53 protein-coding genes (1 of these 53 running past the window's edge) are annotated in these 57,671 nt (G+C 45.0%); 17 read left to right on the forward strand and 36 right to left on the reverse strand.

Going from position 1 to position 57,671, the window contains the following annotated elements:
* Window positions 1-308 precede the first annotated feature (308 nt).
* The gene (gene glyA, locus AB6E52_RS00005) at window positions 309-1,559 is read right to left on the reverse strand and encodes a serine hydroxymethyltransferase (RefSeq protein ID WP_017066387.1); all 1,251 of its coding nucleotides are present in this window, start codon (window positions 1,557-1,559) and stop codon (window positions 309-311) included.
* A gap of 347 nt (window positions 1,560-1,906) precedes the next feature.
* Here glyA and AB6E52_RS00010 point away from each other — a divergent pair, with 347 nt between their 5' ends.
* Window positions 1,907-2,509 carry a YitT family protein gene (locus tag AB6E52_RS00010; RefSeq protein ID WP_102319956.1) on the forward strand — a complete coding sequence of 201 codons (603 nt, stop codon included), beginning with the start codon at window positions 1,907-1,909 and terminating at the stop codon, window positions 2,507-2,509.
* A gap of 181 nt (window positions 2,510-2,690) precedes the next feature.
* Here AB6E52_RS00010 and treC read toward each other — a convergent pair whose 3' ends face one another.
* The 5 genes from treC to gmhB form a co-directional block, all read right to left on the reverse strand.
* Window positions 2,691-4,376, reverse strand: coding sequence for an alpha,alpha-phosphotrehalase (gene treC, locus AB6E52_RS00015; protein WP_102319955.1), 1,686 nt, complete (start codon window positions 4,374-4,376; stop codon window positions 2,691-2,693).
* 141 nt (window positions 4,377-4,517) lie between these two features.
* Window positions 4,518-5,942, reverse strand: a complete 1,425-nt coding sequence (gene treB / locus AB6E52_RS00020) for a PTS trehalose transporter subunit IIBC (protein ID WP_102319954.1) — start codon at window positions 5,940-5,942, stop codon at window positions 4,518-4,520.
* Between the two features lie 205 nt (window positions 5,943-6,147).
* Complete coding sequence (gene treR, locus AB6E52_RS00025) at window positions 6,148-7,092, reverse strand: trehalose operon repressor TreR (protein ID WP_017060760.1); 945 nt, start codon at window positions 7,090-7,092, stop codon at window positions 6,148-6,150.
* Window positions 7,093-7,183: 91 nt separating this feature from the next.
* Window positions 7,184-7,525 (reverse strand): MliC family protein, encoded by a 342-nt coding sequence (locus AB6E52_RS00030; RefSeq protein WP_017060761.1) that lies wholly within the window; start codon window positions 7,523-7,525, stop codon window positions 7,184-7,186.
* 112 nt (window positions 7,526-7,637) lie between these two features.
* Complete coding sequence (gene gmhB, locus AB6E52_RS00035; protein WP_017060762.1) at window positions 7,638-8,222, reverse strand: D-glycero-beta-D-manno-heptose 1,7-bisphosphate 7-phosphatase; 585 nt, start codon at window positions 8,220-8,222, stop codon at window positions 7,638-7,640.
* A 207-nt stretch (window positions 8,223-8,429) separates the two neighbouring features.
* On the opposite strand from gmhB, the gene metN reads away from it, so the two are divergent.
* The 3 genes from metN to AB6E52_RS00050 all read left to right on the forward strand — a co-directional run bounded on the left by metN (window position 8,430) and on the right by AB6E52_RS00050 (window position 11,028).
* Entirely contained in the window at window positions 8,430-9,464 is a 1,035-nt protein-coding gene (metN, locus tag AB6E52_RS00040) for a methionine ABC transporter ATP-binding protein MetN (protein ID WP_017060763.1), read from the forward strand.
* On the forward strand, window positions 9,454-10,137 hold the full coding sequence (locus AB6E52_RS00045; RefSeq protein ID WP_017060764.1) for a methionine ABC transporter permease: 684 nt from the start codon (window positions 9,454-9,456) through the stop codon (window positions 10,135-10,137). The genes metN and AB6E52_RS00045 overlap by 11 nt, the downstream gene beginning before the upstream one ends.
* 81 nt (window positions 10,138-10,218) lie before the next feature.
* Entirely contained in the window at window positions 10,219-11,028 is an 810-nt protein-coding gene (locus AB6E52_RS00050; RefSeq protein ID WP_019824947.1) for a MetQ/NlpA family lipoprotein, read from the forward strand.
* A gap of 91 nt (window positions 11,029-11,119) precedes the next feature.
* On the opposite strand, the gene AB6E52_RS00055 is transcribed toward AB6E52_RS00050, so the two are convergent.
* The 3 genes from AB6E52_RS00055 to syd all read right to left on the reverse strand — a co-directional run bounded on the left by AB6E52_RS00055 (window position 11,120) and on the right by syd (window position 14,044).
* On the reverse strand, window positions 11,120-12,325 hold the full coding sequence (locus AB6E52_RS00055) for a carbohydrate porin (RefSeq protein ID WP_102319953.1): 1,206 nt from the start codon (window positions 12,323-12,325) through the stop codon (window positions 11,120-11,122).
* Window positions 12,326-12,717: 392 nt separating this feature from the next.
* Window positions 12,718-13,494, reverse strand: coding sequence for a Zn-ribbon-containing protein (locus AB6E52_RS00060; protein WP_102319952.1), 777 nt, complete (start codon window positions 13,492-13,494; stop codon window positions 12,718-12,720).
* A 4-nt stretch (window positions 13,495-13,498) separates the two neighbouring features.
* Window positions 13,499-14,044 (reverse strand): SecY-interacting protein, encoded by a 546-nt coding sequence (gene syd / locus AB6E52_RS00065; RefSeq protein WP_017630799.1) that lies wholly within the window; start codon window positions 14,042-14,044, stop codon window positions 13,499-13,501.
* A gap of 131 nt (window positions 14,045-14,175) precedes the next feature.
* On the opposite strand from syd, the gene queF reads away from it, so the two are divergent.
* The 5 genes from queF to xni all read left to right on the forward strand — a co-directional run bounded on the left by queF (window position 14,176) and on the right by xni (window position 21,564).
* Window positions 14,176-15,021: an NADPH-dependent 7-cyano-7-deazaguanine reductase QueF gene (gene queF / locus AB6E52_RS00070; RefSeq protein WP_017060768.1), complete on the forward strand. Its 846-nt coding sequence runs from the start codon at window positions 14,176-14,178 to the stop codon at window positions 15,019-15,021.
* A 58-nt stretch (window positions 15,022-15,079) separates the two neighbouring features.
* Window positions 15,080-17,338: a tetratricopeptide repeat protein gene (locus AB6E52_RS00075; RefSeq protein WP_017071997.1), complete on the forward strand. Its 2,259-nt coding sequence runs from the start codon at window positions 15,080-15,082 to the stop codon at window positions 17,336-17,338.
* Between the two features lie 118 nt (window positions 17,339-17,456).
* Complete coding sequence (locus AB6E52_RS00080; RefSeq protein WP_081229491.1) at window positions 17,457-19,022, forward strand: GGDEF domain-containing protein; 1,566 nt, start codon at window positions 17,457-17,459, stop codon at window positions 19,020-19,022.
* Window positions 19,023-19,265: 243 nt separating this feature from the next.
* A complete protein-coding gene (gene ppnN / locus AB6E52_RS00085; protein ID WP_048612241.1) occupies window positions 19,266-20,630 on the forward strand; it encodes a nucleotide 5'-monophosphate nucleosidase PpnN in 1,365 nt (454 codons plus the stop codon).
* 160 nt (window positions 20,631-20,790) lie between these two features.
* The gene (xni, locus tag AB6E52_RS00090) at window positions 20,791-21,564 is read left to right on the forward strand and encodes a flap endonuclease Xni (protein WP_017069498.1); all 774 of its coding nucleotides are present in this window, start codon (window positions 20,791-20,793) and stop codon (window positions 21,562-21,564) included.
* An 80-nt stretch (window positions 21,565-21,644) separates the two neighbouring features.
* On the opposite strand, the gene rlmM is transcribed toward xni, so the two are convergent.
* The 7 genes from rlmM to pomA all read right to left on the reverse strand — a co-directional run bounded on the left by rlmM (window position 21,645) and on the right by pomA (window position 28,808).
* The gene (gene rlmM, locus AB6E52_RS00095) at window positions 21,645-22,736 is read right to left on the reverse strand and encodes a 23S rRNA (cytidine(2498)-2'-O)-methyltransferase RlmM (RefSeq protein WP_102319951.1); all 1,092 of its coding nucleotides are present in this window, start codon (window positions 22,734-22,736) and stop codon (window positions 21,645-21,647) included.
* Window positions 22,733-23,131 (reverse strand): DUF423 domain-containing protein, encoded by a 399-nt coding sequence (locus AB6E52_RS00100; RefSeq protein ID WP_102319950.1) that lies wholly within the window; start codon window positions 23,129-23,131, stop codon window positions 22,733-22,735. Before AB6E52_RS00100 ends, rlmM begins: the two co-directional genes overlap by 4 nt.
* Window positions 23,121-23,744 carry an alpha/beta fold hydrolase gene (locus AB6E52_RS00105; protein WP_102319949.1) on the reverse strand — a complete coding sequence of 208 codons (624 nt, stop codon included), beginning with the start codon at window positions 23,742-23,744 and terminating at the stop codon, window positions 23,121-23,123. Before AB6E52_RS00105 ends, AB6E52_RS00100 begins: the two co-directional genes overlap by 11 nt.
* Entirely contained in the window at window positions 23,737-24,645 is a 909-nt protein-coding gene (locus AB6E52_RS00110; RefSeq protein ID WP_012604639.1) for a transcriptional regulator GcvA, read from the reverse strand. The genes AB6E52_RS00105 and AB6E52_RS00110 overlap by 8 nt, the downstream gene beginning before the upstream one ends.
* A 671-nt stretch (window positions 24,646-25,316) precedes the next feature.
* The gene (gene thiI, locus AB6E52_RS00115) at window positions 25,317-26,765 is read right to left on the reverse strand and encodes a tRNA uracil 4-sulfurtransferase ThiI (RefSeq protein WP_029235325.1); all 1,449 of its coding nucleotides are present in this window, start codon (window positions 26,763-26,765) and stop codon (window positions 25,317-25,319) included.
* A 318-nt stretch (window positions 26,766-27,083) separates the two neighbouring features.
* On the reverse strand, window positions 27,084-28,031 hold the full coding sequence (locus tag AB6E52_RS00120; protein ID WP_017060777.1) for a flagellar motor protein MotB: 948 nt from the start codon (window positions 28,029-28,031) through the stop codon (window positions 27,084-27,086).
* Window positions 28,032-28,043: 12 nt separating this feature from the next.
* Window positions 28,044-28,808, reverse strand: a complete 765-nt coding sequence (pomA, locus tag AB6E52_RS00125) for a flagellar motor protein PomA (protein WP_004734406.1) — start codon at window positions 28,806-28,808, stop codon at window positions 28,044-28,046.
* Window positions 28,809-29,106: 298 nt separating this feature from the next.
* Between pomA and xseB the strand changes: the two genes are divergently transcribed.
* From xseB to dxs, 3 genes are read left to right on the forward strand one after another with little or no spacing between them, the layout of a single operon-like run.
* Complete coding sequence (gene xseB, locus AB6E52_RS00130; protein ID WP_004734405.1) at window positions 29,107-29,349, forward strand: exodeoxyribonuclease VII small subunit; 243 nt, start codon at window positions 29,107-29,109, stop codon at window positions 29,347-29,349.
* A gap of 20 nt (window positions 29,350-29,369) precedes the next feature.
* A complete protein-coding gene (ispA, locus tag AB6E52_RS00135; protein WP_102319948.1) occupies window positions 29,370-30,254 on the forward strand; it encodes a (2E,6E)-farnesyl diphosphate synthase in 885 nt (294 codons plus the stop codon).
* A gap of 21 nt (window positions 30,255-30,275) precedes the next feature.
* Window positions 30,276-32,159, forward strand: a complete 1,884-nt coding sequence (gene dxs / locus AB6E52_RS00140) for a 1-deoxy-D-xylulose-5-phosphate synthase (protein ID WP_017070488.1) — start codon at window positions 30,276-30,278, stop codon at window positions 32,157-32,159.
* Between the two features lie 119 nt (window positions 32,160-32,278).
* Here the strand turns inward: dxs and pgpA are convergent, their stop codons facing one another.
* From pgpA to AB6E52_RS00210, 14 genes are all read right to left on the reverse strand, one after another.
* Window positions 32,279-32,785, reverse strand: a complete 507-nt coding sequence (pgpA, locus tag AB6E52_RS00145; protein WP_017060782.1) for a phosphatidylglycerophosphatase A — start codon at window positions 32,783-32,785, stop codon at window positions 32,279-32,281.
* Window positions 32,785-33,759 (reverse strand): thiamine-phosphate kinase, encoded by a 975-nt coding sequence (gene thiL / locus AB6E52_RS00150; RefSeq protein WP_102319947.1) that lies wholly within the window; start codon window positions 33,757-33,759, stop codon window positions 32,785-32,787. The genes pgpA and thiL overlap by 1 nt, the downstream gene beginning before the upstream one ends.
* A gap of 114 nt (window positions 33,760-33,873) precedes the next feature.
* Window positions 33,874-34,341 carry a transcription antitermination factor NusB gene (gene nusB / locus AB6E52_RS00155; RefSeq protein WP_004734399.1) on the reverse strand — a complete coding sequence of 156 codons (468 nt, stop codon included), beginning with the start codon at window positions 34,339-34,341 and terminating at the stop codon, window positions 33,874-33,876.
* Window positions 34,341-34,811: a 6,7-dimethyl-8-ribityllumazine synthase gene (gene ribE / locus AB6E52_RS00160; protein ID WP_004741508.1), complete on the reverse strand. Its 471-nt coding sequence runs from the start codon at window positions 34,809-34,811 to the stop codon at window positions 34,341-34,343. The genes nusB and ribE overlap by 1 nt, the downstream gene beginning before the upstream one ends.
* A gap of 295 nt (window positions 34,812-35,106) precedes the next feature.
* Complete coding sequence (ribBA, locus tag AB6E52_RS00165) at window positions 35,107-36,216, reverse strand: bifunctional 3,4-dihydroxy-2-butanone-4-phosphate synthase/GTP cyclohydrolase II (RefSeq protein ID WP_017080063.1); 1,110 nt, start codon at window positions 36,214-36,216, stop codon at window positions 35,107-35,109.
* 108 nt (window positions 36,217-36,324) lie between these two features.
* The gene (locus AB6E52_RS00170; protein WP_102319946.1) at window positions 36,325-36,981 is read right to left on the reverse strand and encodes a riboflavin synthase; all 657 of its coding nucleotides are present in this window, start codon (window positions 36,979-36,981) and stop codon (window positions 36,325-36,327) included.
* A gap of 69 nt (window positions 36,982-37,050) precedes the next feature.
* A complete protein-coding gene (gene ribD, locus AB6E52_RS00175) occupies window positions 37,051-38,130 on the reverse strand; it encodes a bifunctional diaminohydroxyphosphoribosylaminopyrimidine deaminase/5-amino-6-(5-phosphoribosylamino)uracil reductase RibD (protein WP_017060785.1) in 1,080 nt (359 codons plus the stop codon).
* 40 nt (window positions 38,131-38,170) lie between these two features.
* The gene (nrdR, locus tag AB6E52_RS00180; RefSeq protein ID WP_004734394.1) at window positions 38,171-38,620 is read right to left on the reverse strand and encodes a transcriptional regulator NrdR; all 450 of its coding nucleotides are present in this window, start codon (window positions 38,618-38,620) and stop codon (window positions 38,171-38,173) included.
* Window positions 38,621-38,776: 156 nt separating this feature from the next.
* Window positions 38,777-40,027 (reverse strand): glutamate-5-semialdehyde dehydrogenase, encoded by a 1,251-nt coding sequence (locus AB6E52_RS00185; protein WP_102319945.1) that lies wholly within the window; start codon window positions 40,025-40,027, stop codon window positions 38,777-38,779.
* Window positions 40,028-40,093: 66 nt separating this feature from the next.
* Window positions 40,094-41,278, reverse strand: coding sequence for a glutamate 5-kinase (gene proB, locus AB6E52_RS00190; RefSeq protein ID WP_012604650.1), 1,185 nt, complete (start codon window positions 41,276-41,278; stop codon window positions 40,094-40,096).
* Window positions 41,279-41,354: 76 nt separating this feature from the next.
* Window positions 41,355-41,744, reverse strand: coding sequence for a sigma factor-binding protein Crl (crl, locus tag AB6E52_RS00195; protein WP_017060787.1), 390 nt, complete (start codon window positions 41,742-41,744; stop codon window positions 41,355-41,357).
* A 144-nt stretch (window positions 41,745-41,888) separates the two neighbouring features.
* Window positions 41,889-43,142 (reverse strand): esterase FrsA, encoded by a 1,254-nt coding sequence (frsA, locus tag AB6E52_RS00200; protein WP_017060788.1) that lies wholly within the window; start codon window positions 43,140-43,142, stop codon window positions 41,889-41,891.
* 89 nt (window positions 43,143-43,231) lie between these two features.
* Window positions 43,232-43,696 (reverse strand): oxytetracycline resistance phosphoribosyltransferase domain-containing protein Tet(34), encoded by a 465-nt coding sequence (gene tet(34) / locus AB6E52_RS00205; RefSeq protein ID WP_009847475.1) that lies wholly within the window; start codon window positions 43,694-43,696, stop codon window positions 43,232-43,234.
* Between the two features lie 84 nt (window positions 43,697-43,780).
* On the reverse strand, window positions 43,781-45,070 hold the full coding sequence (locus AB6E52_RS00210; protein WP_017060789.1) for an NCS2 family permease: 1,290 nt from the start codon (window positions 45,068-45,070) through the stop codon (window positions 43,781-43,783).
* Between the two features lie 1,063 nt (window positions 45,071-46,133).
* Between AB6E52_RS00210 and AB6E52_RS00215 the strand changes: the two genes are divergently transcribed.
* Window positions 46,134-47,606 (forward strand): aminoacyl-histidine dipeptidase, encoded by a 1,473-nt coding sequence (locus AB6E52_RS00215; protein ID WP_017060790.1) that lies wholly within the window; start codon window positions 46,134-46,136, stop codon window positions 47,604-47,606.
* A 138-nt stretch (window positions 47,607-47,744) separates the two neighbouring features.
* Here AB6E52_RS00215 and AB6E52_RS00220 read toward each other — a convergent pair whose 3' ends face one another.
* Window positions 47,745-48,284 (reverse strand): DUF3332 family protein, encoded by a 540-nt coding sequence (locus AB6E52_RS00220; RefSeq protein WP_017069508.1) that lies wholly within the window; start codon window positions 48,282-48,284, stop codon window positions 47,745-47,747.
* A 271-nt stretch (window positions 48,285-48,555) separates the two neighbouring features.
* Here AB6E52_RS00220 and AB6E52_RS00225 point away from each other — a divergent pair, with 271 nt between their 5' ends.
* The gene (locus AB6E52_RS00225; RefSeq protein WP_017060792.1) at window positions 48,556-49,602 is read left to right on the forward strand and encodes a succinylglutamate desuccinylase/aspartoacylase family protein; all 1,047 of its coding nucleotides are present in this window, start codon (window positions 48,556-48,558) and stop codon (window positions 49,600-49,602) included.
* A 202-nt stretch (window positions 49,603-49,804) separates the two neighbouring features.
* Here AB6E52_RS00225 and AB6E52_RS00230 read toward each other — a convergent pair whose 3' ends face one another.
* Window positions 49,805-50,122 (reverse strand): DUF3622 domain-containing protein, encoded by a 318-nt coding sequence (locus tag AB6E52_RS00230; RefSeq protein WP_017069509.1) that lies wholly within the window; start codon window positions 50,120-50,122, stop codon window positions 49,805-49,807.
* Window positions 50,123-50,476: 354 nt separating this feature from the next.
* Here AB6E52_RS00230 and AB6E52_RS00235 point away from each other — a divergent pair, with 354 nt between their 5' ends.
* On the forward strand, window positions 50,477-51,484 hold the full coding sequence (locus tag AB6E52_RS00235; RefSeq protein WP_102319944.1) for an adenosine deaminase: 1,008 nt from the start codon (window positions 50,477-50,479) through the stop codon (window positions 51,482-51,484).
* A 67-nt stretch (window positions 51,485-51,551) separates the two neighbouring features.
* Here AB6E52_RS00235 and AB6E52_RS00240 read toward each other — a convergent pair whose 3' ends face one another.
* Window positions 51,552-52,736, reverse strand: a complete 1,185-nt coding sequence (locus AB6E52_RS00240) for an NnrS family protein (RefSeq protein WP_102319943.1) — start codon at window positions 52,734-52,736, stop codon at window positions 51,552-51,554.
* A gap of 288 nt (window positions 52,737-53,024) precedes the next feature.
* Here AB6E52_RS00240 and AB6E52_RS00245 point away from each other — a divergent pair, with 288 nt between their 5' ends.
* Entirely contained in the window at window positions 53,025-53,579 is a 555-nt protein-coding gene (locus tag AB6E52_RS00245) for a gamma-glutamylcyclotransferase family protein (RefSeq protein ID WP_017063327.1), read from the forward strand.
* A 46-nt stretch (window positions 53,580-53,625) separates the two neighbouring features.
* Here AB6E52_RS00245 and AB6E52_RS00250 read toward each other — a convergent pair whose 3' ends face one another.
* Window positions 53,626-53,958 carry a tRNA-binding protein gene (locus tag AB6E52_RS00250; RefSeq protein WP_017060796.1) on the reverse strand — a complete coding sequence of 111 codons (333 nt, stop codon included), beginning with the start codon at window positions 53,956-53,958 and terminating at the stop codon, window positions 53,626-53,628.
* Window positions 53,959-54,155: 197 nt separating this feature from the next.
* Here AB6E52_RS00250 and AB6E52_RS00255 point away from each other — a divergent pair, with 197 nt between their 5' ends.
* The gene (locus tag AB6E52_RS00255) at window positions 54,156-55,154 is read left to right on the forward strand and encodes a substrate-binding domain-containing protein (protein ID WP_102319942.1); all 999 of its coding nucleotides are present in this window, start codon (window positions 54,156-54,158) and stop codon (window positions 55,152-55,154) included.
* 218 nt (window positions 55,155-55,372) lie between these two features.
* Here AB6E52_RS00255 and galM read toward each other — a convergent pair whose 3' ends face one another.
* The gene (galM, locus tag AB6E52_RS00260) at window positions 55,373-56,452 is read right to left on the reverse strand and encodes a galactose-1-epimerase (RefSeq protein ID WP_102319941.1); all 1,080 of its coding nucleotides are present in this window, start codon (window positions 56,450-56,452) and stop codon (window positions 55,373-55,375) included.
* A gap of 111 nt (window positions 56,453-56,563) precedes the next feature.
* Window positions 56,564-57,671: the 3' portion of a galactokinase gene (galK, locus tag AB6E52_RS00265; RefSeq protein WP_017060799.1), read on the reverse strand. The gene runs 53 nt beyond the window's last position; only the last 1,108 of its 1,161 coding nucleotides appear in the window; its start codon lies off the right edge, out of view; the stop codon is at window positions 56,564-56,566.

Raw genomic sequence — 57,671 nt, forward strand, 5'->3', positions numbered from 1 at the left:
AAGGGTATGAACTCGCTAAGTCTCTTGATTAACCAGACTTGTGATCAAGAGACAGCCTATTAAGGAGCCTCTAGTATCAATATTTTTCAAAGTAGTTGTTTGAAATTCTAGGAGAGCACGCGGAGCTTACGAATGTAAGTGAGCATGCTCGACAACGTAATACCCAAAAAAACAAAAAAAGCTCCCAACAGGAGCCTTTCAAATCGTATTTTTCAATCAAATAGCTTTAGTTCAAGGAAAAGGCGCGGAGTTTACGAATGTAAATGAGCACCTTTGACACAGAAATTAAGCTATTTGAGCCAGAAAAATTAAGCGTAAACAGGTAGACGCTTACAGATCTCTAGTACTTTTGCTTTAGTCGCTTCGATAACAGACTCATCACCCATGTTATCTAGGATGTCACAGATCCAACCTGCTAGCTCTTTCGCGTCTGCTTCTGAGAAACCGCGACGAGTGATAGAAGGAGAACCGATACGGATACCTGAAGTAACGAATGGGCTACGTGGGTCGTTTGGTACTGAGTTCTTGTTTACAGTGATGTTTGCTGCACCTAGTGCTGCATCTGCTTCTTTACCTGTGATGTCTTTGTTGATTAGGTCAACTAGGAACAGGTGGTTCTCTGTAGAACCTGAAACGATGTTGTAACCACGAGCTAGGAATTCAGCAACCATTGCTTTTGCGTTAGCAACAACGCGTGCTTGGTATTCTTTGAACTCTGGCTCTAGAGCTTCTTTGAACGCTACTGCTTTACCAGCGATAACGTGCATTAGAGGACCACCTTGGCCGCCTGGGAATACTGCTGAGTTCAGCTTCTTGTAAAGATCTTCGCCTTCGTTAGAAAGGATTAGACCACCACGAGGACCCGCAAGCGTTTTGTGCGTCGTTGTAGTTACTACGTGAGCGTGTGGCACTGGGTTCGGGTAAACGCCTGCAGCGATTAGACCTGCTACGTGAGCCATATCTACGAACAGGTAAGCACCTACTTTGTCAGCGATTTCACGCATGCGCTTCCAATCACAGATTTGAGAGTAAGCAGAGAAACCACCGATGATCATCTTAGGCTTGTTCTCGATAGCCAGCTTTTCCATCTCTTCGTAATCGATTTGACCCGCTTCATCGATACCGTAAGGGATGATGTTGTAAAGCTTACCAGAGAAGTTTACTGGAGAACCGTGAGTTAGGTGACCACCGTGTGCTAGGCTCATACCTAGAACCGTATCGCCTGCATTTAGTAGTGCCATGTATACAGCGTTATTTGCTTGAGAACCTGAGTGAGGCTGTACGTTTGCGTACTCTGCACCAAATAGTTCACATGCACGTTCAATTGCTAGAGTTTCAACTTTGTCTACGTACTCACAACCACCGTAGTAACGCTTGCCTGGGTAGCCTTCAGCGTATTTGTTTGTTAGCTGAGAACCTTGAGCTTCCATTACACGTGGGCTTGTGTAGTTTTCTGAAGCGATAAGTTCGATATGCTCTTCCTGACGAAGAGTTTCTTCTTGGATAGCTGCGAATAGATCCGCATCGTAATCAGCAATGTTCATGTCACGCTTAAGCATCTGTATCTCCTGACTCAGATTGTACTGAAAGTTTCAAAAAAACCACACAACGACCGAAAGCAAACGTTTCCGTCACCGTTTTGATGTGACGCATTCTACATAATTTGATCTAGGTCATAAAGAGCTAATTGCAATTTTATCATGCAGTTTTTTCATAATCACAAATAAGATTCATCATGGTTATTAAGCTTATCCAACCAAAGATGACGCTTACTGTCAATTTTACGATTTACACCCTGTAAAACGCAGATTACATAGGTTTACCTTAATTTTGCCCCTCTAGCTACCGAAAGCTAAGGTTTTTCTCTACTATGCACGCCTTTATTGGTTAGGTAATTATAAAAACGATGGAAAAACACTCACGTAAAGAAGATTGGGTAGCAATCCTCACTGGCACGTTTTTAGTGGCGTTAGGCGTCTTCTTTTTACAGTCAGCGAACCTGCTTACTGGTGGCACTACTGGCTTGGCTCTGCTTTTGAGTCAATTTATGCCGGTAACCTTTGGTATTTTGTACTTTATTGCTAATTGCCCATTCTACTTATTAGCATGGAAACGATTTGGCCGTAGCTTTGCTATTAGCAGTGCGATTTCTGGTGCTTTAGTGTCTGTGTTTGCCGATCATTTATACTTAGTTATCTCGCTAGAAGTTCATAACGAGATCTATTGTGCTGTTGCCGGCGGCTTATTAATGGGCTTAGGTATGCTAATCCTATTCCGTCACCGCTCAAGTCTGGGTGGCTTCAACGTACTGTGCTTGTTTATCCAAGACCGCTACGGTATCTCGGTAGGTAAAACACAAATGGGTATTGATGCATGTATTCTGTTTGCATCGTTCTTCTTCGTGTCACCTTGGGTGATTGCCGTTTCTGTATTAGGCACCGCAGTATTGAACATCGTATTGGCAATGAACCACAAACCAACTCGCTACTCGGTGAATTACGCGTCTTAGAGTTCATTACCTGCTCTGTCGTTGCTGGCACTCGATGCTCAAACTTCTCGCAAGTAGACTCGAGGCACGATATTCCAGCCATCACTAAAACAAAAAAGGCTTTGGGGAGCACTCCAAAGCCTTTGCAGAAGCCCAATCCTTTAAGGGGAATAAGAATCAAGCTTCTTAAAATGAAACAAGGTTAACCTTCAATCAAGAGAATACGAGTCTCGTAAGGACGTAAGACTTGATGATGTAATGCAACTGAAGTGTTCGCTTGTTGATAGTTAGACAACAGACTCTTCGCCTTAGTCATATCAAAACGTTCCGGTAAAACGCACTCCGCCTCTTCACCATAATAGTTGTTAATACACAGCAAGGTTTGCCCTTCGTTCTCACGTGCATATGCAAAAATGGATGAGTGATCAGGCAATAGATCTTGATAGCTGCCATCTGTAATCACTGGCACTTGTTTACGTAACTCAATCAAACTCTTATAGAAATAGAAAACAGAGTCTTTGTCTTCCAGTGCTTGCTCAGCGTTAATCCCAGGGTAATTATTCGCTACATCAAGCCATGGCTGAGCTTGTGAGAACCCTGCGTAAGGCTCACTGTTCCATTGCATTGGTGTACGAGAGTTATCACGAGATTTCTGCGCTAGAATCGCCATCATATCTTGATGAGCCACACCATCACGGTTAACCATGATGTCGTACATATTGGTACTCTCAACATCACGATACTGGCTGATGTCAGTATAGCCAGGGTTGGTCATACCAATCTCTTCACCTTGATAGATATAAGGCGTGCCTTGCATCATGTGCACAGAAGCAGCCAACATCTTGGCCGACTCAACACGATATTGCTGATCATCACCTAAGCGGCTCACCACTCGCGGTTGGTCGTGGTTACACCAAAACAATGCGCCCCAGCCCTTGCCGTTCAAACCCGTTTGCCAATGATTGAAGATCGACTTGAGCTGTAAGAAATCAAACGGCGCATTGGTCCACTTCTCACCATTGGTGTAATCGACCTTAAGGTGGTGGAAGTTAAACACCATCGATAGCTCACTGTTATCAACGTTTGAGTATTGCTGGCAGTGTTCCAACGTGGTTGAAGACATCTCGCCTACGGTCACGCTGCCGTACTTCTGAAATACCGCTTCGCTGATCTCTTTCAGGTATTCGTGTACACGTGGACCATCGGTATAGAAACGACGGCCATCACCGATATCATCATTAGGAAAGTCTTGCTGCTTCGAAATCAGGTTGATCACGTCCAAGCGGAAACCATCAACGCCCTTCTCAGCCCAGAAGCTAATGACGTCTTTCACTTCTTCGCGTACAACCGGGTTCTCCCAGTTAAGGTCGGCTTGCTCTTTCGCGAATAGGTGTAGGAAATACTGACCCGTCGCTTCATCCATTTCCCATGCATTACCACCGAACTTAGACTGCCAGTTGGTTGGTGCTTGGCCGTTTACAGGATCTTTCCATATGTAGTAGTCGCGGTATGGGCTGTTTTTATCACCCAATGCTGACTGAAACCACGCATGTTCTGTTGAGGTGTGGTTTACCACGATATCCATCACGATACGAATACCACGTTGGTGCGCTTCAGCCAGCAATAGGTCGAAATCTTCCATGGTGCCGAATTGCGGGTTAATCGCGTAGTAATCTGAAATATCGTAGCCGTTATCGATCATTGGGGATGCGTAAAATGGGGTTAACCAAATGGCATCCACACTCAAGTGTTTAAGATAATCCAGTTTTGAAATGATCCCTTTGATGTCGCCAGTACCTTTACTGCCACTGTCACAAAAGCTCTTTGGGTAGATTTGATAGATGGTTGCGGTTTTCCACCAACTTTCATCATGCTCAGTCATCGCCATCTCTAACACTCACTTACCAGAAAATATAAAATAAAAATCACCATGTGAATCATGGTCGAATAGCCGTTATAACTAAAAGAAAAAGCTATAACTAAGAGAAAAAGCGATGGCTCACTTTGGAGTCATCGCTTATTAAATGCATTACGCGTTGGCGGTTTCTAGTTCGCCTTTCATCTGTGCTCGTTTATAGAAGAACAGTGTTAACGTGACGGGTAGTACAATCGCCACCAGCATCGCAATTAAGTAAACAGACCAATATTGCGGTTGAATCGATAAGATGCCTGGCAAGCCACCAACACCGATACCATTCGCCATCACTCCTGCACTACCACAGATAGCAGCCGCAGCGGCACTGCCGATCATTGCGCTCAGCATTGGGAATTTGTATTTAAGGTTGATGCCGTACATCGCTGGCTCTGTTACACCTAAGTAAGCAGAGATTGCAGCTGGAACCGAGATATCTCGTTCGCCTTCGCGTTTGCTTAAGATGATGATGCCAACAACCGCTGAAGCTTGTGCAATATTTGATAGCGCAATCAAAGGCCAGATTGGTGTGCCGCCTAAGTCTTGCATCAGTTGTAGGTCGACGGCATTGGTTGTGTGGTGAATACCTGTAATAACCAAAGGTGCGTATAGGAAGCCAAAGACTACTGAACCAAGAATCGCAAAGTCACCCGTCATTGCCGCTTTAGCCGCGAATGCCACGCCATCGCCTAACATACGGCCAAATGGGCCAATGAAAGCGTGCGCTAGAATCACAGACAAAATAATCGATACAAATGGCACAACCACTAGGTACAAGTAAGCAGGGACGATACGCTTAAGATTGGTTTCAATGAACGCCAAAGCCACACCCGCTAACATCGCTGGGATCACCTGAGCCTGATAACCGACCTTCTCAATCACGAACAGCCCAAAATCCCATACCTCAGGTACCGATTTACCTATCATGTATGCGTTCATGAGTTGTGGTGAAACTAAGGTCACACCGAGCGTGATACCCAAAATAGGGGTTCCGCCAAGCTTCTTAACCGTAGCCCAACACACGCCAACCGGTAGGAAGAAGAAAATAGCTTCGCCGATCAACCATAAGAAAGAGTGAACGGTTGCCCAGAATTGACTGATTTCAACGAGGGTTTTGCCGTCGAACATGCGAATGTCGCCAATCACATTACGGAAACCAAGAATCAAACCACCTGTAATGATGGCAGGCAGCAGTGGTACGAAAATTTCGGCTAAATGGGAGATACCACGCTCAAGGAAGTTCATGTTTTGACGAGCAGCCAGCTTCGCCTCATCTTTTGATGATGCCTCTTTACCTGTCTGTTCAATCAGAAGTGCGTACACTTCATCAACTTCAGTGCCAATCACAACTTGGAATTGGCCTGCATTAGTAAAACAGCCTTTTACTAGCTTCAGTTTTTCGAGTTCAGCTTTGTTGGCCTGCTCTGTATCGTTCAATACAAAACGCAGTCGAGTCAGACAGTGGCTGACACTCGCAATGTTTTCTTTACCACCGACTAACTCGATAAGACGCGCAACGTCTTGCTTCGCTATCTTACTCATACTACCCCACCCTGGTTTCATTCAATTACTCATCTAAACCATGCAAGCTATAATCACTCAGACTTAGATTTATGGGAACATTCCCAATTACGGTTATTATAATGCCCGTATGAATGATAAATTAAAATGGGAACAATCCCATTAATTGAAAGAGATCACACTCTAATTTTAATCTAAGCCGTTCAATTTCGCTTAATTGAGTGGATTATAGAATAGGAGATTGCGTATGATGAGAGATCTCTGAATTGCCTAAAAGCTGAGAGATCAATAGATTAGCAGCCAACTTACCTGCAGATTGGTAACCAGGATCAATGCTAAATACTCGTGGGAATAAGAAAGAGAGAAGATCATTACCACCAACGCCAGTGACGACCACATCTTCACGTTGTAGTTCTTGCAGACGCTTGATTACACCAAGAGCCAGCGTATCACTGGCACAAACGATCGCTTGAGTCGCGGGAGTTAACACCTCATCCACCAGCTGATAAGCACTTTCGTGATGAAGTTGACCAGTACGATAGTTTGCCACTGAACCTGTGTTTTCACACCAATCGAGATAAGCCTTAAGACGCAGTTCACCGGTTGATTTATCACTAGGATCAACCCCGATAAAGCCAACGTCAGAGATCCCTTGATCCGATAAATGCACCAACGCACTATTGATCACCTGTTGGTTATCATAGTTAATCGACGTCACGTTCTCGGTATCCAGAGCAATCACCACCGCTTTGTGTTCCCAAGCTTCGATTGCCGGAATATCGCAGTCAGTAAAACCAAATACAATAATGCCATCAACGTTACGACGCTTTAGAACTTGCAGGTGCTCATTGGCTTTATCTCTATCAAGTTGGCTTTCCATGATCACGACATCGTAATCCGCTCGATACAACTCGGCCAGCATCGTACTTACCGCTTTGTTTTCAGAAGGAGAGTCCAGACGAGAAATGATTACGCCGATGACTTTTTGACTGCCACCGCGCATCGATTGCGCAGATTTTGAAGGCGTGTACCCAGATTCTTGAATTACTCTTTCCACCCTTTCACGGGTTTCAGGTTTCACTTTTGGATCATTGGTCAGAACGCGTGATACGGTTGACTTACCAACACCGGACAGCTTTGCAATATCAAGAATAGTGAGTTTTTTGCTCATAAAAAGTCTAACGTTAAAGGGAAGAGAAGAAAAAGTGAGGGTAGATTCCCTCACTTAACTGTTTGTAAATACTAGCAGTTCTTACTATGACTTACTTTTGGCAATTTCGATAGACTACGCGACCAAGTTCTAGACGCGCATTGTCACCTTTCGTGCGCAAAGTGATGCTGTTAATCATCTCTGAAGTGCCATCATCTAAGATGTATTTGGTTCCTGAGCCCGCTGGAACTTGAGTCAGGCGGTATTCATTATCAGGCAAGCGTAGTACCGCTTTTTCATTATCAAGGTAAGACACATCAAACGAGACGTCAGACTCACATTGATAAGTCGCGAATTGATCATTCGATGTTGCGCTATCAGTCTCAGGGGCTGCTGATTTAGAGCACCCAACCAATGCTACTGTACATAGAGATGCTACCAACATAGCTTTCATACTTCGTTCCTCATCTTTATATAGTCAACGACACTTAGCCTATTCACAGGTTCGAACAAACCTAATGTAAGTGCCTAATGATAGGTCCATACCTTAGTGATAAATAAAACGTTTAGCCTTTTAAGAAAGCGGGTACGTCTTTAATGCTATCAAGTACCACGCTAGCCAACGCTTCACCTTTTTCAGTGATGGGTTTACCCGTTCTTACCAAGACTTTAGTACCAACACCTGCTGCTTCTGCAGCCATCATGTCTTCCGCTTTATCGCCGATCATGACCGAGTTAGCCATATCAATCTTCAGAAAGTCACGAGCAGAAATGAACATGCCTGGCTTTGGCTTACGACATTCACAATCTTGCTTGTAGTCACCAATACCGTGCTCAGCGTGGTGAGGACAGTAATAAATGCCATCGAGCTCGACACCATTATCAACAAAGTTCCAATCCATCCACTGCGTTAAAGAAAGAAAACGGTCTTCACTAAACATGCCGCGAGCAATACCAGATTGGTTGGTCACTAGCACCAATAAATAACCCATATCTTTAAACGCTTTCGCCGCTTCAAACACACCATCGATGTATTCAAAGTCATGCTCATCATGTACGTAGCCGTGATCAACGTTAATCACTCCATCACGATCTAAAAAAACAGCAGGTTTAGACAAAATTTTGTTCTCTATCAACTCTCTATTAATCATTAATTATTACACGCTTTATTTGCTTCATCACTATCTATTTAGTTTTGCGTTCGTTAACGATTTGTTTCTAGCTTAGCCATACAATCGACGTTTAGCCGTCTAGACGTAAAAATATCTATTGACTTAGATCATAGAACACCATAGCATCGTCTGTAAATCGAGCGAGCTATCGACATATTATTCTGTTCTACCTGCACGGGTTTCTCTATGATTAAAGTGAATCAAGTCAACAAGGTTTTTTATCAAGGTACTAAAGAAATCAATGCCTTAATTGATATCAACCTCCACATTCCTCAAGGTCAAATCTTTGGAGTCATCGGCTCTTCAGGTGCAGGCAAAAGTACCCTAATCCGCTGTGTAAATATGTTGGAAGCACCGACCTCTGGTGAAGTGATTGTTGACGGTATCGACCTAACAAAACTCAGCAAATCAGAACTTAGCGAAGCGCGCCGTAACATCGGCATGATATTCCAGCACTTCAACCTGCTGTCTTCTCGTACTGTATTTAACAATGTAGCACTGCCTTTAGAACTTGCTGGTAAAGATAAAGCGATTATTGAAGCAAAAGTGAGTGAGTTACTTGAACTCGTTGGCTTAGCGGATAAGCGAGACACCTACCCGGCAAACCTAAGTGGCGGTCAAAAGCAGCGTGTTGCGATTGCTCGTGCACTGGCCTCTGATCCGAAAGTACTGCTGTGTGACGAAGCGACCAGCGCATTGGACCCTGCGACCACTCAATCGATTCTTGAGCTACTGCGTGAAATCAACCGCAAGCTGAACATCACTATCCTGCTTATTACGCACGAGATGGATGTAGTGAAAAGCATTTGTCACGAAGTGGCGATCATTGGCGGTGGTGAATTGGTAGAGAAAGGCACAGTTGGTGACATCTTTGCTCACCCTAAAACTGAACTAGCGCATCAATTCATTCGTTCAACGTTGGATCTGACGATCCCTGAAGATTACCAAGCACGTTTGCAAGAGACTCGCGTAAACAGCAGCTACCCGCTGGTGCGTCTTGAGTTTACTGGTGCAACGGTTGATGCTCCGCTAATGACGCAAATCGCACGTAAATTCAATATCGATGTCAGCATCTTAAGTTCTGACCTTGATTACGCCGGTGGCGTGAAGTTCGGCATGATGGTCGCTGAACTGTTCGGTAATGAAGCAGATGATAATGCTGCTATCCAATTCCTACGCGACAACAATGTAAAAGTAGAGGTGCTTGGTTATGTCCTTTAGTTTCAACGAGATTGCTGACTGGATCAGCCTTAACGGTAACCTTCTATTAGGCGCAACAGGCGAAACGCTTTACATGGTTGCTGTTGCAGGCATTGTTGGCTTCGCGGTCGGTATTCCACTAGGCGTGATTCTGCATACGACTAAAAAAGGTGGCCTGTTAGAGAACACCAAAGTAAACAAGATTCTAGGTGCGATTGTGAACGTGGGTCGTTCAGTGCCTTTCTTAGTGTTGATGGTTGCGATTATCCCACTAACTAAGATGCTGATTGGTACCTTCATAGGCACAACAGCAGCGATTGTTCCATTGACGATTGGTGCTATCCCATTTGTGGCTCGACTTATCGAAAGTGCACTACTTGAAGTACCAACAGGTCTAGTAGAAGCGGCTCAATCAATGGGCGCAACACCAACACAAATCATCAATAAGGTTCTGCTTCCTGAAGCACTACCGACTATTATCAACTCAGTAACGATTACGCTAGTGACACTTGTGAGCTACTCAGCAATGGCGGGCACGGTTGGTGGCGGTGGTCTAGGTGATGTCGCGATTCGTTACGGATTCCACCGTTACGATGTGACCATCATGGCTGTAACGGTAGTGATGTTGATTGTGCTTGTACAAATTATTCAATCAATCGGTGATTCCTTAGTTCGCCGCGTTGACCACAGATAAAGACTCAGCGCTAAAACGCAAACTCTCTAAAACAAGAGTCGTCTGAACCAAATTAAATAGATTTATTAAAAGGAGATTATTATGAAATTTAGCCTTAAAGGTTTACTAACTATCGCAGCAGCAGCTTCAGCGCTAGTTCTAGCAGGTTGTGGCGATAAAGAAGTGGATACTTCTAAAGTAAAAGTTGGCGTAATGGCAGGTGCAGAAGCGCAAGTTGCTGAAGTGGCAGCTAAAGTAGCGAAAGAGAAATACGGCCTAGACGTTGAACTGGTTACTTTCACGGATTACGTAACACCAAACGCAGCTCTAGATGATGGTTCTATCGACATCAACGCATTCCAACACGCACCGTACCTAGATCAGCAAGTGGCTGACCGTGGCTACAAGCTAACTATCGCTGGTAACACGTTTGTTTACCCAATTGCGGGTTACTCTAAAGAAGTGAAATCGGTAGACGAAATCCAAGACGGTGCTCGTATTGCTGTACCAAACGACCCTACAAACCTAGGTCGCTCTCTACTTCTTCTTGAGCAACAAGGTCTTCTTGAACTTCGTGAAGGCGCAGGTCTTCTAGCTACAGTTCGCGACATCGTGGGTAACCCTAAGAACCTAACGATTGTTGAACTAGACGCAGCTCAACTGCCACGTTCTCTTGATGATGTTGCTCTATCTATCATCAACACAACTTACGCGAGCTCTATCAACCTGACTCCACAAAAAGATGGCGTATTCGTTGAAGACAAAGATTCTCCTTACGTAAACCTAATCGTTTCTCGTGAAGACAACCTAAACGCTGAAAACGTACAAAACTTCGTTAAAGCTTACCAAACTGAAGAAGTGTACAACGCAGCTTCTGACATCTTCCAAGGTGGCGTCGTTAAAGGTTGGTAATCAACTAAACGACAGCACTGTATAGGTACCCGAAGGGGCTGACATAACGTCAGCCCCTTTTTGTTGGTTAGGATTTACCAGAAAGTTCGACTTACCACCAAGCTTCCACTTGCATGCCAACGCTCATTTCACTGTTTTTACCTTCACCGAAGGCATTGTCGTTTTCAGCATCATTCAGGTAAGTGGCGAAGATACGGAATTCAGGACGAGACCAGAAACCCACTTGTGGAACCCAAGCCTGAGCGATGGTGAATTTACCACCTGCCCCATCTTGGTTATCAATCGTTTCTACAAAACCACCAATTTCAAGAATGGTACGCATGCGCTTGTCCCACTTATAAAGCGGACGAATAACTGCACTGAAAGAGTCATCATCACTGTTATTAGCACCCACACCGGTTGACGCGGCATAACGCACAGTATGGCCAAACTCAATGTTCTCACCAATCGCAAGCACGCCCCAGTTAATCAAACGGAAACCCTCGGCGTCGTTGTTGTTTGCATCACGAACAATGCCTTTACCCGTTCCAAAAGTCGTCATCTGCTCGGCATAACCAGAGTTAGCAACCTGTAGAATAGTTTTATTGAAGCCGCCTGATAGGTTTTGATTCAGGCTCGCCGTTAGCATTACGCTGTCATCCGCATCTACCGTTTGACCTTGTTTTTCATTGGCGAAGTTCATATCAATACCGACCTCAAGATCCGCATTGTTCCACAATGGAATGCCTGCATAACGCACATCAGCAATCATGGCTGTGGTTTCTTTGCCATCAAACACATCGCCAGTCACCGTGTCTTGAATCAAAGCCACCGATAATTTACCAGGGCCCATATTGATGTGTTCAACGCCGGCACCAATACCACTTACATCCCAGTAGTAGTTATCAACGATGTGCACATCATGACGTTGGTAGTAGCGCTCACCCGCCCAAATCCCAATGTCCTTATCTTCAAAAAGCCCTACCGCTTGAACATTCAATTGCACCACATCCACGCTTTTATCCGCGGCATTCTCATCTTGGCCCTGCCAGTACGACAACATGGAATCAACTACAAATGAAACGTCGTCCTCAGCATACACCTCTTTCTTAAAGCCAAACTCGCCATACAGGTCATTCTCGTTGCCGAGTCGCCCAACTTTACTCACCTCCCACTTGCTGTTTGAGCCACCTTCATTACTCAGGCCAACGCCTCCGCGCATGTAGCCATTGAACTCTAATGGTGTGGTTTCATCAGCGTATAAATTAGGTGCAAGTAAAGCCGTAGAGAGTGCAGCAGCAATAGGTAACAGTTTCATCGTCCATTCCTTTCAGATCTAGAATCAGGTTATTATTTATAAATGGGAACATTCCCATGGGATCGATCCCATTTATATTGAGCAGAATATAAATTGAAAGAGAACTGATTGATTACTGTGATCCAGTTAACTATTGAAATAATCAAAAGTTGATGAGTGTGGGATTATTTTGGTGAATACTTGAGGGCTACAGAGAGAGATAGACAGCACAAAATGAGCGCATTTAAGGGCGAAATAGGTTCAACAATATTGGCAAGCCCAATACTTGATTAATGCTCAACATGGAGGGCAAAGAAAGAGAAAGAGAAGCTAACAGTGAGAAAACAAAGGAATAAGTATCGAAGTATTGATTAACACTTCGATACTTTGAATCGATAATTAAGCTTTATGGATTACTTAAGGTGATCCCAAGAGATGTTTGATACCAATCGGCAGTCATCACACTTGAAATAGAAAATATCGTGGATAGGCGCATCTAGCAGCCATTCACCACCACATTGCGGGCATTTGCGCTCTTTTTCATCTTTCAGGCTGATTCCACCGACACGGTATAAGTAGTAGTAGGTTGGAACCTTAGTCAGATATTCAATGCGCCCTCTTAGACCCCAACCGCGTTTAAACAGCACACTCTTCGTGTCACTGATCTCGGTTAGCGTTGCATGTTCCGCGCGACAACCACCACCCATTTGTACTTCATCACAGGCTTGCCATTCTGTCTGCCATTTCAGCACAGCTTTATGGTCGCCATTAAATGTAGGTGGGTTGCGATACAGAGGGATAGGCAGCAAACTATCACCACTGCGCAGCGGTGAACAGGTATGAACGAACGTTGTATACAGTACTTGCCAGCTTGGAGCTTCGTCTTCAGCTACTTCTTCTGAGTTAAGATCTCGCCCCAATAAACGCATTTTAGGCGCTAGTAGGCTCGCGTTAGACAAGCGATCAAAACACACTTTCACAAAGTCTGAGTGATTACGCGGGTGCAAGCTATCTTGCTCCGGGCACACAACGCGAACATAGAATTCACCATCGCCCATCACGATTGGGAACTCACGACCTAACACTTGTCCGTTATAACGAAGTGCATCCATTAAGCCATTAACCGCCTTGTCGACAGCGCTTACCGTTGTGTTATCAAAACACTCAAATTGAAGTTCTAGTACGTACATCTATTTATACCGCTGGTTGTAGCTTTTCTAAAAATTCTGCCAATGTCTCGGCGAGCACATCACGATTTTTGGTACCTAAGCGCTCCAAAATCACGTTACCCGTTAGGTTACAGATAGAGATAACATCCAGTTCCGCGTCAGTCGCTGCGATGAAAACCGTAGGCTTTAGCTTTAAGCGACGTTGAGTCACTAGGTGACCTAAGATGTTTTCTTGTAGACATTCGAAGTCTTCATCACTCCAAATCTGTAATAGAGTCAGTTCATTGCCGTCGAAGGTCGCGTTCATGTCTGCGCTGTATTGCGCACCGTAGAAGGTTTTGATGTCTTCGTGCAGCGTTAATTCAATGCCAGTTTCAACGTTGGTGAAATCCGCGAATTGCTCACGTGGATAGTGCTTCCATAACACGGCATCGCCGCTCTTTTCTTCTACACATGGCGATACCACGTCCACCAACTCCTCATTGCGAGGTAAGCTTTGGTGTTGCTGTTGCCACGCGTCAACGTATCGCTGACTAAAAGAAAGTAGTGCGTCTTGAGCACGTTGAGTCATGAAAATCTCCTAAACACAAAATAATAAATAGAATCCGAGCCCTTTCCGCGCCGATTAAGCGATGACTTAATGACAGGGTAAGGGGGATTCAGTAAAATCGACCCCATTCTAATCGAATTTGAAACCAAAGTATGAGCAAATATTCTGACGCAAAAGAGCTAGCGGGTTTAACCCTTGGCCAAAAAACTGAGTACTCTAACCAATACGATGCAAGTTTATTGCAACCAGTGCCTCGTAGCCTTAATCGCGATGATCTTGCGCTAAACGGCGAGCTGCCTTTTGTTGGTCATGATATTTGGACGATGTACGAGCTTTCGTGGCTAAACACCAATGGTCTACCACAAGTGGCTGTCGGTGAAGTTTTCATCCCAGCAACCAGCCCAAATTTAATTGAATCAAAATCTTTCAAGCTCTACCTGAACAGCTACAACCAGACTCAATTTGAAAACTGGGATCAAGTAACCGAGCGCCTGACCCAAGATTTGTCGGCATGTGCAGGCGAAACGGTGATTGTGAATGTAAACTCAGTAACCGACTACACTAACCAACCTATCGTGACGATGGAAGGTGACTGTATCGACAACCAAGACATCCAAATCACTAGCTACGACTTTGAAGCGTCGCTGCTTGAAGGCGCTGCTGGCGAACAAGACGTTGAAGAAACACTGCACAGCCACCTATTGAAGTCGAACTGTTTGATCACCAATCAACCGGATTGGGGCAGCGTTGAGATCGCATATTCTGGTAAGCAAATTGACCGTGAAGCTCTGCTACGCTATTTAGTTTCTTTCCGTGAGCACAATGAATTCCACGAACAATGTGTTGAGCGTATCTTCACTGACATCATGAAATACTGTGCACCTTCGAAGCTAACTGTGTTCGCACGTTACACACGTCGTGGTGGTCTGGATATCAACCCATACCGTTCAACAGAGCAAGATAGACCAAGCCACAATAAGCGTATGGCTCGCCAATAATCAGGCGAGAACCACCCACACTTATTTGAACCTACCAAATCTTTAAAGGGACATTGAAATGCGTTGGTTATACGTTGTTAGTCTATTTATTTTAAGCTTAAGCACATCGGTCAATGCGTCGGTTTATTCGTCGGCGCTACTCAATGAAGCCAATAATTTGGTTGAGATCGAGCCGAGCCAAGCAAAACAAATGGCCAACAGCTACCTAACGCTGCGTGTCCTTTCTGATCAACGCGAGAAAAGCCCTTCAGCTATTTCTCGCGAAGAGACAGACTCCTCGATTCGAACACCAAACAGCAGTATCGATGCGTATAAGATCTTAGCCAAAGCGGAATACAACCTTGGCAATATGCGTATTGCGATTCAGCACATCGACAAAGCCTCCGAGCTAGCGCAAACCTATAAGCTTGATTACCTAAAAATAGATCTTCAGATCCTAAAAGTTCGCTTACTTTGGCTGAGTGATAGAAAATCAGCCAAAGCAAAATCAGAGCTCACTAACATTGAAACAAATCTAGAGTCGGTGAATAAAACCTTACGCTTAACGGAAGGCATTACCTATCGCTTGATCATGTTGAAAGCCGACATCGCCTCTTACGACAACAAGATCGATGAAGCCGAAAAGTTCTATCAAGAAGCCAAAACCTATCTCGATCAACGTTACTCTGAAAAAGTCACCATCGACTACCATATCTCCGTCGGCGAGTTTTATCTGACTCACAAAGAGTACAACCACGCGTTATCCGAGTTGTTGTATGGCTACTGGAAATCAGTAGAGGGCAATCTAAGTTCACGTTTGGCCAAGGTCAACCGCCTACTTGCGCAGCTTTTCTTTGAGCGCCAAGTGTTGGATAAAGCGTTAGAACACCTATCTCAAGCCGCTGATTTCTATGACAACTTTGAAAACTCGCCTGTCTTAGCACAAGTGCTTAAGAAAATGGGGGATGTGTACTTCTATCAAGGGAAATATAACCTTGCCTTGGTACACTTCTTCAACGTTCTTGATCACGAAAGCACTGACCGAGATATCCACCAAGTCATTGATATCCGACTAAGTCTATCGGCGACCTACTTACGCCTTTATAACTACCCTCTAGCAGAACAGTACCTAACCCGTGCCCTTGAGCTGCTGGAATATACCGACATTCCAAAGCTGGAAGGCCGTGCTGCACTGTTATCTGCAGGGTTAGCGTATCACCTACAAGAAAGCGAAGACGTGATAAAGCATGCGACACGTGCACTTGAGATCTCACGCCAGATAGAGAACATGCGCCTTTCACAACGCTCGTACTACTTACTTTCTTTGGGTTATGAACAGGCAGGTCGTCCACAGCAAGCATTGGCAAACCTCAAGCAATACAACAGCCTTGTCTCTCTAGAGCAGCAAAAACTCAACCGTGTTGGCGAAGACGCGTTCCGTCAACAGAAAGAATTTGCCGAACAAACCCTGCACTACGCAGGCCAAGCGCAAGAGCTAGAGCAATACAAACTGGAGCATCGTAAGTTCCAAAAAATATCGTTCGCCCTATTCCTGTTCAGCATTGTCTTGTTCTTCTTTGTTCTGCGCCGTGGCTATCTCATTCAAACCTTAGCCAAAGAAGTGGACTCACTGCGCACCGACCTATTTACGCACTCACGTTCAAAGCTTCCGAACTTAAGAATGCTCAATGCGAAGCTCTCTAACTCGCTGGAACAAACCAGCCAGACCTTCGAACAGTGGCAACTTGGCGAATTGATTCATGAGCCACTCAACGACCGCTTACGCTTCGTGATGATTGATTTACCGTTCTTACGCAATATGTACACGCAGAACGGTTACAAAGCCGGTCTAGAACTGGAAGACGCTTTCGGTGAATTCCTAAAATCTAAGCTTGAAGGCCCAGCTCGTGTCTACCACTTCTCGGATGCGAACCTGCTTTATATCGAGCCAAACGCGGACCGTGATTTGTCGCCTGAGGACATGTTCAGAAAGATTCAGTCTTGGGTGAATGACTTCGAAACAGAGCGAAACATCAACCGAACGGTCCGTATGGGCATCGCTGACTACCCATTCTTGCCACGTGCTTACACCGCAATTAACGATCAAGAGCTGCTCGACGTATTGTTGATGTCGACCAATCTCGCCCGTGAGATCAGTCTCAAAGAGCGCAGTAGCCAATGGGTCTATCTAAAAGCTATCGATAATGCACCAGCAGCGAGCCTTGCAACTGGTAACATAAGAGAAGCGTGTAAACATGCGATTAATCAAGGGTTAATAAAAATACAATCCTCGTACCAGAATGAGGACAACATCAAAAAAATGCTAAAAGATGACTGATTTGCGAGCGGTTAAGAGCAGCAAGTCGTGACCTTATTTTTAGTTTTGTTATTATCGATGTAACGGAATTTCATCAAAATGATCGAGATCGGTCTACGCGGCGCTAATAAATACATCTATGGGCATTCTTGAAAAAGACATTCAGGCGCAACTCCACCAGCTGAAATCTCAGTTGGAGCAGGTCCGTTTGACGCAAAGAGACACCTCGTTCAAGTTTATTAGAGAACAGAAAGTTCTAAAGCGTATCGTCACGTCTTTAAGTGATGCATGTGTTGGTAGTAACAGCCATTTAGATGAAAACCTCATTGCCCTTAGGGAAGAGCTAGAAAAGCAAAAAGACATTAGCTCAATGATCCCAAAACTGGCAGTATTAGAAAGGATGCTTAAGCAGAAAACGTTGGCTATGGATAAACAGAACGGGTATCTGGACGATAGCATTAAGCACAGTGGGGAAACGCTGCAGCGCATAACTGGCCTTCCAGCACAGCTCAAACGCGACCTACGAAACTTACTTAGCTTCTCCGAATGCAATGGCAGTCAGAAAGTCGACCACGCCATGAAACTTCTCGGTATTTATGAGCGTGCCATAAAGATTATGGCGAATAACTCACGCACCCATTTTGCTGACGCTGCGCACTCTCCGGAACAAGAGCTCCTTTCCGACCTATCAAACGAACTACAACATCTGATCACTGAACTCGACTTCGAGGGTGAATCGGGTGATCTGCTTACCGATATTCGAGCGAAGCTGCTGCTTGGTGTTTCCACACAAAACCTACTTGAGCTAACACTTCAGATCCTCAAACTGGTTATTGAAGGCACCAACCTAGAACGTAAGAAGTCTGAACAATTCATCGATCAGCTTAATTCTTCTTTAGCGTCCAGCATCAAAACGGCCGACCAAAATGCCGACCAGAGCCAGAGCTACTTTGAGCACCGACAAGGTCTAAACTCTGAGTTAAATGAACTAGTCACTAGAAGCCAAAGCTCGGTAGATAAAGCGAAAGATATTGATAGTTTAAAGCTGTCGATTAATCCGCTACTCAGTGAAATCGCCTCTCTTTCGGAAAGGCTGAACCACGCAGAGCAAAAAGAACAAGCTCTGATAGAGAGAATGAGTTACGGAAAGACTCAGTTAGATTCACTCTATGAAGTGACGCAAGATTACCGTAAGCGCTTGGAAGATCAGGCTCAGCGTATGCTGCTTGATCCTCTAACCAAGGTTTACAATCGCACTGCCTTTACTGATCGCTTAGAGCTTGAGTATCGCCGCTGGATCCGCGCACAACACTCACTGCGCGTAGTACTTCTGGACATCGACAACTTCAAAGCCATTAACGATAGCTTTGGTTATACCGCCGGCGATAAAGCGCTTAAGATCATCGCAAGAACCATCACCAAAGAAGCAGGCACGACCGATACTGTGGCGCGTTTTTCAGGTGAAGAATTTGTCTTACTATTGCCAGAGCAAACCGATGAATATTGTCACCAAGTGATTCAAAACATTCAAACTCAAGTAAGCCGCTTACCCTTTAAGTTCCGTGACCAACAAATCACGATTACTTTATGCGCGGCAAGTACTCAGTTTAAAGAGTCAGATACACCTGAAGAAGTGTTAGAGCGACTCAATACAACACTAAATAAAGCAAAACAACGCGGTAATAACCAACTTGTTTGGCACTAGGCCAGCCCTAGATTTAATTTATTTCATTTTTTCAAATACTTATCACATACCATTTCCCTCAATGTTTGCTAAGCTAATGATTAACATTCGCTTAACAAGCATTCTTGGCAAGCAACGCTGTCGTATCCGTTTCGTCTGGTTAACTCTCCCCCACCTTTAACCAAACACTTTCAACGTTTGCTTCTCACTCTCGAGCCAGAGGGTCACTTCAACGTCCTCTGCTCTTTTCAACAAGGAGGCACTATGATCACTCATATCAGCCCTGCCGGTAGCATGGATTTACTCTCTCAACTTGAGGTTGAGCGTCTTAAGAAAACCGCGTCTAGTGATCTGTACCAACTGTATCGCAACTGTACGTTAGCGGTCCTGAACTCGGGTAGCCATACCGACAACTCCAAAGAGTTGCTCGACAAATATCTGTCGTTCGATGTCGAAGTCGTTCGCCGTGAGCGTGGTATTAAGCTCGAACTAAGCAACCCACCAGAGCATGCCTTTGTCGATGGTGAAATCATCAAGGGTATTCAAGAGCACCTATTTTCAGTGCTGCGTGACATTGTTTACGTCAACATGCACTTAGCCGATAACCAAAGGCTCAACCTGACTAATGCCACTCACATTACTAACCTTGTGTTTGGTATCTTGAGAAATGCAGGTGCGTTGACGCCAGGCATCGAGCCTAACCTGATTGTATGTTGGGGTGGTCACTCTATTAATGCCAGCGAATACCAATACACTCGTGAAGTCGGTAATGAGCTCGGCCTCCGTGAACTGAATATCTGTACCGGTTGTGGACCGGGTGCAATGGAAGGCCCAATGAAAGGGGCTGCCATTGGTCACGCGAAGCAGCGTTACACCGATCATCGTTATCTTGGGCTTACCGAGCCTTCGATCATTGCGGCTGAGCCACCAAACCCAATCGTCAACGAACTGGTGATCATGCCAGATATTGAGAAGCGTCTTGAGGCGTTTGTTCGTATGGCACATGGCATCATCATTTTCCCAGGCGGCCCCGGCACGGCCGAAGAGCTGCTGTACATCTTAGGGATCATGATGCACCCGAATAACGCCGAACAGCCAATGCCGATTGTGTTAACGGGCTCGAAAGAGAGTGAGGCTTACTTCCGCTCAATCGATAAGTTCATTGGGGAAACTCTAGGGCCTGATGCTCAGAAACATTACGAGATCGTGATTGATGACCCAGCACGCGCTGCGAAAATCATGAAACAAGCGATGCCAGATGTGCGTTCTCACCGTAAAGAGACCGGTGATGCCTACAGCTACAACTGGTCACTGCATATTGAGCCTGAGTTCCAACTGCCATTCGACCCAACACACGAATCTATGGCGGCGCTTGATCTTCATATGGACCAAAAAACAGAAAGCCTAGCCGCTAATTTACGTAAAGCGTTCTCAGGCATTGTGGCTGGTAACGTCAAAGCAGAGGGTATTCTGGAGATCGAGAAGCACGGCCCATTCCTAATTGATGGCGACAAAGAGCTAATGACCAAGATGGACCAACTGCTGAATGACTTTGTTGAGCAACATCGAATGAAGTTACCGGGCGGCTCTGATTACGTGCCTTGCTATAAAATCGCACCGAGCGAATAGGCACACTCATTAACGAGTAGCTAAGTGAGTGATAACCAATTGGTAGGCATAACGTTAATCAGCTTATGACGTTTACGTCGCTAACGTTTCAACTCACCAAGTGATACGTTACTATAAGGGGCTAGCAGCCCCTTTTTTATTGCCTATTTAGTGGAAACTTATGTCTATCCATCTTGTTATTATCGATGCCTTAAACCTCATCCGACGCGTGCACTCTGTTCAGCCGGATCCAACCGATATAGCAAGAACCATTACCACCACAATTCGCACTCTCAATAAGATTCTGAATGAATCAAAGCCCACCCACATCATCGCGGTATTTGATCACCATTTACAAGACCGTGGCTGGCGCGCAGATGTGCTTCCTGCTTATAAGCAGAATCGTAAACCGATGCCAGAACCATTGATGAAAGGCCTTGATGCTATTCAACAAGCTTGGTGGGAGTTAGGCATTGATTCACTGCTGTCTGATGGCGATGAAGCGGATGATCTCGTCGCAACACTGGCAAAGAAAGTAGCTGACCACGGAGAAACCGTCACCATCGTCTCGACGGATAAGGGCTACTGCCAACTGTTGTCACCAACGCTTCAGATCCGAGATTACTTCCAGCACCGCTGGTTAGATAAACCCTTTATCGAAGCTGAGTTTGGCGTTAAACCTGAACAACTGGCGGATTACTGGGGATTAACGGGCGTAAGCTCAAGCCAAGTACCGGGCATCCCAGGTATCGGGCCAAAAGCAGCCAAAGAGATATTGACCACTTACCCAGATATCGAAGCGGCCTATCAAGCAGAAGATCTGCCGAAAAAATATCGTAAGAAGTTCGACGAACACATCGAATCCGCTCGTGTATGTAAGCAAGTATCGGCACTCAAAACCGATATTGATTTAGGGTTCAACCTGCAAGATATTCGTTACGAAGCAAACGCTTAAGTTGCTGTGACTCGATAATATTGATACAAAAAATGCCCCTTAAAGGAGCATTTTTTATCACTGACACACTAACGTAAATATTAGTGCGGTGAGATGTTTGAAAGCGCCTGAATGTGGACCGTGATCTCTTCGCGATCGTGGTAAAGGTGCTTAGCCTGCATCTTGAACTTCACTTTGTTCTCAATCAGGAACACTTTTAGGTTCTCGATATCTTGCAGTACTTCATCGTAACGGCCTTTCATAGGCAGTTTAAGGTTGAACAGTGCTTCTTTCGCCCAGCCTTTGATGATCCACTCACCCATAAGGTGAGCAACACGAGCTGGCTTCTCAACCATGTCACAGATAATCCAAGTTACGTTCTTACGGTCTGGTTCAAACTTAAAGCCATCCACCATGTGGTGCTTAATTTGACCTGTTTCCATTAGGCTGTCTGCCATCATGCCGTTATCAACACAGTGAACGAACATCGAGCGCTTAACCAATTGGTAAGTCCAACCACCTGGACATGCACCTAAATCAACACCCCACATACCTGGAGCCAAACGCTCGTCCCACTCATCACGAGGGATGAATACGTGGAATGCTTCTTCTAGCTTCAATGTAGAACGGCTTGGCGCATCTGATGGGAACTTCAGACGAGGGATACCCATAAAGAACTGGGAGTTGTTCGTTGGGTAAGAGTAACCAACAAAACAGTGGCCCGGAGCGATGAAGCATAAATGAAGCACAGGCTTCTTAGCGTTATCTTTCGCTGTCATCAGGCCTTTACCACGCATCGCTTGACGCATCGGCACGGTAAATTTACGGCAGAACTTCAAAAGCTCTTTTGCTTCGTTAGTATCTGGCGTTTCGATACGGATATCACCACAACGAGGGAAACCTTCTTTATCAGAAAGCGCCTCAAGAATTGGAGAAATACGATCATCAGTCGGCAGATCTTTGATTTCAACCGCTACCGCGATCATTTGACGAGCAAAGATCAACGATTGGAAGTCGATCTCTTTTACCAGTTTATCGGCTTCGCCTGCTTGATAACATTCAAACAATACAAAGCCTGTATTGTTCTTTAAGCGAGGAAAACCAAACACTTCCAGTTGTGTTGCCTTGTCTTGAATTTCGCCAGCACATTCTTTTTCAAAACCAGAGCGACAATAAAGTAGTACGTGTTTCACTGAGTTACCTCTTTTATATTCAAAGCAGCGAAGGAGAAGACTCCCCAACCAATGATAAATAGTAGACCACCAAACGGTGTTATAGGGCCAAACCATTTTATTCCTGTCAGTGCTAAGCCATAAAGGCTGCCACTAAAACAAAGGATGCCGATGATAAAGCAAATTGCCGCAATGAAAAAATATTTTTGTGATTTAGCACCAAGTTTCATCTGTAGCAGAGCACCACACGCCAATATTGCTAGTGTATGGATAAACTGGTACTGAACACCTGTCTCAAACACGCCTAGCAGATATTCAGACAAGATAGCTTTCAAACCGTGAGCTGCAAAGGCGCCAAGCATCACAGCAACCGCACCAGAGATGCCAGCAAACGTGAGTAAATACTTACTTCTCATTGAGTACCTCTTTGATAAACGCTGATAACTTCTCAACGGTTAACGCAATATTCTGCTGCTCGGTGTAACCAGAACTCTTACGAGGTTTAAAGCTGTGGTCGCCATCGGGAATAAATTCAACACGAATAGAATCAGACAGATCAAAATCAGCAAACTCTTCACGCTTACCAAAGGTATCGCGCTCACCTTGTAAAATGAGGCATGGCTTTGCTAACTCAGCCAGATGCTCACCTTTGTATTTCTCGGGTTTACCTGGTGGGTGGAAAGGAAAACCTAAACACGCCATTGCGGCCACCTTATCAAGTTCAGACAAATGGCTCGCCATACGCCCTCCCATCGACTTACCACCAATCACAAGCTTATCGGCATCAACCTGCTCAATAATCTCTTGATAGGCTTCAAGTAGCTTAGGCGCTCTGTCAGGTGGACGACGCTTACCATCTTCAGCACGTTTAATCATGTAAGGGAAGTTGAAACGAATCACTCGTATCCCTTTAAAGGCTAACCCTTTGGCTACCGACTGCATGAACTCATGCTCCATGCCTGCGCCAGCACCATGGGCAAAGATAAAGGTGATGGGATTGTCTTCACCATCAATGATGACGTTATTCATCGAGTAAGTCCTCTTGTTCACTTTGCGCTTTCGCTAGCATCCAATCACGGAAAGTCGCAATACGACCCATGTCGGCTTGTTTCTCATGACAAACCACATAGAAGGCGTTCTTACTCACCAACACTTCATCAAAAGGCGCAATCAAACGACCCGCTTCGATTTCAGGCTGCGCCAACACGTTGTTACCCAGAGCAATACCCTGGCCGTGAGCCGCTGCCTGCAGCACCATGGTTGAGTGACTGAAGATAGGGCCGTGATTAACGTTTACCCCATCGATGCCATTTTGCTTAGCGAACTGTTTCCAATCCTTTCGAGAAGTATCATGCAATAGCGTATGACATGCTAAATCACTGAGAGATTCTAATGGTTTTACTCCTAGCAGCACGGAAGGTGAGCAAAGAGGGATCAAGTATTCTTGGTAAAGCTTATCGGCTCTAAGCCCCGACCAATTACCTCGGCCATAATAGATAGCGACGTCTACATCATCGGTTAGCGAGCCTTCATCCATATCAACGGCTTTGATTCTTACATCAATATCAGGCTCTTGCTGATTAAAGTCAGCGAGCCTTGGTACCAACCATTGAATAGCAAAACTCGGCGGTAAACTGATGGTCAATGCGCCCTTCTCACTTCGCTCCAGCACTTTGTCTGTCGCTTCTGCTAGTGATGTGAAAATATCTTTGATATCTAAGAAGTAGCTTTGACCTTCTTCAGTTAGCAGCAAAGAGCGGTTTCTTCGGCGAAACAGCTTCAAAGATAAGAATTCTTCAAGCGCTTTGATCTGATGACTGACTGCCGCTTGAGTAACAAACAACTCTTCTGCAGCACGCGTAAAACTCAAGTGTCGAGCTGCAGCTTCAAACACTCTTAGCGAGTTTAATGGGGGTAATCGACGAGACATAGTTACTCTCTAAATAAGCATTAGTTTTTTTTATCTGAAACATTATAATTTGTCCATTGCCTAGCAGCCAGAGAAATTCTATATTTCATCCCGCAGCAGCTAGCCTGAACGGCTTGATTCTCTCTAGAATCAATTGGCTTAGCTCCTGCGATGTTGTGTTTGCAAACTCGTTCTTTTCGAGTTGGGTAGAGTTCTACCAAATGTTTTGTTGCAGTTTATACTGAAACGAGGCATGTACTTCCTGTATTTATTTTGACCTGTCTGTCAAATTTGTTTACACCGCCTTATGGGCGGTGTTTTTTTATGTGCAAAGAAATGTAACAACAAGTTTATCAATAGCTGTGCTAATTAATCTTTATTATTTTTCATCGCCAATCACAGAATCAGACACCCACTCAAATAATCAACTGAACACATACAAATAGCACCATTGAGTTGCACTAAAAAGTAACAGAATACTTCAAGATACTCACACTTCTTCGGTACTTATAAACCCGTTTAGAACACACTCTTTCTATCAATCAAAAATTTCAAAGCTGAGCATGACGATAGCACGCCCAAACTCACGCCTCTGTCTGACTACTGTAAATCATTCACAATAGAAAATAAAAAAGCCGCTTACTTTTCAGTAAACGGCTTTGCAAAATGATTAACGCTTGGTCAACACACCACTATGGGCGGTAAACCTTAACGTTATGGAAGCCCTGCTCTTGTAGGTAAAGTGCCTGTAGACGGCTCATTACACCACGGTCACAGTACAGCAAGTACTCTTTCGCTTGGTCTAGGTCGCCAAACTGAGTCGAAAGCTTGAAGAATGGGATGTGTTTAATTTCAACACCCTCGATCTCTAATGGGCTTTCGTCTTCTTCTTCTGGGCTACGGATATCAAGAACGATAGCGTGCTCAGCAACAGCTTGAACTTGTTCAACTTCAGGCGCTTGCTCTTGGCTCTCTTTCTCGATGTCACGGATATCCATAACACGAGCGTTCTCGATCACTTGATCCAGCACTTCAAAGTTAAACTTAGCTTCTTCTGCTTCCAGTTTGCCTTTCTTCGCTTTCACTGTTGGCTTCTTAGAAATAACACCACAGTACTCAGGCATTACCTTAGCGAAGTCTTCAGTACCGATGATACGAGAAAGGTCGATGATGTCTTCTTTATCCCAGTTGATAAGCGGACGAAGAATCAAAGTATCTGTCACGTTGTCGATGTGACGCAGGTTAGTTAGCGTTTGGCTTGATACCTGACCTAGTGCTTCACCAGTAACCAACGCTTCGATCTTGAACTTGTCTGCAACCATACCACCAGCACGCATGAACATACGCTTAAGAACAACGCCCATTTGGCCGTCTTCTACGTTCTCAAGGATTTCAGCAACCACAGGTTCAAAGTCTACAGAAATGAACTTCACCTTTGCAGATGAGCCGTATTTATTCCATAGGTAGTGAGCCACTTGTTTAACACCAATCTCGTGCGCTGGGCCACCAAGGTTGAAGAAACAGTAGTGAACCTTAGAGCCGCGTTTGATGTGCAGATAGCTTGAAACACCAGAATCAAAGCCGCCAGAGATCAAGCTCAGTAGATCTTCTTGAGTACCAAGAGGGAAGCCACCGAGGCCTTTGTGACGAGCTAGAACTTGGTTTAGCTTGTCGTTAGCCACTTCAACCTTAACGGTTACATCAGGGTTCTTAAGTCGAACTTTCGCTGACTCAACTGCTTGGTTTAGACCGCCGCCTACGTAGCGCTCAAGTTCAATAGAGGTAAAGTCATGCTTACCACGACGCTTAGCACGTACAGAGAAAGTCTTGCCTTCAATGTCAGCACGGCTGCGTTCTAGTACTTGCTCGTAAATATCGTGCAAGTCTTTGAATTCAGACTGTTGAACTTCAAGAGAGTGGTGAATACCTGGAGTGTGAGTCAGAGCCTCTAACACTTCTGCGTAGTACTGGTCACTCTCAGACGTCACTTCAATATGATCGCGACGGTTGAATACCGCAACACTTTCACAGCGACGTTGAATAACGTTACGAATGTTGCACTCTAGAATCCTTGTGAAGCGCTTACGCACCGATTCACTTTTTACAAAAATTTCCGGATGGGGCTTAACAATAAATTTCATAGTACTTTCACAACATTAATGTTCAAAATTTTGAAAACGCTCATCGCCAAGTAAATTAGAGAATTTACACAGCACTTGAAGCAAGAATAGATCATATCTAAATCTAAGGGCGCGAATTATACATGAGAAAGTGAAGCAAGGAAAAGAGTGGTTGCTTTAACCCGATAATTAAACCGCCTGTTATTAAAAGTAGCAGGTCTCAAAACGACATAAATACCGCTGAGAGCATCATTGAAGACCAGCAAACAAAAAGCCCAACCTCATTATAAGGTTGGGCTTTCGATGCTATCTGCATGTTACCGTGTGTACACGTATCGGCTATTCATTAATAACAGGCACTTCGTCACTGTAAAGCGGCTCGCCCTGCATGATGCTGATTTCAACGCGGCGGTTGAGGCTACGTTGCCATTCAGTATCGTTCGGCTCGACTGGCTCGGTATCCGCCATGCCGCGTACTCTCAAGCGTTGATGAGAGAAACCACGCACCTTTTCCATCTCTTGAGCCACAGACACCGCACGCTGCGATGACAGGTCCCAATTAGAACGATAAAGCTCTGAATCAAGTCTCTGATTATCGGTGTGGCCAGAAATACGAACAATACCTGGTACATCTTTTACCAATTCAGCCACCTGTCTAACCAATGGTCGAAACTTAGGTTGTAGGAAAGCAGAACCCGATGGGAATGCACCCTTCTCACGAATTCGAATCACAATCTGCTGGCCAAGGTTTTCCACCTCAATCGCGCCTTGGTCGATCTCTCGCTCCAACGCTTTCTTGATACTTTCCATCAAGGTTTCCATCTCTTGCGATTGAGCTTCGGCTTGCTGTTGTTGTTGGTCTGACTCAGAGTTTTGATTGTCGTGAGTTGAAACCTCTGGCGACTTGCCTCCCGTCATCTTGCCTTGGTCACGCATTGTGCCGCCAGCACGCTCAGATTCACCTTCATGAAACTCAAGCGTTTGCTGCGTAATATCAATGGTCTGCTGCATGATCACATCGATCGGAGTCGGCTCTGGGCGACCAGGGCGAAACTCTTGCGCAATGATGCTAGTCCCTTTAGGAATATCTTTCACTTCCAAGCGGTTTTGTACACCAAACGCAAATTTCATCGATCCAGCGATCTGTTTGAACTTCAGTACGTCCATCTCAGAGAATGAGAGCAGCAGTACGAAGAAACACATCAGCAGTGACATCAAGTCAGCAAATGTCCCCATCCATTGAGGTAACCCCGGAGGAGGACATTTACATGGATTTTCTTCATCCATCTTCAAATCCTCTTACGCGGGTTCACCATCAATCGTGCGCTTACCTTCATTGAGGTAGCTCTTGAGGTAACCATCGATAACTCGTGGGTTCTGACCATCTTGAATCGCTAATACACCATCCATAACCAAACGACGGTTGAGTGTCTCTTGGTCACGACGCAGCGCAAGCTTGTCCGCAATTGGGAAGAACACCATGTTCGAAAGAATTGCACCGTACAGGGTCGTTAAAAGTGCTACCGCCATCGCAGGACCGATCGCTTTTGGATCATCCATGTTAGAAAGCATGGCAACTAAGCCAACCAAGGTACCAATCATACCCATCGCGGGTGCTACATCACCAAATGCAGAGAACACTTTCGCGCCCTGCTCATGACGCTCTGTGGTTAATGCGATGTCTTTTTGCAGTGCAGCACGCACCACATCACCATCATGGCCATCTACCAATAGGTCGATGCCCTTTTGCATGAAACTGTTGCTGATTTCCATTTCTTCAAGTGCCAAGAAGCCACCTTTACGTGCTGCATCCGCCATCTCTACCACTTTAGCGATAAGATCTTCAGGCTCATCGGCCTTAAACATAAATGCTTTGCCAGCGATTTTGGTTGCTCCAAAGAATTGTCCCATGGTGAACTTCATTAGAACAACAAACGTTGAACCACCCACCACGATCAAAATGGATGTCGTGTCATAGAACATCCCGAGGCTTCCACCTAGGATCATTGCCATGATTACAAAGGCAAATCCACCAATCAAACCTATTAGGGTTGCTAAATCCACTGAGCACTCCTCATGCTTTTTTGTAGCTCTACGTCGACGATAATCTTTTTATCGGCCAGACTATAAGATCTTTTAGTAAATTCTTGGCCTAAATATCACACTTTTCGTTTTTGAATCACAATTATTGGCTTACATTGCTCTTATCCTTAGCGCATAAACTCGATAAAGCTAAGGTTATTCAACCAAAGTGAGTTCAAGCCCCTTAAAAACGAACTTTCTAGCAAAATTTCTTGGTTACATTTGACCATCTCAGCGGCCTAGGGTAACGTTCGTTCATATTTCCAAACGCAGATTTATTATGGCTACTAAGAAACCTGAAAATATGAGCTTTGAAGCGGCTATCGAAGAGCTTGATGGCTTGGTTGATCAACTAGAAAATGGTGATCTAGCTTTAGATGATGCGCTGAAAAAGTTCGAACGAGGCATCTCCCTCGCTCGTGCTGGTCAAAGTAAACTAAACGATGCTGAACAGCGTGTTAGCATCTTACTGCAAAATGATGAAAATGCAGAACTTAGTGACTTTAACCCACAACCAGAATAACGAATTGTATGAGATCCCCTATGATCGAGACTTTATTGTCTTATCAAGCACGTAATAACGAGCAACTGAACCTTTGGCTTGATCGCCTGCCACACCAAAATCAGAACCTGATCAACGCAATGCGTTATGGGTTACTTTTAGGCGGCAAGCGCGCGCGTCCATTTCTTGTCTATATTACAGGGGAGATGCTCGGTTGCACCGCTGAAGAACTCGACACTCCAGCTTCTGCAGTCGAATGTATTCATGCCTACTCTCTGATTCACGACGACCTGCCAGCAATGGACGACGACGAACTGCGTCGTGGCCATCAGACCTGTCACATCAAATTCGATGAAGCGACCGCCATTTTAACGGGCGATGCCCTACAAACTCTGGCATTTACTATACTTGCGGAAGGTACATTAAGTGCTGACGGTGAAAGCAATCGCGTTCGAATGATTCAACGCCTAGCTGAAGCGTCTGGTGCACAAGGTATGTGCATTGGACAAGCTCTTGATATTGAAGCTGAAAACCGCTCAGTCACGCTAGAAGAGTTAGAAGAAGTTCACCGTAACAAGACTGGCGCTCTAATGAAGAGTGCGATTCGTTTAGGTGCTCTGGCTGCTGGCGAAAAAGCGTTTGAAGTGATGCCTCAATTAGATAAGTACGCCGATGCAATCGGGTTAGCCTTCCAAGTTCAGGATGATATTTTAGATATCATTAGCGATACCGAAACTTTGGGTAAACCACAGGGCTCTGACCAAGATTTGAACAAAAGCACCTACCCTTCTTTGTTAGGTTTAGAGGGCGCTCAAGAAAAAGCGCAAACTCTGCTACAGGAAGCGCTTCAAGCTTTGGCTGCAATCCCATACAATACCCAGTCACTCGAAGAGTTCGCCCGATACGTCATCGAGCGCAAGAACTAAGACAATAAGCGCGCATTACCTATGACTCTTGATATATCAAAGTACCCAACTCTTGCTTTGGCTGATAAGCCAGAGGATTTGCGTCTACTTCCAAAAGAGACGCTTACACAGCTTTGTGATGAATTACGTACCTATCTTCTTAACTCGGTGAGCCAGTCAAGTGGTCACTTAGCGTCAGGCTTAGGTACAGTAGAGCTAACCGTTGCTCTGCACTATGTGTACAACACGCCTTTTGACCAATTGGTTTGGGATGTTGGCCACCAAGCATACCCACATAAGATTCTTACTGGCCGTCGTGACCGCTTATCGACTATCCGTCAAAAAGATGGACTGCACCCATTCCCATGGCGTCAAGAGAGCGAATACGACACTCTATCTGTTGGTCACTCTTCAACATCGATCAGCGCCGGACTTGGTATGGCGATCAGTGCGAAGAAAGAAGGTAAGAACCGTAAAGTTGTCAGTGTGATTGGTGATGGCGCGATTACCGCAGGTATGGCCTTCGAAGCCATGAACCACGCGGGCGATATTCACAATGACATGCTGGTTATCCTTAACGATAACGAGATGTCGATCTCTGAAAACGTCGGTGCTCTAAACAACCACCTCGCTCAAGTTCTTTCTGGCAGTCTTTACACGTCAATTCGTGAGGGTGGCAAGAAAGTGCTATCAGGCGTTCCGCCAATTAAAGAGCTCGTTCGTCGTACAGAAGAACATTTAAAAGGCATGGTTGTCCCTGGCACCATGTTTGAAGAGTTAGGCTTTAACTACATTGGTCCAATTGATGGTCACGATGTGAATGAGCTGATTAAAACGCTGAAGAACATGAGAGATCTAAAAGGTCCTCAGTTCCTGCATATCATGACGAAGAAAGGTAAAGGCTACGAGCCAGCTGAGAAAGATCCAATTGGCTACCATGGCGTACCTAAATTCGATCCTGCACATTCAAGTCTGCCTAAGAGCACCAGCTCTAAACCAACTTTCTCTAAGATTTTTGGCGACTTCCTGTGTGATATGGCCGCTCAAGATCCTAAGCTAATGGCGATCACGCCTGCAATGCGTGAAGGTTCTGGTATGGTGCGTTTCTCGAAAGAGTATCCAGAACAGTACTTTGATGTAGCAATTGCTGAGCAACACGCTGTGACGCTAGCAACCGGTATGGCGATTGCCGGTGATAAGCCAATTGTGGCTATCTACTCGACTTTCCTACAACGTGGCTACGATCAACTGATCCACGATGTGGCAATCATGGATCTACCGGTTATGTTCGCTATTGACCGTGCAGGTCTCGTCGGTGCCGATGGTCAAACACACCAAGGTGCGTTCGACTTAAGTTTCATGCGCTGTATTCCAAACATGGTGATCATGGCACCAAGCGACGAGAACGAATGTCGCCAAATGCTTTACACCGGTCACCAGCACACGGGGCCAAGTGCCGTTCGTTACCCTCGCGGTAATGGCATGGGTACTGAGATTCAAAGTGAGTTTACCGCTCTTGAGATTGGTAAAGGTCGTATCGTTCGCGAAAGCGAAAAAGCAAAAGATGGCTCGAAGGTCGCTATCCTAAGCTTCGGTACTTTCCTTGAGAGTGCACTTCAAACGGCTGATGCTATCGATGCTACAGTGGCAGATATGCGCTTTGTTAAGCCCCTCGACGAAGCTCTGATCAAACAACTTGCTGCTGACCACGATGTACTAGTGACTATCGAAGAAAACGCGATTGCAGGTGGTGCGGGTGCGGGTGTGATTGAATTCTTGATGCAAGAAAAACTACTGATGCCAGTATTGAACCTTGGCCTACCAGACAAGTTTATTGCTCAAGGTACTCAAGGTGAGCTGCATGAAGAGCTTGGCTTAGATGCGAAAGGGATTGAGAAGTCTATCACTGACTATCTTGCCAAGTAGCTTTAATACGTAAGCTCGTAAGCTCCGCAAACAAAAAAGGTTGGCCCTAGGGTCAACCTTTTTAGTATCTGCTAATTAGTTTGGTGTATCGCCAACTAAACCTTAGCCCTTCAGTTAACTCACACTAACCAACCTGCGAAATGTGCCACGGCATACAACGAAATAGCCGCCATAATACCCGCTACAATATCGTCAATCATGATACCCAAGCCGCCGTGAATTCGCGCATCTAGCCAACCAATCGGCCAAGGTTTTACCATGTCAAAGAAGCGGAAAAGCACAAAACCAGTCAGAAGCCATTTCCAGTCATCGGCAGGGATATTCAGCATAGGCACTAAGCTCATGGTGATCCAAAAGCCCGCAAACTCATCCCAAACGATAGAACCGTGGTCATGCACGCCCATATCATCAGACGTTACTTGGCAGATCTTAATACCAATAATGCAGCTTACCACCACCACGGCAACGTAAGCAGGAAACGGTAGCTGAACCAACAATAGGTACAACGGAATTGACGCAAGCGTGCCCATTGTGCCGGGAATAATAGGCGATAAGCCACTGCCAAAACCCGTTGCTAAGAAATGCCAAGGATTTTTAAGAGAAATAAGAGAAAGTGGGTTTGTCATCAATTAACCTTAAAGTGATCGTAACCAGTTAAGTTCCAGCTTAGTGGTTCACCATTATTGTGTAATTCAAAATATTCTACAGGTCTTATCTGGCCAATGCAGGTGACTTTTGTACCAGTGTGTGACAAAGCACTTTCCAGCGACCCTTTATTCTCTTCTGGTACAGTAAAGCACAGTTCGTACTCTTCACCACTCGTTAGCGCATACTGATGAGCTGAAGTGATATCAGGAGCGAACTGACGTAACTCTGGAGAGATAGGCAGCGTGCTTACATCAATACTCGCGCCAACTTGAGAACGCTTAAGGATATGTTTTAAATCAGCAATAACGCCATCAGAGATATCAATCGCAGATGAAGCAAGGTTCACTAGAGCCTGACCCGCTAACACTCGTGGGGCGCTCACATAATGTCTCTCTTCAAGCTCAGCAGCATAGGGCTTCGCTCTGTTCTGCTCAGGGTTAAGTAACACTTCTAAGCCAGCTTTGCTGTCACCTAGATTACCTGTTACGTAAATCCAGTCGCCCACTTTCGCGCCATCTCTGCGCAGCGCTCGTCCTTCAGGAACAAAGCCCTGTACCGTCAGTGTCAGGCTTAGTGGACCTTTGGTTGTGTCGCCACCAATTAACTGAATACCAAAGTAGTCTGCGAGTTTAAAAAAGGAGTCACAGAAGGGAGCAAGCCATGCTTCATCGATTTCAGGCATGGTTAAAGCAAAAGACACCCAAGCAGGCGTCGCGCCCATTGCAGCAAGGTCACTGATATTGGAAGCCAACGCTTTGTGTGCCACCCAAGCCGGATTCGCCTCAGCTAAGAAATGGGTACCAGCCACTAAGGTGTCCGTGCTGATCGCTATCTCAACATTGCCCGGCGCTTTGACCAAAGCACAATCATCGCCAGCAGCTAGAAGAACGTCTTTACGTTGTGGTTGTCGATTTACAAAATATTTTTCAATCAGGTTAAATTCGCCAGACATCACATGCCCTATCTTTAGTCTCATAAAAATCGCCGTAATCATGGATATTACAGAAATTTAGTTACAAAAAAGGCCAGCACAAAAGCTGACCTTTAGATTCAATATACGAACGTCTTATTTCTTACGAACGTGCGGTGCAGCTTTATCAAGCACACCGTTAACAAACTTATGGCTGTCTTCTGCTGCAAATACTTTTGCAAGCTCGATAGCTTCGTTGATAACCACTTTGTATGGTACATCTTCGCGACGAGTCATCTCGTACATAGCTAAACGTAGAAGCGCTAGTTCCATCAGATCCAGATCTTGCATAGGGCGAGATACGAATGGACGAAGCTTGCTATCAAGTTCCATGTGGCTAAGAGCAACACCAGTTAGTAGGTCGCGGAAGTATGCAACGTCTGTTTCTGGCATAGCAAGAGCAGGCTCTGCAGCATGATGCTCTTCTTCATCATACTTACCACCAGATAAGAACTGTTCTTCAACGGTAGCAATATTTTCTTTAGTAATTTGCCAAGAATAAATTGCTTGTAGAGCAAATTGACGTGCGTTACGACGTGCGGCTGGTTTCACACTGGCCCCCATTAGGAATCGATTTCAGAAAGAACGTTGATCATCTCAAGTGCGCTAAGTGCTGCTTCTGCACCCTTATTACCAGCCTTGGTTCCTGCGCGTTCAATAGCTTGATCGATCGTATCAACAGTAAGAACACCAAACGCTACTGGAAGAGAATATTCCAGAGACACTTGTGCCAAACCTTTATTACATTCACTACAAACATAGTCAAAGTGAGGTGTACCGCCACGAATTACTGTACCAAGAGATACAATCGCATCGAACTTACCTGTTTTTGCAACGCGCTGCGCTACAAGTGGAAGTTCTACTGCACCAGGGCAACGAACAACAGTGATGTTGTCTTCGCTTACTTGTCCATGACGCTTTAAAGTATCGATTGCACCAGAAAGTAAACTTTCGTTAATAAAACTGTTGAAACGAGCAATAACGATAGCAATTTTTGCATTTGGCGCTGGGAAGCCACCCTCGATCACTTTCATAAGCCTTCCTTTAACTATTTTCATCAAGTGAGAATCGCCGGATTCTAGCACAAAACTGTGAGCAATATCTAATGGTAATTTAGAAGAACAGACACCGGCAATGTAAAGATGATAAAGCAGCGCTGATCCCAAGCATATAGGAACAGCGAGTAACCAAGTTTGTGTGTTGAACACGTTTTGAGTCGGACTTGGCTACTTTGCTCTTTTGGCAAGATTTATCACCAAAAGAGCCACTGAAATCATCGGTAAATTATGTTGCTACAAACGGAGAAACGTCTGCTTGCTAACGCATGGTTTATTCGCAAACGTACTCAACAACGTTAAGGCCAAAACCACCCAATGCGTGGTAACGCTTAGTGCTTGAAGAAAGCAGACGCATATCGTGCACACCTAGATCTTGAAGAATCTGAGAACCGACACCAACACGACGCGAGGTACCCTGCTTCTTCGCCATAGTTGGCTGCTCGTTCTTGTCTTGCGCTTCGAATGTCTTCACTTTGTGAATCAAAGAATCAGACGACTCTTCGTTGCCAAGAATAACCAACACACCGCCTTCGTCGCCAATACGCTTCATCGCTTTATCTAGCGACCAGCTGCGTTCAGTACCACGGTCTGAATGAAGCAGATCGGTGAACGTGTCATGCAGGTGAACACGTACCAAAGGAGCACCTACAGACAAGTCGCCTTTTTGCATTGCGTAGTGGATCTGGTTATCAATCGTGTCACGGTAAGTCACAAGCTCAAAATCACCAAACTCTGTTGGTAAATGGCATTGTGCTACACGCTCAATCGTTGTTTCTGTGTTGTTGCGGTATTCAATCAAGTCAGCAATCGTGCCTAGCTTGATGTCGTGTTTTTCAGCAAACACTTCAAGGTCAGGGCGACGAGCCATAGTACCGTCGTCGTTAAGGATCTCAACGATAACCGATGCTGGCTCGCAGCCTGCAAGACGTGCTAAATCACAACCTGCTTCTGTGTGTCCTGCGCGAGTCAGAACACCGCCATCTTGCGCTGTCAGTGGGAAAATATGACCAGGTTGAACAAGATCAGCCGCTTTCGCATCTTTCGCCACTGCCGCTTGAACCGTCACTGCACGGTCTGATGCAGAGATACCCGTTGTTACGCCCTCTGCCGCTTCAATCGAAACAGTAAAGTTAGTGGTGTACTGTGCGTTGTTATCTTGAACCATAGGCGCTAGACCCATGCGGTTTGAACGCTCTTTGGTTAGCGTCAGACAAATTAAACCACGGCCGTACATCGCCATGAAGTTAATCGCTTCTGGCGTCACATGTTCTGCTGCCATGATCAGATCGCCTTCATTTTCGCGATCTTCATCATCCATCAGGATAACCATTTTTCCTAGGCGAATGTCTTCAATAATTTCTTGAGGAGTACTAATTGGCATTGTTCTATATCCTTTGAAATGGTTCTGCTTCCTAGAACCGACACTATTTAAACCTGATGATATTGCTTCGCTTTACAAAGTCTCGCTTAACGCACTTTGTATCAACGGTTAGGCAAAACCATTCTGCTGTAAGAATTCCATCGTTAATCGAGATTCAGGCTCAGATTCTTGTTGCTGGCCTTGCAGTAAACGCTCCATGTAACGTGCTAATACATCAACTTCTATATTCACTTTACGACCGACATTGAATTGGTCGATGGTGGTTTCTGAAGAAGTATGAGGAACGATAGTCAGCTTGAATGCGTTCTTACGTAAATCGTTCACAGTCAGGCTAATGCCATCAACTGTTACTGAGCCTTTTTGAGCCACGTATTTTGAGATTTCTGCTGGCATTTCTACCCAGAATTCAATCGCACGGCCAACTTGGTTACGTTCAACAATCTCACCCACGCCATCAACGTGACCAGACACTATATGTCCACCGAAACGCGTGGTTGGTAACATTGCTTTCTCAAGGTTAACTTTATCGCCCGCTTGGTAATCGACAAAACCCGTTTTTTTCAGGGTCTCAAGCGAAAGATCTGCACTGTAGCTGTGGTCGTTATATTCAACAACTGTCAAACACACACCATTGGTAGCGATACTGTCGCCTAACTTAACGTCAGCCATATCAAGCTTACCAACATTAACCGTTACGGTGATGTCTTCTCCGCGGGGAGTGATTGCACTCAATGTACCTACGGCTTCTACAATTCCTGTAAACATTTTAAAACTCTTTTTGTTGTCAACGACACGTATGTAGTTGGAGTAACTATTTCCACTGTGGTTTCGTTACTATCTGTTTCGAAATACGGGTTTCGCAACGATGCGAATATCCACACCAACCTGTCGAACATCTTTAATTTCTAGGTCAATAACGTCAGACATTGAAGTGAGCCCTAATGCACCCATCAAACCTCGTCCGTCACTGCCCATAAGTTTAGGTGCTAAATAAAGGATTAGCTCATCCACCAGCTGCTCTTCAATCAAGCTTTTTGCCAATGTTGCGCCCGCTTCGACCCAAATATGGTCGATATGATTGGCAGGTAATTGACGCATCAGATCGTGCAAATCGAGCTGACCTGCATCTGTGGTTGCGACTTCAATATCAGCAGATGCTTCGGCAACTCTCAACACCGATGTTGGAGTCTGGAATAACTTGAGTTCAGGACGCAGTTGGTTTTGACGATCAAGAATCACGCGAATCGGCTGACGCAGCTCGTCTTCAGCGTAATGACCTTTGATACTGCTTGGCAACTCTGCCCAACGAACATTCAACGACGCGTTGTCTTCAATCACCGTCTGGCTAGTTGACAACACAGCGCCTGATTTTGCTCGGTAGTTCTGAACATCACGACGTGCTTCTGGCGATGTGATCCACTGGCTTTGGCCATTTTCCAATGCCGTTTGCCCATCAAGGCTAGCGGCCATCTTTAACTGAACGAATGGCATGCCAGTTTGCATACGCTTGATAAATGCAGGGTTCAAGTCGAGAGCGTCTTGCTCTAGCAAACCGATTTCAACCTCAATACCCGCATCGCGTAGCATTTTGATACCACGACCTGCGACTTTTGGGTTTGGGTCCTGCATGGCACAAATCACTTTGGCTACTTGAGCCTTAATCAAACCTTCAGCACAAGGCGGCGTTCGACCGTAATGAGAACAAGGCTCTAGCGTGACATAAGCCGTCGCACCTTTTGCTTTGTCGCCTGCCATTCGCATGGCATGTACTTCAGCATGAGGTTCGCCAGCTTTGGCATGAAAACCTTCACCAACGATCTGACCGTCGGTTTGTACAATGACACAACCCACATTAGGGTTTGGCGCAGTAGTGTAAATGCCGCGTTTTGCTAACTGAATAGCACGCGACATCATTTGAAAATCTAGGGGAGTAAAGTTTGACATGATTGAGGAGTTAATCCTCTAATTTAGCGATTTCTTCGCCAAACTCTCGGATGTCTTCAAAGCTGCGGTAAACAGAGGCAAAACGAATGTACGCCACTTTATCCAATTCTTTCAATTGGCCCATCACAAGATTACCAATCATCTCGCTTGGTACTTCACGCTCACCAGTTGCACGGAGTTGTGACTTAATCGTACTGATCGCAAGTTCAATCGCGTCAGCACTCACTGGGCGTTTTTCTAGGGCGCGCTGTACACCACCCACCATTTTATCTTCATTAAATGGTTCGCGGTTTCCATTCGACTTTATGACTTTAGGCATCACAAGTTCTGCCGATTCGAACGTAGTAAAACGTTCACTACATGCAAGGCATTGACGGCGACGACGAACCTGATGGCCATCGGCTACCAGTCTTGAATCGATTACTTTAGTGTCGTTCTCTGAACAAAAAGGACAATGCATATCACCTCCAAATAATTGAATATCAGTGTAACGGAATTGCCAAACGTTAGGAAAGAAAAAGGGCCAATTAAGGCCCTTTTGTGTGGTGATTCATTGATTATTGCTACTCGACCGCCATTTCAAAAATGAGCTGAGGAGTAAAATTAACGACCAGCGTTAACCGCGGACTAAATAGTTCGCTTTACCTACCCATTTGTAGCTTGTCAGCTCTTCTAAACCCATTGGGCCGCGAGCATGCAATTTCTGAGTAGACACGGCAACTTCAGCACCTAAACCAAACTGTGCTCCATCAGTGAAACGTGTTGATGCATTCACATAAACCGCTGCAGAACCAACAGAGTTAATGAAACGCTCTGAGCTCTCTAAGCTATTGGTCATGATCGCATCTGAATGACTCGCGTTGTGTACACGCATGTGGTCAATCGCTTCTGCCACATCCGCTACCACTTTCACGCCTAGCGTGTAGCTTAGCCATTCAGTGTCAAAGTCGCCTTCAACCGCATCACGTTGGTCTTCAAAACCCGCTAGCAGCGATTTTGCACTGGTATCAGCAACTAAGGTTACCTTGCCGTCTAAACGCTGTTTCAGCTTAGTTAGGAAAGCTTCAGCAACCGCTTCATGCACTAGCAGTGTATCTAACGAGTTACACGCCGATGGACGTTGAACTTTTGAGTTTTCGACCACATCGACAGATTTCTCAAGATCAGCGCTTTCATCAACGAAGATATGGCTGATACCAAAGCCGCCGATGATTACTGGGATGGTGCTGTTCTCTTTACACATCTTGTGCAGACCAGCGCCGCCACGAGGAATGATCATATCCACGTAGTCGTCCAGTTTAAGCAGTTGAGAAACGAGTTCACGATCAGGCTTCTCGATGTACTGAACAGAAGCGGCTGGAAGCTCCGCTTTCTCTAATGCAGACTGGATAACCTTAACCAGTTCCATGTTCGAGAAAAACGTCTCTTTACCACCACGTAGAATGCTTGCGTTACCTGTCTTCAGACACAGAGCTGCAATATCGATGGTTACGTTCGGACGCGCTTCATAGATAACACCCACCACACCAAGTGGCACGCGGCGACGAGACAGCGACATACCGTTTTCTAGTACTTTGCTGTCAATTTCGCTGCCAACTGGGTCATTCAGGCTAATCACGTTACGAACATCGTTAGCGATACCGGTTAAGCGCTCTTCGTTAAGAAGTAGACGATCGAGCAGTGCGTCAGTTAAACCCGCTTCGCGACCTAATTCGATGTCTTTCGCGTTCGCTTCTAAAATCGTTGTTGCGTTTGCTTCTAGCTCATCAGCGATAATCGCCAATGCTTTATTCTTTTGCGCCGTAGATGCGGTCGCTAGGTGGAAAGCAGCGTCTTTTGCTGCGATACCCATGTTAGTTAAATCCACGTTTAACTCTCCCTAAATTCTGTCTGTCTTTGGATGCAAAAAGGTGATTCACCTTATCATCACGAGCTACTCTTGGATTACAACTAGGTCGTCACGGTGAATGACTTCTGACCCATAATCGTATCCAAGGATGTCGCCAATATCTTTACTGTGCTTGCCTGCAATTTTTGCTAGGTCTTGGCTTGAATAACTGGCGATACCACGCGCAATTACTTTGCCTTTGCTGTCTGTGACTTGGGTAACTTCACCACGAGAGAATTCGCCTTTAACTCGAACAACCCCTTTCGCCAACAAGCTGCTGCCTTTGGTGTTGACTGCGTTTACTGCGCCGTCGTCAACCACGATGTCACCTGCTGAAGCAGGGCCCGCTAAAATCCAGCGTTTACGGTTTTCAAGCGCTTCCGCTAAAGGCAAGAAACGTGTGCCTTGTGGGTTATCACTCAGTGAATCAAACACCACATTTTCAGCACTGCCCGCAGCAATAATCACTTCGATGCCTGCGCGACGAGCAATGTCAGCCGCCTGCAGTTTTGTCGCCATGCCGCCAGTACCCAACGTAGTACCGCTGCCACCTGCGATCTTACGCAGCGTGTCATCAATGGTTTTCACTTCTTTGATGAGCTCAGCATTTGGATCTTTACGAGGGTCAGCCGTAAACAGGCCTTTTTGGTCTGTTAGTAGCAAAAGCTTATCAGCACCGCACAAAATACCCACTAAGGCCGACAAGTTATCATTGTCGCCCACTTTAATTTCGTTGGTTGCTACTGCGTCGTTTTCGTTTACTACCGGAATAATATCGTGCTCAACCAGTGCGTTGATCGTGTCACGTGCATTAAGAAAACGCTCGCGATCATCGAGATCAGCACGAGTCAGTAGCATCTGGCCAATCTTAAGGCCATAGATAGCAAACAAAGACTCCCAAACTTGAATCAACTGACTTTGCCCAACTGCCGCAAGCAACTGTTTGCTCGCCATTGAGTTGGGAAGTGCGGGGTAACCAAGGTGCTCACGTCCTGCTGCAATTGCACCAGACGAAACCATAACCACAGAGTGGCCTTGTTTTTTTAATTCAGCACATTGACGAACCAGCTCAACCATATGAGCGCGGTCTAATGCCAATGTTCCACCAGTTAAGACACTGGTACCCAGTTTAACAACGACAGTTTTACGCTGTGTTGTTGTCCCGCTTTGATGATTTGTTGTCATGAAGTCTTTTATGGATAAAACAAATAAGAGGTGATGTTTTAGCAATCAAAAGGGGAATTCACAAGCAGAAAAGGTGCGAAATCGCACCTTTTTGCTTTATATAGAAGAGTAACCTTTAAAATTAGACGAATTCGACAGACTCTTCGTCTAATTGGATACTGATTTCAAACTTACTTTGAAGTTCATCAACCAGTTTCTTGTGGAAGGCTTCTTGAGTTCGAGAGACCTCAGCGACCGCCTTTTTAGGTAACGGCAAAGAATCCCAGTTACCATCGATGTTGTACTTGCCGATATTGTACTTCGCCGAATATCCCTCTTCCGACTTATCCAATTCCAGCCACCAGCCCCAGAACTCGCGTTCTTCTGGTGATTTTTTATCGTTCACACATACAGACAAGCAATCAAAGATATAGTGGCCTTCTTCTGATTGCGGTTCCCTTAAGTAAGGCCCGATCGCCTTTAAAACATTCAACAAGCGGTAATGCGTAGGTTGTTGTGTCACTTCTGACATATTGAATCTCCATTTTCAATGTTAAGAATGACGTTACTCAGACTGTTATACGTAGAAACTACGCATTTGGATTTTATAAATGACCTCTGAGTATCAGGTACTTAGTTTGTACATTTTTCATGCTTAACTAATTTAGGAGAAATGTCATCTAAATAATTCATCCTCAAGCCACTTTATCGCCAATTCGAGGGATTGCTCATAACCTTGTGTAATTGACTTAGCTTTGATTTTCTTCGCTTTTCCGTAATCACTGTAAATAGCAACCAGTTGATTATCCATTGGCGGTGAAACCGGGTCGCCTTCCAGAGCCAATGCCAAGATAGGAACACTGGTTTTACTGTTTGACAGCAAACCTTGTACCTTGAGTGACCACGCCATCAACTGCCCAGAAAGGCTATTGATATCGACCGCCCCTTTACCAAGGCGCGAAGCCAACACATCTAGATGCATTTTAGGCATCTGCTTAAGTTTGTCTGCATGAACAAAGATATCGTGAATTGGCGCGCCTAAAGAAATACACGCTTTAATCTTATGTTGCTCGAGGAAAGATAATCTCACCATCGCATTGCCACCGAAGCGGAAACCAAACAAGCCGACTTTGTGGTGATCGACCCATGGGATGTTAGGCAATTCATTCAGCACTGCTTGGTGAAGACAAGATGAGTCTTCTGTTAACGGCCAATGTGCACTGTGCCCTATTGATGGCATGTCTACCGTTAACATAGCAATGTTCTTAGGTGCTAAATAATCCCTAAACAGGCGCCACATATCGGTTTGCAAGCTATCTAGACCCGCGCTGACAATCACAACCGGTTGTGGTTTATCTGTCTTGGTTAGATGCAAGTTCGCTTTGATCTTCTTGTTTTGGTATGGAATATCAATCTGCTTGACGATCAACTTAGTGTGCTTGATCGCTTCAGAATACGCTGCGTTGGCCAACACTTGAGCCTGAGCTGCCAAGTTGTCGTTCTTGAGGTGTGGGTAACCCGCAATACTGAAGCACAACGATGCGGAAAATAGCTCTTCAGCCATCTCTTCACCATTCTTCTCATTAGAACGATTTTGATGCTGCATACCCAGCTTGGTCCATTCGTATGCCCAGTTACCACTTCGGTAACCCATGACCGTATCAAGCCACTCATCGGTTGTACGAGAGTTATCTGATGACGCGATGCGAGCCAATACCGCTTCCTGCTCTATTGGATTAACGCCTTGCCATACCCACTGAAGACGTCTTAGGTTTCGATACCATGATGAGTTTTGCTGTTCACGTTTCTCATCCAATAGCGCTTCAGAGCTTGGCATGTATTGTGTCAACATTGAGGTCTCTTTCGCTTGCTTGTGCTTTACAAACAAAGTTTCCGAAAGGTTCGAGCTCGTTTCTTCTGGTTCAGACATTGGAATACTTAATAAGAAATGGTTGTTACTAATAATATAAAAAAAAATGACCCTATAAAGGGTCATTTCTCAAAAAACTAAGTTTACGCTTATTTTGACTTGCGATTTACTGGCTCTACGTAGCTTAGGCTAGTATCCCAAGGTTGCTCAATCCATGTATCTTGAGCGATATCAACAATGTACTCGTCTAGCAAATCAGCGCCAGATGGTTTTGCACATACAGCGATCAGTTTCGCTTTAGGGTACATTTCGCGAAGCTTACGTGCAGTGTCACCACTATCAACCAAGTCTTCAACGATTAGGAAGCCTTCGCCGTCACCTTCAGGTGCTTTAACTACTGTCATATCACGTTGGTGATCGTGGTCGTAGCTAGAAATACAAATCGTATCTACGTGACGAATACCTAGCTCACGAGCCAAGATTGCACCAGGAACCAAACCACCACGGCTTACTGCCCAGATGCCTTTCCACTGCTCTGCTGGCATTTGCTTTTCAGCAAGTTGACGGCAGTAAGTCTGCATGTTGTCCCAAGTGATAACGAATTTGTTGCTCATAGTATAAAACCTAATAATTTTGTCATGTTATTAGAGGCTATTTCAAACATAGCCTCTTCAGCGATTAAGCAGAAATCTAGACGATTAAGCGAAAATGTATTTAAGAATAAAGATAGCCGACATTACCCACACAGCAGGTGAAACGTCGCGACCTTTACCACTTAGCAGCTTAATTGCAGCGTAAGCGATGAAACCTAGTGAGATACCCTCAGCGATAGAGTACGTCAGCGGCATAAGCAGACATGTTACCACGACTGGTGCTGCTTCCGTAAGATCACGCCAATCAATGCCAACTAGGCCAGACATCATCAGAATTGCTACATAGAAAAGTGCACCTGATGTTGCGTAAGCCGGAATCATACCTGCAAGTGGCGAGAAGAAAAGAGCCAGTAGGAATAAGATACCAACAACAACAGCCGTTAGACCGGTACGGCCGCCTTCAGCAACACCCGCAACACTCTCAACATAAGAAGTAGTATTTGATGTACCTAGCAGTGCACCAATAGATGTTGCTGTAGAGTCAGCAAGCAGTGCTTTGTTCAAGCGAGGTAGTTTGCCGTCTTCTTTGATTAGGTTTGCTTTCGTTGCAACACCAACCAGAGTACCCGCTGTATCGAACAAATCGACGAACAAGAACGCGAATACCACTGAAATCATACCGATTTCAAATACAGCAGAGAAATCAAGCTGCATGAATGTAGGAGCAAGGCTTGGTGGTGTAGACATGATGCCGCCGTATTGAACGTCACCAATAACAATGCCAAGAGCTGTGATAGCTAGAATCGCAATCATTACTGCCCCTTTCACGCCACGGTGAACAAGAGCAATCGTTAGGAAGAAACCAAGTGAGCCTAGGATAGGAGCAATCGCGGTAATGTCGCCCAGTGAAACTTTAGTTGCTGGGTTAGAAACAACGATGCCTGCATTGCTAAGCGCAATAAACGCTAGGAAAAGACCGATACCTGCAGAGATACCAACACGCAGAGACATAGGGATCGAGTTGATAATCCATTCACGGATCTTAAAGATGCTTAAGAAGATGAAGATTACGCCTGATACGAAAACCGCTGCCAGAGCAACTTGCCACGTATAACCCATACCCATTACAACAGCGTAGGTAAAGAATGCGTTCAAACCCATGCCTGGAGCTTGAGCAATTGGGTAGTTAGCAACAAAGCCCATGATGAAACAGCCAATAGCAGCCGCTAAACAGGTTGCTACAAATACAGCGCCATGGTCCATACCAGCATCAGCTAGAATCATTGGGTTTACAAAAATGATGTAAGCCATTGTTAGGAAGGTTGTTAGACCTGCGATGATTTCAGTGCGCACATTGGTGCCATTTTCACTGAGTTTGAATAGCTTTTCGAACATTATCGAATCCTATAAGGGTAAAAAGTAAACGGTTGCGTAATCGATTGGCTGTGGATTATAAAGTTATCAAATAACAAATTCCAGATAGAATTAAGGCTCTAATCGATATTTATCAGAATGCCGTATGAAACAAAGCGATTAAAAATGAAGATATCATCGATAAATAACCATTAAAAACAAACAATTAACAACAATAGACTCACTAAAACTAGTTGGTTGTTTTTTCTACCATCGGTTATTTTCATTGATAATCTAGCCAGTAAATTCTGAATTCAAACTCACAATAGTTATGTATTTTTCAACAGGATCAGTAATAAGGCGCAAATTGATATTTCGGCGTTTAAAAAACAACCACGCAGAACAGCAAGGAAAGTGACAAGCGAAAGCGGTTTGGAAAAGTAGCAGGCAAAAAAAACGCCACTCAAAACTGAGTGGCGGTAGAATCTGTCAACCAAAAGGGCTGTAAAAGAATTCCAATATATAGGGGTGAACAAAACTGTTCGAGTTACATGCTTACGGTATTAGTAACCAAAGCTTGTAGGGTATGCAAAGTTGCTAGTGTAAACAGAGCTGTTAATCCAGAACATTGCAGATGGTAAACCTTTCATAACTATCACCTTAATAAATCAATAAAAAACGAATTTGATTTCTCGGTTCCTTGGAGGCGATAAAACGGACTCATCCTTTGAGCATTTACTCTTCATCTCAGAAGTTGGTTATTAATATACCCTAAAGAAAAAAGATTACAAGTATTTTTTGCTATACGTCACATTTTTGGCCATTTACGGTTATTTTGCAAACTTATTTTGTAATAAAACTACAAAATAGAATTAAACAAACGTTTGCCTGCTCCATTTATAAGCATCAAGGCGCTTAGCTGTGATCAGATGGACAAGATCGCTTTCAAAATTTGAGCTATTTGAGGTTTAGAACCGCTACTCGTCAAAACGCTCAAGTGGTATGCTGTTGCCATCAAAACAGACCCATATTTTAGATTTTTGTTCTAGGTTTTTCCCCATACAAAACCTAAATATATGGTTATTAAATAAAAAAGGAGTCATCCGTGTCTGAATTCCATTCTGAGATCAGTAAATTATCCCCTGCCCCTATCTGGCAGTTCTTCGATAAGATTTGCTCAATCCCACACCCTTCTAAGCATGAAGAAGAGCTTGCTCAATACATTATTGCTTGGGCAACAGAGCAAGGCCTAGATGTACGTCGTGACCCAACGGGTAACGTATTCATCAAAAAGCCAGCAACGGCGGGTATGGAAAACAAAAAAGGTGTAGTGCTACAAGCTCACATCGATATGGTTCCACAAAAGAACGAAGACACAGTTCATGACTTTGCTAAAGATCCAATTCAACCATACATTGATGGTGAGTGGGTTACAGCTAAAGGCACAACGCTTGGCGCTGATAACGGCATGGGCATGGCTTCTTGCCTAGCGGTTCTTGCTTCAAACGAAATCCAGCACGGCCCTATCGAAGTTCTACTAACAGTAGATGAAGAAGCAGGCATGACTGGTGCTTTCGGTCTTGAAGCGGGTTGGTTAGAAGGCGATATCCTTCTTAACACCGATTCAGAGCAAGAAGGCGAAGTGTACATGGGTTGTGCTGGCGGTATCGACGGCGCAATGACATTTGAAATTGCTCGTAATGCGATTCCAGCTGACTTCGTAACACGTAAGCTAACGCTAAAAGGCCTAAAAGGCGGTCACTCTGGTTGTGACATCCACACAGGTCGTGCAAACGCAAACAAACTGCTTGCTCGCTTCCTAGCGGGTCACGCAAAAGAGCTAGACCTTCGCATCGTCGAATTCAAAGGTGGTAGCCTTCGTAACGCGATCCCTCGTGAAGGTTTCGTAACGGTTGCTGTTCCTGCGGCAAACCAAGAAAAACTGGCTTCACTATACAACTACTACACTGAGCTGCTTTCAACAGAGCTAGGTAAAGTAGAAGACAGCATCGTGACTTTCAATGAAGAAGCTTCTGTAGAAATGGGCGCACTTGCGTCAGCAGACCAAGCTCGCTTTATCGCGGCACTTAACGCATGTCCAAACGGCGTGATTCGTATGAGTGACGAGATTGAAGGTGTTGTGGAAACGTCTCTAAACGTAGGTGTTATCACAACAGAAGAGAACTCAATCACAGTACTTTGCCTGATCCGCTCTCTTATCGATTCAGGTCGTAGCCAAGTAGAAAGCATGCTTCACTCTGTTGCTGAACTAGCAGGCGCTAACATCGCGTTCTCTGGTGCTTACCCAGGTTGGAAACCAGACGCAGATTCAGAAATCATGCATATCTTCCGTGACATGTACGAAGGTATCTACGGTCACAAGCCAAACATCATGGTTATCCATGCTGGTCTTGAGTGTGGTCTATTCAAAGAACCTTACCCGAACATGGATATGGTTTCTTTCGGCCCAACCATCAAGTTTCCGCACTCTCCTGATGAGAAAGTGAAGATCGACACCGTTGAGCTATTCTGGAACCAAATGGTTGCATTGCTTGAAGCGATCCCAGAAAAAGCTTAATTCGATAAGCTATGTTTGTTCAGTAAATGGTGTTTTACAGTAAACACCGTTTATCTGAGACAAAATAAAACAGGTACTCAATGAGTACCTGTTTTTGTATCTAATCTTTGTAGCTACTACTTGTGACTAAATAAACAATTAAGCGCGTGAAGCCGCGTAGCTTTCTAGCTCATCAATTGAAGTTTGTGCCACAACTTCGCCATCGATGAAGTACGTCACCATCTCGCCATCACGAACACCGATTAACGTCGCACGCTCACCAGACTGGTAAGTAATGTCCATTTGGATCGTGTTTTCATCAATCTGCTGCATTTGACCTTTTTCGATCACATCTGCACTCGTGATAGGACCCACTGGCGCTTCCGTTAGCGACGGATCAAGTTGGTGGTTGATGTCTAGGTAAGTATCAGTCTTAGTATCAAAGATGTGCGGAGCACCTGTTAGTGGGTTGCTACCAGTCCAGAACTCTAGTGAGTTGAATACTATGTAATCGGCAGCAACTGTTAGACCGTATGCAGGTGCAAGTAGAATGTTCAAACCACCACGAGCGTAACGGTTATCAACAGCCTTGATGTTGAACTTCATTAGGTAACCCGTTACTGCGTTGCTACCAACACAGCCAGATAAAGCAACAGATACCACCGCTAGTGCTACAACTTTTGAAATTGTTTTTTTCATTTTGATCTCAATATTTGAATTTGGCCGCCAAAAAATGGCGGTGGATAATACCAACGAACTGAATGACAAATATCAGCTCTAAGTTAATGTATTGTCATAAAATTCAAAATTTTAAACACCCTTCAATTAGCCAGATAAAAAACTGAAACCAATTCAGAAGCCCCTTCATAAAAAACTTTTGTCGTCACCGTAAAGCGATTGATTCGTACTAAAAATCAACGATTGCTACATTCCGTGTTAACGAATTATCACCATGTTGAGAACAACCTAAATGGCAAGACTAAAACCTAATCAACCATTCGAATTACTTGGTTATACTGTTCAGCCAGGACAGCGAATGGAGATTGAACTGCAAGCGGCTCAGCTTTACACGCATTCTCCACTTTCGATCCCGATTGAAATTATTCACGGTCGCCAAGCAGGCCCAACACTGATGGTAAATGCGGCTATCCACGGCGATGAGCTAAACGGTGTTGAGATTGCACGACAACTGACCAATGCGATTGATCCAAAGAAACTGAAAGGGACATTAATTGTTGTGCCTATCGTTAACGTATTTGGCTTTATCCATAAATCTCGTTACCTACCAGACCGTCGTGACCTAAACCGTTGCTTCCCTGGCAGTGAGAAAGGATCGTTAACATCACGTATCGCTTACACCTTCTTTGAGAACGTGGCAAAGCACTGTGATTACATTCTGGATCTACACACGGGCGCGATTCACCGTACCAATCTGCCACAGATTCGTGCAAACCTATCGAACCCTGAGACACTGCGCATCGCAAAAGCGTTCGCAACACCCGTGATTATTGATTCTCCACTGCGCGACGGTTCACTGCGTAGCGAAGCGGAAAAACTGGGTATTCCTGTATTAACTTACGAAGGTGGTGAAGCGCTGCGTTTTGATCACCTCGCGATTCGTGCGGGTTACCTTGGCGTGCATCAAGTGATGAAAGAAATCGGCATGCTGCGCCCTAACCGTAAGAAGTTACCAGAGCCAGTATTGAGTAAATCCACCAGCTGGATCCGCGCTGAATCAGACGGTATTTTGCGTAACATGGTAAGACTTGGCGAACAGGTTGAAGCAGGACAAACCCTTGCTTACATCAGCTCTCCATTGGGTCACCAAGAAGGCCAAGTGATCACAACCAAAGGCGGTATCGTGATTGGTCAGCAAACTCTGCCTTTGGTCAACGAAGGTGATGCTGTGTTCCACATCGCTTACTTCAAGCAAGACGATGAAGAAGTAGGACAATCAGTAGAAAGCTACATTGAAGAAGTGGCAGAAGACGATTGGCTAACTGCACTGAATAACTGATCAGACAATGCTTAACAGTTTAAGAGCTCGACGTTAAAAGCGAGAAGCCAAACCGAGCTCTTAAACACAATAAAACAGAACTCCACAAACTAAAAAGCCCCAAAACACTTTTAACTCGAAAGAAAAAAGTTGTATCGGGGCTTTTTTTTCACAAATCCCTTATCTTAAAATTAAGGGATCTATAAATTAGTCATGCACTGAATTATTCAGCGTCTTGTTGCTCTTCTGCACGAGCTTTAGCGCGCGCTTCACGTGCTTGCTCAGCTTTAAGCTCTTTAGTGTGACGTAGTTCGTCACGCTCTTTACGCTGCTCTGATTTACGCTCGTTACGTTCAGCTTGGTTAGCGATGAAAGATGCTAGCTCTTTCTCTGCCCACTCTTGTGCTAGAGCTTCAGTTTCGAAACCAGACTCACGCTTAGATACTGTAGTGCTGCGAGACGTTACTTGACGAGTAATCTCTGCACACCAACCGTTGCGTTTTTCTGTAAGGCGGATATCAAATTTTTTGTTCTTAGACATGTTCTATTTTTTCCTAAGGGAGATCATTAAGGGATCGGTCAACTTTGATAACTCCATCTAAGTGAGCATCTTTTAACACCATCCCTTGGTAAGCGCGGTATTAGAGCACAAATCAATGAATATTGCTGCAAATATTTGCAGCGGATCACACTCCAATGCTGCAAATCGTTTGCGCCTAATTTCAATCGGTTCATAACTCTCGGTTCACCATCAACTTCTATCCTATTTTATCGATAACAATGAAATGAACTATGCTCAAACAGAGATAAATGAAAGAGATACCTGCTTGCTCAGGTTTATAGACTCTACTGTCTCACCTACTCCGCTCATAATTAAAATAGCTAAGGAGTTGCTATGGATAGCTTCATCAAAAATTTACCCAAAGTTGAGCTGCACTTACATATAGAAGGCACATTAGAGCCAGAGCTGATGTTCCAACTCGCCAAGCGTAATAACCTGTCGATTCCCTTTGAGACCCCAGACCAAGTTCGAGACGCGTACCAGTTCCACAATCTTCAATCCTTTCTCGATATCTATTACCAAGGTGCAAACGTACTGATTCATGAACAAGATTTCTACGACCTGACGTGGGCTTATCTGTTGAAGTGTCAGCAAGATAATGTGGTTCATACTGAGATCTTCTTCGACCCTCAGACTCACACTGAACGCGGCATTGACTTTGAAGTCATCGTTGACGGGATTACTCGAGCTTTGAATCAAGTGGAGCAAGAGCTTGGTATCAGCAGCCAACTGATCATGTGCTTTCTGCGTCATCTCGATGAAGACAGCGCTTTTGAAACACTCAAACAAGCCCTTCCTTATAAAGATAAGATCATTGCCGTTGGGTTAGATTCATCAGAACAGGGCAATCCACCAGAGAAGTTTAAACATGTATTCCAAGAAGCGATCAACCAAGGCTTTCTGACTGTCGCGCACGCCGGAGAAGAAGGCCCAGCACAAAATATTAGCGACGCACTGAGCTTGCTAGGCATTACCCGAATTGATCATGGCGTTCGCTGTGTAGAAGATGAAGAGTTGATGGAACAGCTAATAGCAAAACGTACACCACTGACCGTCTGCCCGCTGTCGAATACCAAGCTCAAGGTGTTTGAGACCATGCAAGAGCACAACATCGTCGAGTTGCTGAGAAAAGGGCTGTGCGTCACCATCAATTCCGATGATCCGGCTTACTTCGGCGGCTATATGAATGATAACTTCCTCGCCGTCGCCAATGCTCACCCAGTGACCAAAAACGAATTGGCGCAGTTCAGTATTAATGCCATCGAAGCCAGTTTTATCTCGCCTCACGCCAAGGAAGATCTCATCACACAGGTACGCCAATACCTTGCTGCGAGTACTTAATGAGTTATCAAGATCAAAAAGGGAAGCTCTGAGCTTCCCTATCTATATCAATAGATAACTAATTGGCTTAGCCCGGGTGACCATCCACTCTTGGCGTTAACAGCATCATCCCAAATTTCCAGATAAATAGACCGAACGCTAACGTCCATAAACCCGCGCTGATATTGACCATCTCAAATAAATACGCCGGGAAGAATGTCACACCTAAACTACGAACGAGTGCCGCGATAAATATAGCCGAGAACGCCAAAGCCATACTTGGCCCTTTATAGATAGCACGGCCAGTATGTCCCATTGTCACTCGCGTGATCATCGCCAGAATTAACCCACTCAAACCGCCAATCGCAAACAGGTGCAGCATGTTATGGCTCGCGAACGGGTTATCTATCAAACCGCGTAACAGCAAGCTGAGAGGGATACATAGGTAAGCCGCATGCAGCGACCACACCAAGGGTTCTGATAGTGTTGTCCAAGGCTTCCAGCGGATAAAGCGCACCAACTGTGTCACACCTGCAAATACCATCAACTCATTGCCGACTTGAGCAAAGGTCAATGGGAAGAAGCTCAACACAAATAAGCCAACCAAAGGTAGATTGGCTAACCATTCCAACCAAACCAAGGGCTGCACTTTTTCGAAATCAAAACGACGCGCTGTAAAGAATGGGAGCACTCGCCCACCCATCACTGATAACAGCAAGGTAAACCACCACAACATAGCCTGCCAAACTGCAGACGATGGGAATGGAGGCATCCCCTTAATGGTCGCGTAACTAGCAAAGTTCGCCACGATAGCCAATATAAACAGTGGCACAAAGAATAGATTCTTCCAGCCTTTCGACTTCACGACTCGGAAACCAATTTCGTAGGCGGCGAAGATTAAGAACAGCGCCTCAACCGACGAGATCAGCCATAACGGAGCGGGTGTCCAAAACAGAATACGAGGTGCGAGCCACAAACCGACTAGCGCAGCTAATCGATAATGCTTGGTGCCATTGACACCCGTCCACGTTTGTACTGCCGTTAACACAAAACCGACCACTATCGCCATTGAGAAACCAAACAGCATCTCATGCACGTGCCACCACAGTGCGGGAACTTTTAAAATCTCAGGCTGACCGTTTTGGAACATGATGACCCAAGCGACAATCGCAATCACGGCATAGAGACTGCCTAAAAAGAAGAAAGGTCGAAAGCCTAAACGCAGGTAGGCTGGAATCGCGTCTTCTACACTTTTATCTGTGATATTTAACAAACTCGCTCCTAATTCTCAGATAAGCGGCCAAGGTATTACCTAAACCAAATTTTGTATGCATCAAATCCGATGCAATATGCAGATAACACTGCATGAAACGCGCCAATTAGATAAAACCAGTAAAAACAGCGACTCACGAGATTCACTAGCCAATAAACAAGTCAAAAAAACACAACCAAAAGAGTCATAAAGACATATAGATGTATAAATAGAAACTTACTGACTTTTGGTATCTCGCCACATATAGTAAGACTAGACTTAAATGGAACAACTCAGACAAGGAATGCGATGTATATTTTTGGTTATGGCAGTTTAATCAACTCATCTTCACGCCAGCTTACCGGTCAGACAGGGCAAGCGATCCCTGCGATTGTTCATGGCTTAATTCGCCATTGGAGCAAGATCGATGACAGCTATGTGTTATCACCTTTGATCGTCAATCTCGGCGAGGGACAAGTGAATGGTGTGTTGCTTGAGGTGGATGATATTGCACTGGCTGAGTTTGATCGCCGTGAGCGTGGTTATCACCGAATCGAGTTAAAGGCCTCTCAGATAGAAAGCCAAGATGAGTTCAAACAGGATCAATCTATCTGGGTTTACATCAAAGACGAGATTGAAGCACCTTGCGAAAACAGCCCTATCGTCCAAACCTATGTCGATACGGTATTGGCAGGATGTTTAGAGGTGTCTGAAAGCTTTGCGGCGCACTTCGTTAAACACACACAAGGTTGGCATCACCCATTAGAAAATGATCGCCACCAGCCTAAATACGGCAACCTTGCTGGGGTTTCCGATCACCATCACAGTGTGATTGATGGCTTGATACTAACTGTACGCAGCTAGTTGATTTAGGTTGGTGAACACATTGACTCACCAACCTAAAGTGAGCTTAAACGACACGAATACCTGCTGGCATCGCACGTTCAGGTGTTAGCAATACACTTTCAGATTCATCTTCCGTTTCTGCACAAAGCAACATGCACTCAGAAGTGTGGCCTCTCATCTTCGCCTTCGCTAGATTGCACAAAACAACAACCTGCTTACCCATCAACTCTTCTTCTGTGTAGTAAGGGACTAGGCTGGTCACCGTTTGCAGTGTCTTGTCACCAACATCCACTTGCACTATGTAAAGCTTGTCGGCGTTTTCATGACGCACAACCTCAATGATCTTACCCACACGCATTTCTAACTTAGCAAAGTCACCATAAGAGACAGTATCCATTTCTCACTTCCTATATTGGTTTATTTTCACTCATTAAATCATTTACTAAAATTAAGTAAAATGTAAATGTTTACACTAGCATTAAGCCTAATAATTACAAGCGGTAAAGATCTCATTACTGGAAGTAAAATGAGAGTTTCGTTGCCTTACTATCATTGTCGGTGTTAAATAGATGAAGCAATGTATAGAGGTTAAAAATGGCAACAATTAAAGATGTAGCAAAGGAAGCTGGTGTTTCTGTTGCAACCGTATCTCGAGTGATCAACAAGTCTCCCAAGGCGAGTGCAAGCTCGGTAGAGTCTGTAACTAAAGCGATGTCTAAACTTGGCTATCGACCGAATGCCAATGCTCGAGCGCTGGTAAGCCAAAGCACGAACACTGTTGGTGTATTGGTCGGTGACATCTCCGATCCCTTTTTTGGCACGCTGGTTAAGGCTGTCGACAATGTCGCTCGTGAGAACGGAAAACATATCCTTGTCGGTAATGGCTCGCACGATCGTGAAGAAGAGAGACAAGCGATTGAATTGCTGATTAACAGCCGTTGTGACGCCCTGGTGATCCACTCTAAAGGCCTCACCGACGAAGAACTGATTGCCTATGCAAAAGAGGTCAAAGGCTTAGTACTGATCAACCGTTATATTGCTGAGATTGCCAACCACTGTATTTTCTTAGACAACAAAAAAGGTGCGTATCTTGCGACGGAATATCTGATCCGCCATGGCCATAAGAACATTGCCTGTATCGCCTCATCGCATAGCATTGAAGATGCCGATGAGCGTATCCAAGGTTACTTAGCGGCACTCTCAGATTACAAAATAGCGCTCTCTGACAGCTATATTGAATACTCAGCGCCGACCAGTGACGGGGGCGAATACGCCATGACTAACCTTCTGACTAAGTCACTGCCAATCACTGGCATTGTGGCGTACAACGATTACATGGCAGCTGGTGCTTTGTCTGTCCTTGATGAAAACGGTATTCAAGCGCCAGACAAAATGTCGATCATCGGTTTCGATGATGGTTTGATTGCCCGCTATGTTCATCCAAAGCTCACCACTATTCGCTACCCGATTCAGATGATGGCAGAGAAAGCGACACGACTCGCGTTGCACTTAGCCAAAGGTGAAAACACCTCAACGGAGCCAATGATGTTCTCTCCGACTTTGGTGCGCCGTAATTCGGTAGAGAAAATCTAAGCTCTGGTCAACTCACCAAACAACAAACAAAAAAAGCCCTAACAGAATCGCTTCTGTTAGGGCTTTCCTACCTTACTCTGATACCCAACAATCGCGCTTAATAAATCACACACTCGTTGAGCGCCACTTTTGCTCATCCCCCAAGAACAACGCGATAACTCACATCGTTCTATTCACAAACAAAAGCAATTGGCATAACCGTTTTGAGCTAGAGCGTACTAGTTTGAAGAATCCCCCGAAAATTCAAACTGGTAACAGGTACGGTAGTTATATTCTTGTTCAGGCTTGAGAATACAACTGTCCTGCTTCCACTCTGGGTGGTTAGGAGAGTCAGGTAAGAACTGGGTTTCTAGCGCCAAACCAGCGTAGTCTTCATAGCTGCCACCACTTCGGTTTGGTGTACCACCAAGCCAGTTTCCGGTGTATAGCTGCATCGCAGGTTTGGTTGAAAATACTTTTAGTGTGACGAGCGCATCCGGTGAGGTTACGGTCGCGGCGCATTGAGTGCGTTTGCAGCCATCAGCCAATAAGAAAGAGTGGTCGTAACCCTTTGCTGCTTTCTGCTGTTCATCGCCCAACAAACGCTCTGAGATCATCATAGGCTGATTGAAGTCAAAGCTGGTCGATTTCACTGATTTAAGGTTACCTAACGGAATACCCACCGAATTGGTCGGTAAGAACTGATTAGCATTGATACTGACAATGTGTGACAAACAATCGTGTCCAGCTTCAGCGCCAAGTAGATTGAAGTACGCATGATTCGTTAGGTTGACTACAGTCGGCCTGTCTGTGGTTGCAGAGTAATTAATGGACACTCGATTGTCTTCAGTGATGTCATAACGTACCGACACATTCAAATTCCCCGGGAATCCTTGGTCGCCATCAGCAGACTCTAGAGTGAACACCACTGACGTTTCGGTTTGCTCGGCAATATTCCAACGGCGTTTATCAAATCCGTTCGGGCCACCATGTAAGGTATTGCCCGCTTGGTTGGTTTCCAGCTTGTAATTCTGACCATCAATTTTGAAACGACCATTAGCAATGCGGTTAGCATAACGGCCAACGGTTGTGCCCATATAGCTGGCTTGTTTATCGAAGTTCTCCATTGAGTTAACACCCAACAACACTTCTCTTTTGTTTCCCTTTACTGGCAGGATACAGCTCAACCATGTTGCACCAATATCCATGAATGTCACTTGAATGCCATGCGTATTTGATAGCGTCACTAACTGAGCGGGTTGGCCATCATAGGCTGGAGTCTGCGCCATGGATTGATGCAGGTTTTGCTCTTGTGTCATTCTAAATTCCTTCTAGTGCCAGTAAAAAGCCTCTACCTGAAGTAAAGGCTTTAGCATTTGGCCTACCATGATCTTTTTACTTGGTAAGCTCTATATTAAGTCTCGAAGCCGTTAGATTACTTCAACTAAGCCTGCTCCGTCTTTCGCTTGGCACACATAAATAGATTCTTTTAGCCCCGTCGCCGCTTGATATTTCTGTTCAACGGTTGTTTTGATTTCATCAACCAATGCAGGTGGAACCAATGCCACAATACAACCACCGAAACCACCGCCAGTCATACGCACGCCACCTTGTTCACCGATCACTTCTTTGACCATATCAACCAGCGCATCAATCTCTTTCACCGTGATTTCAAAATCATCACGCATTGATGCATGCGATTCAGCCATCAACTCGCCCATACGCTTCATATCATGAGTGCGTAGAGCTTGAGCCGCTTCAACAGTACGGTCATTTTCAGTAATCACGTGACGAGCACGTTTCGCGACCATTTCATCCAATTCAGACTCTTTCGCTTTGAATTGCTCAATGGTCACATCACGAAGTGCCGGAACACCAAAGATGCGCGCCGCTTCTTCACACTGTTCACGACGTGTGTTGTATTCGCTGTCGACTAAGCCGCGTTTCTTGTTTGAGTTAATGATAACCACAGCCATATCTTCTGGCATTGAAACCGCTTGAGTCTCTAGGCTACGACAATCCAAAAGCATCGCGTGGTTTGCGCGACCTTCTGCAGAGATCATTTGGTCCATGATGCCGCAGTTACAGCCCACAAATTCGTTTTCGGCCTGCTGACCATTTAGCGCCACTTCAGCTTGGCTGATCTCTAGGTTATAAAGCACCTTGAATGTTTGACCAATCACCACTTCCAGCGCCGCAGAAGAACTTAAACCTGCACCTTGAGGCACGTTGCCCGTTACAGAGATGTCTGCACCTGTAAATTCAAAGCCGCGACCTTTTAAGCACTTCACCACACCACGAATGTAGTTAGCCCACATCTTGTCTTGTTGGAATGTGATCTCTTGAGTTAAATCGAACTCATCGACTGCATTACCGTAGTCCACTGATACTACGCGAACAATGTTGTCGTCACGCTTAGCCGCGGCGACTACCGTTTGGTAGTTAATGGCACACGGTAGAACAAAACCATCGTTGTAGTCAGTGTGCTCGCCGATCAGGTTCACACGACCTGGTGCTTGGATAATATGAGTCGCTTGG

This window comes from Vibrio sp. 10N.247.311.13 (genome assembly GCF_041467595.1).
Classification (GTDB): Bacteria; Pseudomonadota; Gammaproteobacteria; order Enterobacterales; family Vibrionaceae; genus Vibrio; species Vibrio crassostreae_C.

Excerpts from the sequence above, each read along its gene's own strand:
- AB6E52_RS00245 (WP_017063327.1), top strand. The coding sequence starts at position 53,025 with ATGTATATTTTTGGTTATGGCAGTTTAATCAACTCATCTTCACGCCAG.
- AB6E52_RS00010 (WP_102319956.1), top strand. The coding sequence starts at position 1,907 with ATGGAAAAACACTCACGTAAAGAAGATTGGGTAGCAATCCTCACTGGC.
- AB6E52_RS00110 (WP_012604639.1), bottom strand. The coding sequence starts at position 24,645 with ATGTCTCGTCGATTACCCCCATTAAACTCGCTAAGAGTGTTTGAAGCT.
- ribE (WP_004741508.1), bottom strand. The coding sequence starts at position 34,811 with ATGAAAGTGATCGAGGGTGGCTTCCCAGCGCCAAATGCAAAAATTGCT.
- crl (WP_017060787.1), bottom strand. The coding sequence starts at position 41,744 with ATGTCAGAAGTGACACAACAACCTACGCATTACCGCTTGTTGAATGTT.
- AB6E52_RS00050 (WP_019824947.1), top strand. The coding sequence starts at position 10,219 with ATGAAATTTAGCCTTAAAGGTTTACTAACTATCGCAGCAGCAGCTTCA.
- treR (WP_017060760.1), bottom strand. The coding sequence starts at position 7,092 with ATGAGCAAAAAACTCACTATTCTTGATATTGCAAAGCTGTCCGGTGTT.
- AB6E52_RS00235 (WP_102319944.1), top strand. The coding sequence starts at position 50,477 with ATGGATAGCTTCATCAAAAATTTACCCAAAGTTGAGCTGCACTTACAT.
- ppnN (WP_048612241.1), top strand. The coding sequence starts at position 19,266 with ATGATCACTCATATCAGCCCTGCCGGTAGCATGGATTTACTCTCTCAA.
- dxs (WP_017070488.1), top strand. The coding sequence starts at position 30,276 with ATGACTCTTGATATATCAAAGTACCCAACTCTTGCTTTGGCTGATAAG.
- AB6E52_RS00100 (WP_102319950.1), bottom strand. The coding sequence starts at position 23,131 with ATGAGAAGTAAGTATTTACTCACGTTTGCTGGCATCTCTGGTGCGGTT.
- AB6E52_RS00250 (WP_017060796.1), bottom strand. The coding sequence starts at position 53,958 with ATGGATACTGTCTCTTATGGTGACTTTGCTAAGTTAGAAATGCGTGTG.
- AB6E52_RS00120 (WP_017060777.1), bottom strand. The coding sequence starts at position 28,031 with ATGGATGAAGAAAATCCATGTAAATGTCCTCCTCCGGGGTTACCTCAA.
- nusB (WP_004734399.1), bottom strand. The coding sequence starts at position 34,341 with ATGGGGGCCAGTGTGAAACCAGCCGCACGTCGTAACGCACGTCAATTT.
- ribD (WP_017060785.1), bottom strand. The coding sequence starts at position 38,130 with ATGATGTCGCGTGCTATTCAGTTAGCAAAACGCGGCATTTACACTACT.
- AB6E52_RS00255 (WP_102319942.1), top strand. The coding sequence starts at position 54,156 with ATGGCAACAATTAAAGATGTAGCAAAGGAAGCTGGTGTTTCTGTTGCA.
- treC (WP_102319955.1), bottom strand. The coding sequence starts at position 4,376 with ATGGCGATGACTGAGCATGATGAAAGTTGGTGGAAAACCGCAACCATC.
- ispA (WP_102319948.1), top strand. The coding sequence starts at position 29,370 with ATGATCGAGACTTTATTGTCTTATCAAGCACGTAATAACGAGCAACTG.
- AB6E52_RS00060 (WP_102319952.1), bottom strand. The coding sequence starts at position 13,494 with ATGTACGTACTAGAACTTCAATTTGAGTGTTTTGATAACACAACGGTA.
- galM (WP_102319941.1), bottom strand. The coding sequence starts at position 56,452 with ATGACACAAGAGCAAAACCTGCATCAATCCATGGCGCAGACTCCAGCC.
- xni (WP_017069498.1), top strand. The coding sequence starts at position 20,791 with ATGTCTATCCATCTTGTTATTATCGATGCCTTAAACCTCATCCGACGC.
- AB6E52_RS00055 (WP_102319953.1), bottom strand. The coding sequence starts at position 12,325 with ATGAAACTGTTACCTATTGCTGCTGCACTCTCTACGGCTTTACTTGCA.
- AB6E52_RS00030 (WP_017060761.1), bottom strand. The coding sequence starts at position 7,525 with ATGAAAGCTATGTTGGTAGCATCTCTATGTACAGTAGCATTGGTTGGG.
- thiL (WP_102319947.1), bottom strand. The coding sequence starts at position 33,759 with ATGTCTGGCGAATTTAACCTGATTGAAAAATATTTTGTAAATCGACAA.
- pgpA (WP_017060782.1), bottom strand. The coding sequence starts at position 32,785 with ATGACAAACCCACTTTCTCTTATTTCTCTTAAAAATCCTTGGCATTTC.
- AB6E52_RS00230 (WP_017069509.1), bottom strand. The coding sequence starts at position 50,122 with ATGTCTAAGAACAAAAAATTTGATATCCGCCTTACAGAAAAACGCAAC.
- AB6E52_RS00045 (WP_017060764.1), top strand. The coding sequence starts at position 9,454 with ATGTCCTTTAGTTTCAACGAGATTGCTGACTGGATCAGCCTTAACGGT.
- glyA (WP_017066387.1), bottom strand. The coding sequence starts at position 1,559 with ATGCTTAAGCGTGACATGAACATTGCTGATTACGATGCGGATCTATTC.
- AB6E52_RS00105 (WP_102319949.1), bottom strand. The coding sequence starts at position 23,744 with ATGAATAACGTCATCATTGATGGTGAAGACAATCCCATCACCTTTATC.
- nrdR (WP_004734394.1), bottom strand. The coding sequence starts at position 38,620 with ATGCATTGTCCTTTTTGTTCAGAGAACGACACTAAAGTAATCGATTCA.
- AB6E52_RS00210 (WP_017060789.1), bottom strand. The coding sequence starts at position 45,070 with ATGTTCGAAAAGCTATTCAAACTCAGTGAAAATGGCACCAATGTGCGC.
- frsA (WP_017060788.1), bottom strand. The coding sequence starts at position 43,142 with ATGTCTGAACCAGAAGAAACGAGCTCGAACCTTTCGGAAACTTTGTTT.
- syd (WP_017630799.1), bottom strand. The coding sequence starts at position 14,044 with ATGACTCAACGTGCTCAAGACGCACTACTTTCTTTTAGTCAGCGATAC.
- ribBA (WP_017080063.1), bottom strand. The coding sequence starts at position 36,216 with ATGCCAATTAGTACTCCTCAAGAAATTATTGAAGACATTCGCCTAGGA.
- AB6E52_RS00080 (WP_081229491.1), top strand. The coding sequence starts at position 17,457 with ATGGGCATTCTTGAAAAAGACATTCAGGCGCAACTCCACCAGCTGAAA.
- AB6E52_RS00170 (WP_102319946.1), bottom strand. The coding sequence starts at position 36,981 with ATGTTTACAGGAATTGTAGAAGCCGTAGGTACATTGAGTGCAATCACT.
- thiI (WP_029235325.1), bottom strand. The coding sequence starts at position 26,765 with ATGAAATTTATTGTTAAGCCCCATCCGGAAATTTTTGTAAAAAGTGAA.
- gmhB (WP_017060762.1), bottom strand. The coding sequence starts at position 8,222 with ATGATTAATAGAGAGTTGATAGAGAACAAAATTTTGTCTAAACCTGCT.
- metN (WP_017060763.1), top strand. The coding sequence starts at position 8,430 with ATGATTAAAGTGAATCAAGTCAACAAGGTTTTTTATCAAGGTACTAAA.
- AB6E52_RS00075 (WP_017071997.1), top strand. The coding sequence starts at position 15,080 with ATGCGTTGGTTATACGTTGTTAGTCTATTTATTTTAAGCTTAAGCACA.
- queF (WP_017060768.1), top strand. The coding sequence starts at position 14,176 with ATGAGCAAATATTCTGACGCAAAAGAGCTAGCGGGTTTAACCCTTGGC.
- AB6E52_RS00225 (WP_017060792.1), top strand. The coding sequence starts at position 48,556 with ATGGCAAGACTAAAACCTAATCAACCATTCGAATTACTTGGTTATACT.
- AB6E52_RS00220 (WP_017069508.1), bottom strand. The coding sequence starts at position 48,284 with ATGAAAAAAACAATTTCAAAAGTTGTAGCACTAGCGGTGGTATCTGTT.
- treB (WP_102319954.1), bottom strand. The coding sequence starts at position 5,942 with ATGAGTAAGATAGCGAAGCAAGACGTTGCGCGTCTTATCGAGTTAGTC.
- xseB (WP_004734405.1), top strand. The coding sequence starts at position 29,107 with ATGGCTACTAAGAAACCTGAAAATATGAGCTTTGAAGCGGCTATCGAA.